The sequence below is a fragment of the Enterobacter cloacae complex sp. 2015409 genome, assembly GCF_041365315.1.
Lineage (GTDB): Bacteria > Pseudomonadota > Gammaproteobacteria > Enterobacterales > Enterobacteriaceae > Enterobacter > Enterobacter pseudoroggenkampii.
The window spans coordinates 1-57,671 of sequence record NZ_JBFTVM010000007.1; the positions used below are offsets into that span (position 1 = coordinate 1).

General features: G+C 56.6%; 50 protein-coding genes and 1 rRNA gene (1 of these 51 running past the window's edge). 37 read left to right on the forward strand and 14 right to left on the reverse strand.

Annotated elements, in window-relative coordinates:
* The 5 genes from rrf to aceK form a co-directional block, all read left to right on the forward strand.
* Positions 1–103, forward strand: a 5S ribosomal RNA gene (rrf, locus tag ACDO57_RS20955); the annotation flags it as partial.
* A 174-nt stretch (positions 104–277) separates the two neighbouring features.
* Positions 278–1,207, forward strand: coding sequence for a homoserine O-succinyltransferase (gene metA, locus ACDO57_RS20960; protein ID WP_024906663.1), 930 nt, complete (start codon positions 278–280; stop codon positions 1,205–1,207).
* 270 nt (positions 1,208–1,477) lie between these two features.
* Complete coding sequence (aceB, locus tag ACDO57_RS20965) at positions 1,478–3,079, forward strand: malate synthase A (protein WP_370884548.1); 1,602 nt, start codon at positions 1,478–1,480, stop codon at positions 3,077–3,079.
* A 31-nt stretch (positions 3,080–3,110) separates the two neighbouring features.
* Entirely contained in the window at positions 3,111–4,415 is a 1,305-nt protein-coding gene (gene aceA, locus ACDO57_RS20970; protein WP_024906665.1) for an isocitrate lyase, read from the forward strand.
* A 48-nt stretch (positions 4,416–4,463) separates the two neighbouring features.
* Positions 4,464–6,215 (forward strand): bifunctional isocitrate dehydrogenase kinase/phosphatase, encoded by a 1,752-nt coding sequence (aceK, locus tag ACDO57_RS20975; RefSeq protein ID WP_248166283.1) that lies wholly within the window; start codon positions 4,464–4,466, stop codon positions 6,213–6,215.
* A gap of 22 nt (positions 6,216–6,237) precedes the next feature.
* Here aceK and iclR read toward each other — a convergent pair whose 3' ends face one another.
* A complete protein-coding gene (gene iclR, locus ACDO57_RS20980) occupies positions 6,238–7,065 on the reverse strand; it encodes a glyoxylate bypass operon transcriptional repressor IclR (protein ID WP_075201537.1) in 828 nt (275 codons plus the stop codon).
* A 193-nt stretch (positions 7,066–7,258) separates the two neighbouring features.
* Here iclR and metH point away from each other — a divergent pair, with 193 nt between their 5' ends.
* From metH to rluF, 5 genes are all read left to right on the forward strand, one after another.
* On the forward strand, positions 7,259–10,942 hold the full coding sequence (gene metH, locus ACDO57_RS20985) for a methionine synthase (RefSeq protein ID WP_370884549.1): 3,684 nt from the start codon (positions 7,259–7,261) through the stop codon (positions 10,940–10,942).
* 116 nt (positions 10,943–11,058) lie between these two features.
* A complete protein-coding gene (locus ACDO57_RS20990; protein WP_370884550.1) occupies positions 11,059–12,690 on the forward strand; it encodes a Na/Pi cotransporter family protein in 1,632 nt (543 codons plus the stop codon).
* A 95-nt stretch (positions 12,691–12,785) separates the two neighbouring features.
* Positions 12,786–13,079, forward strand: coding sequence for a type II toxin-antitoxin system CcdA family antitoxin (locus ACDO57_RS20995; RefSeq protein WP_267217723.1), 294 nt, complete (start codon positions 12,786–12,788; stop codon positions 13,077–13,079).
* Positions 13,079–13,396, forward strand: coding sequence for a CcdB family protein (locus tag ACDO57_RS21000; RefSeq protein ID WP_029740630.1), 318 nt, complete (start codon positions 13,079–13,081; stop codon positions 13,394–13,396). The genes ACDO57_RS20995 and ACDO57_RS21000 overlap by 1 nt, the downstream gene beginning before the upstream one ends.
* 54 nt (positions 13,397–13,450) lie before the next feature.
* Positions 13,451–14,323 (forward strand): 23S rRNA pseudouridine(2604) synthase RluF, encoded by an 873-nt coding sequence (gene rluF / locus ACDO57_RS21005; protein ID WP_048990571.1) that lies wholly within the window; start codon positions 13,451–13,453, stop codon positions 14,321–14,323.
* On the opposite strand, the gene ACDO57_RS21010 is transcribed toward rluF, so the two are convergent.
* The 3 genes from ACDO57_RS21010 to rtcR form a co-directional block, all read right to left on the reverse strand.
* A complete protein-coding gene (locus ACDO57_RS21010) occupies positions 14,324–14,596 on the reverse strand; it encodes a DUF3811 domain-containing protein (RefSeq protein WP_023309994.1) in 273 nt (90 codons plus the stop codon). It abuts the gene before it with no gap.
* Between the two features lie 50 nt (positions 14,597–14,646).
* A complete protein-coding gene (gene panS / locus ACDO57_RS21015) occupies positions 14,647–15,591 on the reverse strand; it encodes a ketopantoate/pantoate/pantothenate transporter PanS (protein ID WP_370884551.1) in 945 nt (314 codons plus the stop codon).
* A 105-nt stretch (positions 15,592–15,696) separates the two neighbouring features.
* Positions 15,697–17,271, reverse strand: coding sequence for an RNA repair transcriptional activator RtcR (gene rtcR / locus ACDO57_RS21020; RefSeq protein ID WP_148770067.1), 1,575 nt, complete (start codon positions 17,269–17,271; stop codon positions 15,697–15,699).
* 443 nt (positions 17,272–17,714) lie between these two features.
* Here rtcR and ACDO57_RS21025 point away from each other — a divergent pair, with 443 nt between their 5' ends.
* Genes ACDO57_RS21025 through ACDO57_RS21035 form a run of 3 tightly spaced genes read left to right on the forward strand, consistent with a single transcriptional unit; the run spans position 17,715 to position 20,869 of the window.
* Positions 17,715–18,842, forward strand: a complete 1,128-nt coding sequence (locus ACDO57_RS21025) for a slipin family protein (RefSeq protein ID WP_148770066.1) — start codon at positions 17,715–17,717, stop codon at positions 18,840–18,842.
* Positions 18,843–18,846: 4 nt separating this feature from the next.
* On the forward strand, positions 18,847–20,073 hold the full coding sequence (locus tag ACDO57_RS21030) for an RtcB family protein (RefSeq protein WP_370884552.1): 1,227 nt from the start codon (positions 18,847–18,849) through the stop codon (positions 20,071–20,073).
* Positions 20,074–20,077: 4 nt separating this feature from the next.
* Complete coding sequence (locus ACDO57_RS21035; protein WP_370884553.1) at positions 20,078–20,869, forward strand: DNA polymerase beta superfamily protein; 792 nt, start codon at positions 20,078–20,080, stop codon at positions 20,867–20,869.
* Positions 20,870–20,910: 41 nt separating this feature from the next.
* On the opposite strand, the gene lysC is transcribed toward ACDO57_RS21035, so the two are convergent.
* A complete protein-coding gene (lysC, locus tag ACDO57_RS21040; protein WP_045909145.1) occupies positions 20,911–22,260 on the reverse strand; it encodes a lysine-sensitive aspartokinase 3 in 1,350 nt (449 codons plus the stop codon).
* Positions 22,261–22,634: 374 nt separating this feature from the next.
* On the opposite strand from lysC, the gene pgi reads away from it, so the two are divergent.
* From pgi to ACDO57_RS21065, 5 genes are all read left to right on the forward strand, one after another.
* The gene (gene pgi / locus ACDO57_RS21045) at positions 22,635–24,284 is read left to right on the forward strand and encodes a glucose-6-phosphate isomerase (RefSeq protein WP_370884554.1); all 1,650 of its coding nucleotides are present in this window, start codon (positions 22,635–22,637) and stop codon (positions 24,282–24,284) included.
* Between the two features lie 367 nt (positions 24,285–24,651).
* Positions 24,652–24,894, forward strand: a complete 243-nt coding sequence (yjbE, locus tag ACDO57_RS21050) for an exopolysaccharide production protein YjbE (protein WP_008503423.1) — start codon at positions 24,652–24,654, stop codon at positions 24,892–24,894.
* A gap of 63 nt (positions 24,895–24,957) precedes the next feature.
* Positions 24,958–25,596, forward strand: a complete 639-nt coding sequence (locus ACDO57_RS21055) for a YjbF family lipoprotein (RefSeq protein ID WP_370884555.1) — start codon at positions 24,958–24,960, stop codon at positions 25,594–25,596.
* Positions 25,593–26,330 (forward strand): capsule biosynthesis GfcC D2 domain-containing protein, encoded by a 738-nt coding sequence (locus ACDO57_RS21060; RefSeq protein WP_370884556.1) that lies wholly within the window; start codon positions 25,593–25,595, stop codon positions 26,328–26,330. The genes ACDO57_RS21055 and ACDO57_RS21060 overlap by 4 nt, the downstream gene beginning before the upstream one ends.
* A complete protein-coding gene (locus ACDO57_RS21065) occupies positions 26,330–28,426 on the forward strand; it encodes a YjbH domain-containing protein (RefSeq protein WP_370884557.1) in 2,097 nt (698 codons plus the stop codon). The genes ACDO57_RS21060 and ACDO57_RS21065 overlap by 1 nt, the downstream gene beginning before the upstream one ends.
* Positions 28,427–28,504: 78 nt before the next feature.
* Here the strand turns inward: ACDO57_RS21065 and ACDO57_RS21070 are convergent, their stop codons facing one another.
* A complete protein-coding gene (locus ACDO57_RS21070; RefSeq protein WP_090420797.1) occupies positions 28,505–28,957 on the reverse strand; it encodes an acyltransferase in 453 nt (150 codons plus the stop codon).
* 96 nt (positions 28,958–29,053) lie between these two features.
* Between ACDO57_RS21070 and psiE the strand changes: the two genes are divergently transcribed.
* The gene (gene psiE / locus ACDO57_RS21075; protein ID WP_000202963.1) at positions 29,054–29,464 is read left to right on the forward strand and encodes a phosphate-starvation-inducible protein PsiE; all 411 of its coding nucleotides are present in this window, start codon (positions 29,054–29,056) and stop codon (positions 29,462–29,464) included.
* A gap of 98 nt (positions 29,465–29,562) precedes the next feature.
* Here the strand turns inward: psiE and malG are convergent, their stop codons facing one another.
* The 3 genes from malG to malE form a co-directional block, all read right to left on the reverse strand.
* Positions 29,563–30,453, reverse strand: a complete 891-nt coding sequence (malG, locus tag ACDO57_RS21080; protein WP_008500077.1) for a maltose ABC transporter permease MalG — start codon at positions 30,451–30,453, stop codon at positions 29,563–29,565.
* 14 nt (positions 30,454–30,467) lie between these two features.
* A complete protein-coding gene (gene malF / locus ACDO57_RS21085; protein WP_061716156.1) occupies positions 30,468–32,012 on the reverse strand; it encodes a maltose ABC transporter permease MalF in 1,545 nt (514 codons plus the stop codon).
* 120 nt (positions 32,013–32,132) lie between these two features.
* The gene (malE, locus tag ACDO57_RS21090) at positions 32,133–33,323 is read right to left on the reverse strand and encodes a maltose/maltodextrin ABC transporter substrate-binding protein MalE (RefSeq protein ID WP_370884558.1); all 1,191 of its coding nucleotides are present in this window, start codon (positions 33,321–33,323) and stop codon (positions 32,133–32,135) included.
* Positions 33,324–33,693: 370 nt separating this feature from the next.
* On the opposite strand from malE, the gene malK reads away from it, so the two are divergent.
* From malK to ubiA, 5 genes are all read left to right on the forward strand, one after another.
* Positions 33,694–34,803: a maltose/maltodextrin ABC transporter ATP-binding protein MalK gene (gene malK / locus ACDO57_RS21095; RefSeq protein WP_032650555.1), complete on the forward strand. Its 1,110-nt coding sequence runs from the start codon at positions 33,694–33,696 to the stop codon at positions 34,801–34,803.
* A gap of 71 nt (positions 34,804–34,874) precedes the next feature.
* Positions 34,875–36,230 carry a maltoporin gene (locus ACDO57_RS21100; protein ID WP_024906682.1) on the forward strand — a complete coding sequence of 452 codons (1,356 nt, stop codon included), beginning with the start codon at positions 34,875–34,877 and terminating at the stop codon, positions 36,228–36,230.
* A gap of 112 nt (positions 36,231–36,342) precedes the next feature.
* Positions 36,343–37,296, forward strand: coding sequence for a maltose operon protein MalM (gene malM / locus ACDO57_RS21105; protein WP_024906683.1), 954 nt, complete (start codon positions 36,343–36,345; stop codon positions 37,294–37,296).
* A 180-nt stretch (positions 37,297–37,476) separates the two neighbouring features.
* Entirely contained in the window at positions 37,477–37,974 is a 498-nt protein-coding gene (gene ubiC / locus ACDO57_RS21110) for a chorismate lyase (protein WP_370884559.1), read from the forward strand.
* 12 nt (positions 37,975–37,986) lie between these two features.
* Positions 37,987–38,856, forward strand: a complete 870-nt coding sequence (gene ubiA / locus ACDO57_RS21115; RefSeq protein ID WP_370884560.1) for a 4-hydroxybenzoate octaprenyltransferase — start codon at positions 37,987–37,989, stop codon at positions 38,854–38,856.
* A gap of 89 nt (positions 38,857–38,945) precedes the next feature.
* On the opposite strand, the gene zntA is transcribed toward ubiA, so the two are convergent.
* On the reverse strand, positions 38,946–41,117 hold the full coding sequence (gene zntA / locus ACDO57_RS21120) for a Zn(II)/Cd(II)/Pb(II) translocating P-type ATPase ZntA (RefSeq protein ID WP_370884561.1): 2,172 nt from the start codon (positions 41,115–41,117) through the stop codon (positions 38,946–38,948).
* A 76-nt stretch (positions 41,118–41,193) separates the two neighbouring features.
* Complete coding sequence (locus ACDO57_RS21125; RefSeq protein ID WP_024906687.1) at positions 41,194–41,820, reverse strand: lysoplasmalogenase; 627 nt, start codon at positions 41,818–41,820, stop codon at positions 41,194–41,196.
* Positions 41,821–41,949: 129 nt separating this feature from the next.
* Here ACDO57_RS21125 and ACDO57_RS21130 point away from each other — a divergent pair, with 129 nt between their 5' ends.
* Positions 41,950–42,306 (forward strand): DUF2500 domain-containing protein, encoded by a 357-nt coding sequence (locus ACDO57_RS21130; RefSeq protein ID WP_370884562.1) that lies wholly within the window; start codon positions 41,950–41,952, stop codon positions 42,304–42,306.
* Between the two features lie 60 nt (positions 42,307–42,366).
* Here the strand turns inward: ACDO57_RS21130 and ACDO57_RS21135 are convergent, their stop codons facing one another.
* Complete coding sequence (locus ACDO57_RS21135) at positions 42,367–42,648, reverse strand: DUF1145 family protein (protein ID WP_010436509.1); 282 nt, start codon at positions 42,646–42,648, stop codon at positions 42,367–42,369.
* The gene (rsmD, locus tag ACDO57_RS21140; RefSeq protein ID WP_024906689.1) at positions 42,632–43,234 is read right to left on the reverse strand and encodes a 16S rRNA (guanine(966)-N(2))-methyltransferase; all 603 of its coding nucleotides are present in this window, start codon (positions 43,232–43,234) and stop codon (positions 42,632–42,634) included. Before rsmD ends, ACDO57_RS21135 begins: the two co-directional genes overlap by 17 nt.
* 127 nt (positions 43,235–43,361) lie before the next feature.
* Here rsmD and ftsY point away from each other — a divergent pair, with 127 nt between their 5' ends.
* The 6 genes from ftsY to livJ all read left to right on the forward strand — a co-directional run bounded on the left by ftsY (position 43,362) and on the right by livJ (position 50,347).
* Positions 43,362–44,822: a signal recognition particle-docking protein FtsY gene (gene ftsY, locus ACDO57_RS21145; RefSeq protein WP_148770054.1), complete on the forward strand. Its 1,461-nt coding sequence runs from the start codon at positions 43,362–43,364 to the stop codon at positions 44,820–44,822.
* A 2-nt stretch (positions 44,823–44,824) separates the two neighbouring features.
* Complete coding sequence (gene ftsE, locus ACDO57_RS21150; RefSeq protein ID WP_023310016.1) at positions 44,825–45,496, forward strand: cell division ATP-binding protein FtsE; 672 nt, start codon at positions 44,825–44,827, stop codon at positions 45,494–45,496.
* Entirely contained in the window at positions 45,483–46,538 is a 1,056-nt protein-coding gene (ftsX, locus tag ACDO57_RS21155) for a permease-like cell division protein FtsX (protein ID WP_024906691.1), read from the forward strand. The genes ftsE and ftsX overlap by 14 nt, the downstream gene beginning before the upstream one ends.
* 251 nt (positions 46,539–46,789) lie before the next feature.
* Positions 46,790–47,647: an RNA polymerase sigma factor RpoH gene (rpoH, locus tag ACDO57_RS21160; protein ID WP_024906692.1), complete on the forward strand. Its 858-nt coding sequence runs from the start codon at positions 46,790–46,792 to the stop codon at positions 47,645–47,647.
* 136 nt (positions 47,648–47,783) lie between these two features.
* Positions 47,784–49,049 carry a 4-aminobutyrate--2-oxoglutarate transaminase gene (locus ACDO57_RS21165; protein WP_370884563.1) on the forward strand — a complete coding sequence of 422 codons (1,266 nt, stop codon included), beginning with the start codon at positions 47,784–47,786 and terminating at the stop codon, positions 49,047–49,049.
* A 197-nt stretch (positions 49,050–49,246) separates the two neighbouring features.
* Complete coding sequence (gene livJ, locus ACDO57_RS21170) at positions 49,247–50,347, forward strand: branched chain amino acid ABC transporter substrate-binding protein LivJ (RefSeq protein ID WP_024906694.1); 1,101 nt, start codon at positions 49,247–49,249, stop codon at positions 50,345–50,347.
* 109 nt (positions 50,348–50,456) lie between these two features.
* On the opposite strand, the gene panM is transcribed toward livJ, so the two are convergent.
* Entirely contained in the window at positions 50,457–50,846 is a 390-nt protein-coding gene (gene panM / locus ACDO57_RS21175; protein WP_024906695.1) for an aspartate 1-decarboxylase autocleavage activator PanM, read from the reverse strand.
* A gap of 424 nt (positions 50,847–51,270) precedes the next feature.
* Here panM and livK point away from each other — a divergent pair, with 424 nt between their 5' ends.
* From livK to ugpB, 6 genes are all read left to right on the forward strand, one after another.
* Positions 51,271–52,380: a high-affinity branched-chain amino acid ABC transporter substrate-binding protein LivK gene (livK, locus tag ACDO57_RS21180; protein ID WP_024906696.1), complete on the forward strand. Its 1,110-nt coding sequence runs from the start codon at positions 51,271–51,273 to the stop codon at positions 52,378–52,380.
* Between the two features lie 46 nt (positions 52,381–52,426).
* Entirely contained in the window at positions 52,427–53,353 is a 927-nt protein-coding gene (gene livH / locus ACDO57_RS21185; protein ID WP_008500099.1) for a high-affinity branched-chain amino acid ABC transporter permease LivH, read from the forward strand.
* Complete coding sequence (locus ACDO57_RS21190) at positions 53,350–54,627, forward strand: high-affinity branched-chain amino acid ABC transporter permease LivM (protein ID WP_024906697.1); 1,278 nt, start codon at positions 53,350–53,352, stop codon at positions 54,625–54,627. Before livH ends, ACDO57_RS21190 begins: the two co-directional genes overlap by 4 nt.
* Positions 54,624–55,391: a high-affinity branched-chain amino acid ABC transporter ATP-binding protein LivG gene (livG, locus tag ACDO57_RS21195; RefSeq protein WP_024906698.1), complete on the forward strand. Its 768-nt coding sequence runs from the start codon at positions 54,624–54,626 to the stop codon at positions 55,389–55,391. The genes ACDO57_RS21190 and livG overlap by 4 nt, the downstream gene beginning before the upstream one ends.
* A gap of 1 nt (position 55,392) precedes the next feature.
* Positions 55,393–56,106, forward strand: a complete 714-nt coding sequence (gene livF, locus ACDO57_RS21200) for a high-affinity branched-chain amino acid ABC transporter ATP-binding protein LivF (RefSeq protein WP_008500102.1) — start codon at positions 55,393–55,395, stop codon at positions 56,104–56,106.
* 346 nt (positions 56,107–56,452) lie between these two features.
* A protein-coding gene (gene ugpB / locus ACDO57_RS21205) for a sn-glycerol-3-phosphate ABC transporter substrate-binding protein UgpB (protein WP_023310025.1) crosses the window boundary here: on the forward strand, positions 56,453–57,671 show its 5' portion. The gene runs 98 nt beyond the window's last position; the window shows 1,219 of its 1,317 coding nt (coding positions 1–1,219); the start codon lies at positions 56,453–56,455; the stop codon falls past the right edge of the window.

The window sequence follows — 57,671 nt, forward strand, 5'->3', positions numbered from 1 at the left end:
GCGCGGTGGTCCCACCTGACCCCATGCCGAACTCAGAAGTGAAACGCCGTAGCGCCGATGGTAGTGTGGGGTCTCCCCATGTGAGAGTAGGGAACTGCCAGGCATCAATTAAGAAGAACCCCGTACCGTAAGGTGCGGGGTTTTTTGCTTTTGTTTTTCCCCCTCCTTGAAACTTTCTCACCTTCTGCTTGCAGACTCGACATTCAAACCATTTCTGGGTATCGTTAGCTATCTGGATGTCTAAACGTTTATACGTATGCTGTGAGGATATAAAGCTATGCCGATTCGGGTGCAGGACGAGCTACCAGCCGTCAATTTCTTGCGTGAAGAAAACGTCTTCGTCATGACGGCTTCGCGTGCGACAGGTCAGGAAATTCGCCCGCTGAAGGTGCTTATTCTCAATCTGATGCCAAAAAAGATCGAAACAGAAAACCAGTTCCTGCGTCTTCTGTCGAACTCCCCGCTGCAGGTCGATATCCAGCTGCTGCGAATCGACGCCCGTGAGTCACGTAACACGCCTTCTGAGCATCTGAACAACTTCTACTGCAACTTCGATGACATCCAGGGTGAAAACTTCGACGGACTGATTGTGACCGGCGCCCCGCTGGGTCTGGTTGAATTTAACGATGTCGCCTACTGGCCGCAGATCAAACAGGTCCTGGAGTGGGCAAAAGATCACGTCACGTCCACATTGTTTGTCTGTTGGGCGGTACAAGCCGCACTGAATATTCTCTATGGCATCCCCAAGCAAACCCGCACTGAAAAGCTCTCCGGCGTATACGAACACCATATTCTCCATCCACATGCGTTGCTGACGCGCGGGTTTGATGATTCTTTCCTGGCCCCGCATTCTCGCTACGCTGACTTCCCGGCCCAGCTGATTCGTGATTACACCGATCTGGAGATCCTGGCCGAAACGGAAGATGGAGATGCTTATCTGTTTGCCAGCAAGGATAAACGCATTGCATTCGTAACCGGGCATCCTGAGTACGATCCGCATACCCTTGCGTCAGAGTATTTCCGTGATGTCGAAGCGGGTCTCAATCCGGATGTCCCGTACAACTATTTCCCGAAAGACGATCCGCAAAACAAACCGAGAGCAACCTGGCGCAGCCACGGGAATTTGCTTTTTACTAACTGGCTCAACTATTACGTCTATCAGATAACGCCATACGATCTGCGTCACATGAATCCAACGCTGGAGTAATCGTCTGCACTAAACGATCCTAAAGCGTTTCAGCTATTCAAATCAGGCACCTTCGGGTGTCTTTTTTATTTCCGAAATACCGCTCATCATTCAGTCAAACTTTAATCTCAATAAAATCAAATAATTAATTGCAATTTACAATTAAAATGGAAATTGTTTTTGATTTTGGAAAAAATAGAGATAGTCTTAATTCTGCTGAGCGAAAACTACCCAACGATCTTTCGTTCGCATCGGGAGCGTGATTTTGGATCTTTGATGAGGAGCAGAGTAATGACTCAACAGGCAACGACGGTCGATGAACTGGCCTTTACCCAGCCGTATGGCGAGCAAGAACAGCAAGTTTTGACGGCGGAAGCGGTAGAATTTCTGACTGAACTGGTGACTCGCTTTACGCCGCAGCGTAATAAGCTGCTGGCGGCACGTATTCATCAGCAGCAGGAAATTGACGATGGCAAGTTGCCTGGATTCATTTCGGAAACCGCTTCCATTCGTCGTGGCGAGTGGAAAATCCGCGGCATCCCTGAAGATTTACAGGATCGTCGCGTTGAGATCACCGGTCCGGTAGAGCGCAAAATGGTGATCAACGCCATGAACGCCAACGTTAAAGTCTTTATGGCCGATTTTGAAGACTCACTGGCGCCTGACTGGAACAAAGTTATCGACGGGCAGATCAACCTGCGCGATGCCGTGAACGGCACCATCAGCTATACCAACGAAGCCGGCAAAATTTACCAGCTCAAGCCGAACCCGGCGGTGCTGATCTGTCGCGTTCGCGGCCTGCACCTGCCTGAAAAACATGTCACCTGGCGTGGGGAAGCTATTCCGGGCAGCCTGTTTGATTTCGCACTCTATTTCTTCCACAACTACAAGAACCTGCTGGCAAAAGGCAGCGGCCCCTATTTCTATCTGCCAAAAACGCAGGCCTGGCAGGAAGCGGCCTGGTGGAGCGAGGTGTTCAGCTATGCGGAAGATCGTTTCAACCTGCCGCGTGGCACCATCAAGGCCACGCTGCTGATTGAAACGCTGCCCGCCGTGTTCCAGATGAATGAAATTCTGCACGCCCTGAGAGACCACATTGTTGGCCTGAACTGCGGACGCTGGGACTATATTTTCAGCTACATCAAAACCCTGAAAAACTATCCCGATCGCGTGCTGCCGGATCGCCAGGTCGTGACCATGGATAAACCGTTCCTGAGCGCCTACTCGCGTCTGCTGATCAAAACCTGCCACAAGCGCGGTGCCTTTGCGATGGGCGGCATGGCGGCATTTATCCCGAGCAAAGACGCAGAGCGCAACAATCAGGTGCTCAACAAGGTGAAGGCCGACAAAGAGCTTGAAGCCCGTAACGGTCACGACGGCACGTGGATTGCCCATCCCGGCCTGGCCGATACGGCGATGGAGGTCTTCAACAGCGTACTCGGTGACAATAAAAACCAGCTGTTTGTTACGCGCGAAGAGGATGCCCCAACGGCTGAAGAACAGCTGCTGGCTCCGTGTGCGGGCGAGCGGACGGAAGAGGGCATGCGTGCCAATATTCGCGTCGCCGTGCAATACATCGAAGCGTGGATCTCCGGCAACGGCTGCGTGCCGATCTACGGCCTGATGGAAGATGCCGCGACGGCGGAGATCTCACGTACCTCCATCTGGCAGTGGATCCACCATCAAAAAACGCTCAGCAACGGCAAGCCGGTGACCAAATCTCTGTTCCGCCAGATGCTGGCCGAAGAGATGCGGGTGATCCAGGACGAGCTGGGCGAACACCGCTTCAGCAGCGGGCGTTTTGACGACGCTGCCCGCCTGATGGAGCAAATCACCACATCAGATGACTTAATCGACTTCCTGACCCTGCCGGGCTACCGCTTCCTGGCGTAACTCACCACATAACAATATGGAGCATCTGCACATGAAAACCCGTACCCAACAAATCGAAGAGTTAAAGAAAGAGTGGACACAACCTCGCTGGGAAGGCATCCGCCGTCCTTACAGCGCGGAGGAAGTGGTGAAATTACGCGGCTCGGTCAATCCGGAATGCACGCTGGCGCAAAATGGCGCGGCGAAAATGTGGAAGCTGCTGCACGGTGGCTCTAAAAAAGGCTACATCAACAGCCTCGGCGCGCTGACCGGCGGTCAGGCGCTGCAGCAGGCGAAGGCCGGTATTGAGGCGATTTACCTCTCCGGCTGGCAGGTCGCGGCGGACGCCAACCTGGCCTCCAGCATGTATCCGGATCAGTCGCTCTATCCGGCTAACTCCGTGCCGTCGGTTGTGGATCGGATCAACAATACCTTCCGTCGAGCGGATCAGATCCAGTGGGCTGCCGGTATCGAACCTGGCGATCCGCGCTTTATTGACTACTTCCTGCCGATCGTCGCGGATGCGGAAGCGGGCTTCGGCGGCGTGCTGAATGCCTTCGAGCTGATGAAATCGATGATTGAGGCCGGTGCAGCGGCCGTTCACTTCGAAGACCAGCTGGCGTCAGTGAAGAAATGCGGACACATGGGCGGTAAGGTGCTCGTTCCTACCCAGGAAGCCGTGCAGAAGCTGGTTGCCGCGCGTCTGGCTGCTGACGTGCTCGGCGTGCCGACGCTGGTGATTGCCCGTACCGATGCCGACGCGGCTGACCTGATCACCTCTGACTGCGACCCGTACGATAGCGAATTCATCACCGGCGAGCGTACCAGCGAAGGCTTTTACCGCACACATGCCGGCATTGAGCAGGCGATCAGCCGCGGCCTGGCGTACGCGCCGTACGCGGACCTGGTCTGGTGTGAAACCTCCACGCCGGATCTGGCGCTGGCAAAACGCTTTGCCGACGCCATCCATGCGAAATACCCGGGCAAACTGCTGGCCTACAACTGCTCGCCGTCCTTCAACTGGCAGAAAAAGCTGGATGACAAAACGATCGCCAGCTTCCAGCAGCAGCTGTCCGACATGGGCTACAAATACCAGTTCATTACTCTGGCAGGCATCCACAGCATGTGGTTTAACATGTTCGACCTGGCGCACGCCTACGCGCAGGGTGAGGGCATGAAGCACTACGTTGAGAAGGTGCAGCAGCCGGAGTTTGCCGCGGGTAAAGACGGCTACACCTTCGTGTCTCACCAGCAGGAGGTGGGAACCGGCTACTTTGATAATGTGACCACGATTATTCAGGGCGGCACCTCCTCCGTCACCGCCTTAACGGGTTCAACGGAAGAAGCACAGTTCTAATCTTTTCCCCCTCTCCCCTCTGGGGAGAGGGTTGGGTAAGGGGAATATATGTCGCGTGGCCTGGAATTACTGATTGCCCAAACTATTTTGCAGGGCTTTGATGCCCAGTATGGTCGTTTTCTTGAAGTGACATCCGGCGCGCAGCAGCGCTTTGAACATGCAGACTGGCATGCGGTTCAGCAGGCCATGAAGCAGCGTATCCATCTCTATGATCACCACGTGGGTCTGGTGGTGGAGCAGCTGCGCTGTATTACCGACGGTAAAAGTCCCGACGCGGAATTTTTACTGCGCGTGAAGGAGCACTACACCCATTTGTTACCCGACTACCCTCGCTTCGAGATTGCGGAGAGCTTTTTCAACTCCGTCTATTGCCGGTTATTTGACCACCGCTCATTATCTCCTGAGCGGTTATTTATCTTCAGCTCCCAGCCCGAGCGGCGCTTTCGAACCATCCCACGTCCGCTGGCGAAAGATTTCTTTCCCGATCGCGGATGGGAAAAGCTCCTGCACCGCGTGCTAACGGATTTGCCGCTGCGCCTGCCCTGGGAGAATAAAACCCGGGATATCGGCTATATTCATACCCATCTCAATGAAGCCTTCGGCGCGGAGGTGCTCAGCCACAGCCATTTGCAGGTGGCCAACGAGCTTTTCTACCGCAATAAAGCCGCCTGGCTGGTGGGCAAACTGGTTACGCCAACCGCCATTGTGCCGTTTCTGCTGCCGATTCACCGTACCGACGACGGGGAACTGTTTGTCGATACCTGCCTGACCACCGGCGCCGAGGCCAGCATCGTGTTTGGTTTCGCCCGCTCTTATTTCATGGTGTACGCCCCGCTGCCTGCCGCGCTGGTGGAGTGGCTGCGCGAGATCCTGCCGGGTAAAACCACCGCCGAGCTGTATATGGCGATTGGCTGCCAGAAGCACGCCAAGACGGAAAGCTATCGGGAGTACCTGCGCTATGTCACCACGGCCGATGAGCAGTTTATCGAAGCGCCAGGCATTCGCGGTATGGTGATGCTGGTCTTTACGCTGCCGGGCTTCGACCGGGTCTTTAAGGTGATTAAAGACAGATTCGCCCCGCAGAAAGAGATGACCGCCGCGCACGTTCGCGCCTGCTACCAGCTGGTCAAAGAGCACGATCGCGTCGGGCGCATGGCGGATACCCAGGAATTCGAAAACTTTGTGCTGGATAAACAGCAGATCGACCCGGCGCTCATGACGCTTTTGATGCAGGAAGCGCCTGCGAAAATCACCGATCTGGGTGACAAAATCGTGATTAGCCATCTCTATATTGAGCGCCGTATGGTGCCGCTGAATATCTGGCTTGAGCAGTCCGAAGGTCAGGCGCTGCGGGATGCCATTGAAGAGTACGGCAACGCGATTCGCCAGCTCGCCGCCGCCAATATTTTCCCGGGCGACATGCTGTTTAAAAACTTCGGCGTCACCCGTCACGGGCGGGTGGTGTTCTACGATTACGACGAAATTTGCTACATGACCGAAGTGAATTTCCGCGATATCCCACCGCCCCGCTACCCGGAAGATGAGCTTTCCGGTGAGCCGTGGTACAGCGTCTCGCCGGGCGATGTGTTTCCGGAGGAGTTTCGCCACTGGCTGTGTGCCGACCCGCGCATCGGGCCGTTATTTGAAGAAATGCATGCCGATCTGTTCCGCGCCAGCTACTGGCGCGGACTGCAAACGCGGATCAGAAATGGGCACGTGGAAGATGTGTATGCATACCGCCGCAAGCAGCGGTTTTGCATCCGCTTTTCTCCCTCTCCCTGTGGGAGAGGGCCGGGGTGAGGGCATCAGGCCGCACTCAATTTTAACGAATCCCACCGTACGCGAGCGTCACCTCTTTCGCCGCCTTAATCACCAGCGCACCAAGCTCGGTCACGCGGTCATCGGTCATGCGCGAAATCGGCCCGGAGATGGAGATGGCGGCAAACGGCTCGCGGTGTTCGTCGAAAATGCAGGCCGCGAGGCAGCGCAGGCCCAGGGCATGTTCTTCATCATCAAACGAATAGCCGCGCTTGCGGGTCAGGGCCAGATCTTCTTTCAGATGCACGGGCGACACCAGGGTGGCGTGGGTATAGGCGTGCAGCCCTTTACGGTGCAGCAGCCCCGTCACCTGCTCCTCGCTCAGCTGCGAGAGAAATGCTTTCCCCGCCCCGGACGCGTGCATCGGCAGCTTGCCGCCAATCGGTGCGGACATGCGCATCAGCTGCGTGCACTGCACCTGGTCGATGATAATCGCCTGATGGTCGCTCTGGTCCAGTACCGCCAGGTTTACCGTCTCGCCGGACTCCTCCATCAGCTTGCGCAGAATCGGGTGCACAATCGCCAGCAGGTTGCGGCTCTGCAGGAAGCTGCTGCCGACGATAAACGCGTGCGCGCCCACCGCCCAGTGCCCCAGCTCGCCCACCTGACGCACAAAGCCCAGCTGCTGCATGGTGGTCAGCAGGCGGTGCGTTGTGGAGTTAGGAAGGCCAGCCTGCTGGGCCAGCTCCGTCAGGGCCACGCTGCTGTGCGACTCGGCTATCCACTCCAGCAGCTTCAGACCGCGCGTGAGCGATTGAACCTGTCCGCCCTGTTGTGCGGCTGTGGTGGCAGCAGGCTTTCTGCCGCGTTTGGCGGGAACGGTCGCGACCATGGCGATCTCCTTTTTCTGTATCGTGGAAATCATTTTCGTTTTATTTGGTGAATTTGCAACCGTTATCCTGACTGATCGGAGGAGTGATGGTGAACATGTCTCATGTTACCCCTGAGTGGCTTTTCCACCCTGCGAGATTGTGCCAGTATGGAAAGCAGCCTTTTGGCCTTGTTGAGCGTTGTCGGGAGCAAGTGTGAGCAGCAAAGTAGAGCAACTGCGTGCGCAGTTAAATGAACGAATTCTGGTGCTGGACGGCGGCATGGGCACCATGATCCAGAGCTATCGTCTGAGTGAAGACGATTTCCGCGGCGAGCGCTTTGCCGACTGGCCATGCGACCTGAAAGGGAACAACGACCTGCTGGTGCTCAGCAAGCCGTCCGTGATTAAGGATATCCATAACGCCTACTTCGAAGCGGGTGCGGATATCGTTGAAACCAACACCTTCAACTCGACAACCATCGCCATGGCGGATTACCAGATGGAATCCCTGTCGGCGGAAATCAACCTGGAAGCCGCGAAGCTGGCGCGCGCCTGCGCCGACGAGTGGACGGCCCGCACGCCGGACAAGCCTCGCTACGTTGCCGGGGTGCTAGGCCCGACGAACCGCACCGCGTCGATTTCACCGGACGTCAACGACCCGGCGTTTCGTAATATCACCTTTGACCAGCTGGTTGCCGCCTACCGCGAATCGACCAGAGCGCTGGTGGAAGGCGGCTCCGACCTGATCCTGATTGAAACCGTCTTCGACACCCTCAACGCCAAAGCCGCAATTTACGCGGTGAAAGAGGAGTTTGAGGCGCTGGGCGTTGACCTGCCGATCATGATTTCCGGCACCATCACCGACGCCTCCGGCCGCACCCTGTCCGGTCAGACAACCGAAGCGTTTTATAACTCCCTGCGCCACGCCGAAGCGCTCTCCTTTGGCCTTAACTGCGCGCTGGGGCCGGATGAACTGCGTCAGTACGTGCAGGAGCTGTCCCGTATCGCGGAATGCTACGTCACCGCCCACCCGAACGCCGGTCTGCCGAACGCGTTCGGTGAATACGATCTCGATGCCGACACCATGGCGGCGCAAATCCGCGAGTGGGCCGAGTCTGGCTTCCTGAACATTGTCGGCGGCTGTTGCGGCACCACGCCGGAGCACATCGCGGCCATGAGCAACGCCGTCGCCGGACTGCCGCCGCGCAGGCTGCCCGAGCTGCCGGTTGCCTGTCGCCTTTCCGGCCTTGAGCCGTTGACCATCGGCGACGACAGCCTGTTTGTGAACGTGGGTGAGCGTACTAACGTCACCGGTTCTGCAAAGTTCAAGCGCCTGATTAAAGAAGAGAAGTACAGCGAAGCGCTGGACGTTGCCCGCCAGCAGGTGGAAAGCGGCGCGCAGATTATCGATATCAATATGGATGAGGGGATGCTCGACGCCGAAGCGGCGATGGTGCGTTTCCTCAACCTGATCGCCGGTGAGCCGGACATCGCCCGCGTGCCGATCATGATTGACTCCTCCAAATGGGAAGTCATCGAAAAAGGGCTGAAGTGCATTCAGGGTAAAGGCATCGTCAACTCTATCTCTATGAAAGAGGGCGTTGATATCTTTATCCACCACGCGAAAATGGTCCGCCGCTACGGTGCCGCCGTGGTGGTCATGGCCTTTGACGAAGTGGGCCAGGCGGATACCCGCGAGCGCAAAATCGAGATTTGCCGCCGCGCGTACAAGATTTTGACCGAAGAGGTGGGCTTCCCGCCGGAAGACATCATCTTTGACCCGAACATCTTCGCCGTGGCGACCGGCATCGAAGAGCATAATAACTATGCCCAGGACTTTATCGGCGCGTGCGAGGACATCAAGCGCGAGCTGCCGCATGCGCTGATTTCCGGCGGCGTATCGAACGTGTCGTTCTCGTTCCGCGGTAACGACCCGGTGCGTGAAGCGATCCACGCCGTGTTCCTCTACTACGCCATCCGCAACGGCATGGACATGGGGATCGTTAACGCCGGACAGCTGGCGATTTACGACGACCTTCCTGCCGAGCTGCGCGATGCCGTCGAGGACGTGATCCTTAACCGCCGCGACGACGCCACCGAGCGCATGCTGGACCTGGCGGAGAAATACCGCGGCAGCAAATCGGATGAGGCGGCAAACGTTCAGCAGGCCGAGTGGCGTTCCTGGGACGTGAAAAAGCGTCTGGAATACTCGCTGGTTAAAGGCATTACCGAATTTATCGAGCTCGATACCGAAGAGGCGCGCCAGCAGGCAGCCCGCCCGATTGAGGTCATTGAAGGCCCGCTGATGGACGGCATGAACGTGGTCGGCGATCTGTTTGGCGAAGGCAAAATGTTCCTGCCGCAGGTGGTGAAATCCGCCCGCGTGATGAAGCAGGCAGTGGCGTATCTTGAGCCCTACATCGAAGCCAGCAAAGAGAAAGGTTCCAGCAACGGCAAGATGGTCATTGCCACCGTGAAGGGCGACGTGCACGACATCGGCAAGAATATTGTCGGCGTGGTGCTGCAGTGCAATAACTACGAAATTATCGACCTCGGCGTGATGGTCCCGGCGGATAAAATCCTCAAGACCGCGCGCGAAGTGAACGCTGACCTGATTGGCCTCTCCGGGCTGATTACGCCGTCGCTGGACGAGATGGTTAACGTGGCGAAGGAGATGGAGCGTCAGGGCTTCACCATTCCGCTGCTGATTGGCGGGGCGACCACCTCCAAAGCGCACACGGCGGTGAAAATCGAGCAGAACTACAGCGGGCCGACGGTGTACGTGCAGAACGCCTCGCGCACCGTGGGCGTGGTCTCCGCGCTGCTCTCTGACACCCAGCGCGACGATTTTGTGGCGCGCACCCGCAAAGAGTACGAAACCGTCCGCATCCAGCACGGCCGTAAGAAGCCGCGCACCCCGCCTGTTTCACTCCAGGCGGCGCGCGACAACGATCTGGCCTTTGACTGGTCGAGCTATACGCCGCCGGTCGCGCATCGCCTGGGCGTTCAGGAGGTCAGTGCCAGCATCGAGACGCTGCGCAACTACATCGACTGGACGCCGTTCTTTATGACCTGGTCGCTGGCGGGTAAATATCCGCGCATCCTGGAGGATGAGGTGGTAGGCGAGGAGGCGAAGCGCCTGTTTAAAGATGCCAACGACATGCTCGACACGCTGAGCGCAGAGAAGACCCTCAACCCACGGGGCGTGGTGGGGCTGTTCCCGGCTAACCGTGTGGGTGACGACATCGAAATTTACCGCGATGAAACCCGCACTCACGTACTGGCGGTCAGCCGCCATCTGCGTCAGCAAACCGAGAAAGTGGGCTTTGCCAACTACTGCCTGGCCGATTTCGTCGCGCCGAAGTTAAGTGGTAAAGCCGACTATATCGGCGCCTTTGCGGTAACCGGCGGTCTGGAAGAAGATGCGCTGGCGGACGCGTTCGAAGCGCAGCACGATGATTACAATAAAATCATGGTGAAAGCGATTGCCGACCGCCTGGCGGAAGCCTTCGCCGAGTACCTCCACGAGCGCGTGCGTAAGGTGCACTGGGGCTACGCGGCGAACGAAAACCTCAGCAATGAGGATCTGATCCGCGAAAATTACCAGGGGATTCGTCCGGCACCGGGCTATCCGGCCTGCCCGGAACACACCGAAAAAGGCACCATCTGGAAACTGCTGGACGTAGAAGCGCATACAGGTATGAAGCTCACCGAGTCGTTCGCCATGTGGCCGGGCGCGTCAGTCTCAGGCTGGTACTTCAGCCATCCGGACAGCAAGTACTTCGCCGTGGCGCAGCTGCAGCGGGATCAGATCGAAGATTACGCCTTGCGCAAAGGGATGAGCGTATCAGAAGTGGAGCGCTGGCTGGCCCCTAATCTCGGCTACGACGCCGACTAAAATCACTTTTCCTTACAACAAACAGGGCACCTCAATGGTGCCTTGTCTCTTTCTTACGCTTAAACCCTTATACTGAACCTATGGAAAACGAATAACGATAAGGAGGAAAACCTTCCGTGCTGACCCTGTTACATCTGCTCTCTGCAGTCGCACTGCTCGTATGGGGCACCCATATCGTCCGTACCGGCGTGATGCGCGTTTTTGGCGCCCGTTTACGTACCGTCCTCAGCAGCAGCGTTGAGAAGAAGCCGCTCGCCTTCTGCGCGGGCATTGGCGTAACGGCACTGGTTCAGAGCAGCAACGCCACAACCCTGCTTGTCACCTCCTTTGTGGCGCAGGATCTGGTGGCGCTGGCCCCGGCGCTGGTCATTGTGCTGGGGGCTGATGTGGGTACCGCGCTGATGGCGCGTATCCTGACGTTCGATCTCTCCTGGCTGTCACCGCTGCTGATTTTTATAGGCGTGATCTTCTTCCTCGGCCGCAAACAGACGCGGGCCGGCCAGCTTGGACGCGTGGGGATTGGCCTGGGGCTGATCCTGCTGGCGCTGGAGCTGATTGTGCAGGCGGTCACCCCTATTACCGAGGCCAACGGCGTTCAGGTCATCTTCGCTTCCCTGACCGGGGACATCATGCTCGACGCGCTGATTGGCGCGGTGTTTGCCATCGTCAGCTACTCCAGCCTGGCCGCCGTGCTGCTGACGGCCACGCTCACCGCCGCTGGGGCGATCTCCTTCCCGGTCGCGCTGTGCCTGGTGATCGGTGCCAACCTCGGCTCGGGCCTGCTGGCGATGCTCAATAACAGCGCGGCCAACGCCGCCGCCCGCCGCGTGGCGCTCGGCAGCCTGCTGTTTAAGCTGGTGGGCAGCCTGATTATCCTGCCCTTTATACACCCGCTGGCGAACCTGATGGACAACCTCCCGCTGCCGAAGGCGGAGCTGGTGATCTATTTCCACGTGTTCTACAACCTGGTGCGCTGCCTGGCGATGGTACCTTTTGCCGGGTCGATGGCCCGCTTCTGCGAACGCCTCATTCAGGACGAACCGGAGCTGGATGCGCGCCTGAAACCGAAGCACCTGGATACGTCCGCGCTGGATACCCCGGCGCTGGCGCTGGCGAATGCCGCGCGCGAGACGCTGCGCATGGGCGACGCAATGGAAACCATGCTCGAAGGCCTGCAAAAGGTGATGCACGGCGAGCCGCGTGAAGAGAAAGAGCTGCGCAGGTTAGCTGACGATATCAACGTGCTCTATACCGCCATCAAGCTTTACCTGGCGCGCATGCCGCAGGACGAGCTGGCGGAAGAGGAGTCTCGCCGCTGGGCGGAAATTATCGAGATGTCGCTCAATCTTGAGCAGGCCTCCGATATCGTTGAGCGCATGGGCAGCGAGATCGCCGATAAATCGCTGGCCGCACGCCGGGCGTTCTCCGTTGAAGGCCTGAAGGAGCTGGAAGCGCTGCACGAGCAGCTGGTCAGTAATCTGAAGCTGGCGATGCTGGTCTTCTTTTCCAGCGACGTCCCGAGCGCGCGCCGCCTGCGCCGCAACAAGCATCGATTCCGCATTCTTAACCGCCGCTACTCGCACGCCCACGTTGAGCGTCTGCACCAGCAAAACGTGCAGAGTATCGAAACCAGCTCACTCCACCTGGGACTGCTGGGGGATATGAAGCGCCTCAACTCATTGTTCTGCGCGGTGGCGTACAGCGTGATGGAACAGCCGGATGAAGACGACGAGCGGGATGAGTATTAATCTCTGAAAGCGCCTCGCAAAACGGTTTTGTGAGGCGTGATTCCCCATAAAGAGCAATTTATTCTTCAACCCTTACATTTTTAAGGGAATAGAAAATGCTCAATTATTACGCTACACTTCGCCAATTCATGCGCATTCCAATGGGGGTTCTCATGCGCGGTGCTAATAGCATTAAAAAATCAGTGAATGTTTCCCTGTCGCCCGAAATCCTTGAAGAGGCGCGACGGCTTAAACTTAATCTCTCTGCCGTGCTCACGGCTGCACTGCAGGAGCAGTTTCGTGCGCATCAGCGTGCAGAGTGGTTAGCAGAAAATAAAGCTTCTATCGAGGCCATTAACCAATGGGTTGATGAAAACGGCTCCTTTAGTGACTTTCAGAGGTCGTTCTGATGGAGCAATATTTTGCTTATGAGAATGAAGGTAAGGGGAAAACTGCCTATCCCTGGCTAATCAATATGCAGCATCCCGTGGCTAATGTGATGAAGCATGTTCTGGTCGCCCCCGCAGTTGAACTTAGCCATCTGGGAGGCATTCAGCCACCTGCGAAAGTGTGCCCTGTCGTTGAGATAGCGGGTAAACCCTGTGTGGTAATGATGCACATGATGGCAGGCATATCGCCAAAAGAGTTAGGCGAGCGTGTCGCCGATCTTACGCAAAACCGTGCTTCATTGCGGGATGCACTCGATTTTTTGATCAACGGTTACTAACACTTTTTTGTCAGCCGCAAGGTAAGGTATATTTCGCCCTTCACAGGAGAAACTATGCTGCCAACTCAATCAACCCGATTAAACAAATACATTAGCGAGAGCGGGATCTGCTCACGTCGCGAGGCTGACCGTTACATTGAACAAGGTAACGTGTTTCTTAACGGCAAACGCGCCACCATCGGCGATCAGGTGGTGCCTGGCGATGTGGTTAAAGTGAATGGTCAGGTCATCGAACCGCGTGATGCTGAAGACCTGGTGTTTATCGCGTTGAACAAACCGGTTGGGATTGTCAGCACCACTGAAGACGGTGAGCGGGACAACATCGTTGATTTCGTGAACCACAGCAGCCGTATCTTCCCGATTGGCCGTCTGGATAAAGACTCTCAGGGGCTGATTTTCCTCACCAACCACGGCGATCTGGTCAACAAGATCCTGCGTGCCGGTAACGATCACGAGAAAGAGTACATTGTGACGGTGAATAAGCCGGTCACGGACGACTTCATTCGCGGTATGGGCGCCGGTGTGCCGATCCTTGGTACCGTTACGAAAAAGTGTAAGGTGAAGAAAGAAGCGCCGTTCGCGTTCCGCATTACCCTGGTGCAGGGCTTAAACCGCCAGATCCGCCGCATGTGCGAACATTTCGGTTATGAAGTGACGAAGCTTGAGCGCACGCGCATCATGAACGTCAGCCTGTCCGGCATTCCGCTGGGCGAATGGCGCGACTTAACGGACGACGAACTGATCGAGCTGTTCAAGCTTATCGAGAATTCCTCGTCCGAAGCGAAGCCGAAGGCCAAAGCCAAACCGAAAACCCAGGCGATTAAGCGCCCGGTGGTGAAGGCGCCGCAGGCGGAAGAGAAAGGGCGCGGCAAGCCGGGCAACGGAAAACGCTTTACCCAGCCGGGGCGCAAAAAGAAAGGGCGCTGATTAGCGCCTTCCACGGGTAGACGTTGTGGCCGACCAGGAAAAGGTCGCCTCTGCATCCGGTTTATAAGCCTGCTCTTTTTTCAGCTTGCGGGCTTTTTTCGCCGCGGCGTCACGCTGCGCCATCAGCTTATCGATGTACTCTTTTTTCACCTGATTGGTTTCGGCGTTCGTCAGCGTGCGGCCATGTGCGATACGGGCGCGGTCGAGAAGCGTTTTCAGTTCGCGCTGCTCGGCTTCGGTCATGTCTTTCTGGGTCAAACGTGGTGTAGCCATTGCTGAAGCCTCCTGAGAGAGAGGCTTCAGTGTAAAGCAAGCAGCGTAAATTAACCCTGCTTCACCGCATCTTTTTTTGTTTGTTCATCAATCGGTTTGCCGGACCAGTAGCCCGCCAGCAGCGAGCCGGAGAGGTTGTGCCAGACGGAGAACAGCGCGCCAGGCAGGGCCGCCAGCGGGGAGAAGTAAATTTTACCAAGCGCCGCCGCCAGGCCGGAGTTCTGCATCCCTACCTCGATTGCCAGCGTGCGGCAGGTCGATTCGTCGAAGCCAAACAGTCTCCCGCCCCAGTAGCCGCCCAGCAGACCAATGGTGTTATGCAGCACCACCGCGACGATCACTACAAAGCCTACGGAAGCAATGTGCGAGGCGGAGCCCGCTACCACGGCGCTGATGATCGCCAGAATACAGACCATCGAAAATGCGGGCAGGTATGGCTCAACGGCCTTCACCACGCGCGGTAAAAGATGGTGAATGACCAGCCCCAGCGCAATCGGGATCACCACGATTTGCAGAATGCTCAGCAGCATGCCCATCACGTCCACCTGAATATGCGCATCCACGTACAGGCGGGTTAACAGCGGCGTGGCAATCACGCCCACCAGCGTAGAGACGGATGAGATAGTGACGGAGAGCGCCACGTCACCTTTCGCCAGATAGATCATGACGTTGGACGCCGTGCCGCTGGCCACGCTGCCCACCAGCACCATCCCGGCGGAAAGGTCGGGCGGCATCTTAAAGGCCATCGCCAGCAGCCACGCCGCGAGCGGCATCACCAGGTAGTGCAGAAATATTCCTGCCGCGACGGGCGCAGGGCGAGACAGCACGCGTTTAAAGTCGTCGACTTTCAGATGCACGCCCATACCGAACATGATCAGCATCAGCAGCGTGGTGACCCACGGACCAATACCGGTGAACGTGGTGGGCGTGTAATACGCGAGTACGGAGAGCAGCAGCGCCCATAGCGGGAACAGCCGCGTAATAGCGGATAACATAATGATTTCCTTGCGATGAATGTTGTGTGTGTTTGTTATAAAAAGCCGGGATCGAGCCCGGCTATAGTTATTGTTTATCGCGTAAGGAAGTAATATTCAAATGAATTATGACCGGATGCTTTCCCAGCTCAGACTAAAGCGAGCCAGATATTTGCGCAGTCGGTCGGCGTCGTTAGGATTGGCTTTTTTGAGCCGTGAAACGGCAAACAGCTCACGTCCGGCTTCAGACAACGATGCGCTGCGGCGACATACCTCCAGCACCGTTTCAAGTTGCCGCTGGTCAAAGAGGTCAATCTCCATGTCAGTTGCAGGCTGCGTCACGTCAGTTTGCCAGTCGGTCTGAAGACGTGAGATCTCCTCCAGCACCAGATCCTGAGTAATACGCCCTCGTTCCGCCAGCGTCGCCATGCGTGCGACGCTGGCGCTCAGTTCGCGAAAGTTGCCCCGCCACAGCGCCCTGCTGGAACAGGCAAAGGCCAGATAGCCTTCGCGCGCCTCTTTATCGAAGCGGATTTGCGTCTGGGTTTCGCGAGAGAAACGTTGAAGTTCGTAGTCGACATTCGGCGTTATGTCCTCTTTCCGTTGGGCAAGGCCTGGCAAGGCAAAGCTCCACATATTAATACGGGCATAGAGATCTTCACGAAAACGTCCCTCGGCCACCCACTGGCGCATATCACGGTGGGTTCCGGCGATAAGTTGAAAATCGCTGTGAACTTCTTTATCGGAGCCAAACGGGAAAAAAGTTTTCTCTTCAATGGCTTTGAGCAGCATCGCCTGTTCATCCAGGCCTAGTTCGGCAATCTCGTCGAGGAAAAGGACGCCGCCATCGGCTTCACGCAGCAGGCCGCTGCGCGCCGACAGTGCGCCGGTAAAGGCTCCTTTCACATGGCCGAACAGCGTGGACATGGCGTTATCACCGCGCAGGGTCGCGCAGTTGACGGAAACCAGCTTGCCGGAAACTTGATGGCGTGACTGCTTAAGCTGATAAATACGGTTCGCGAGGAACGACTTGCCCGCGCCGGTGGGGCCGGTCAGCAGGATCGGGGCTGTTGAACGTAGCGCCACGCGTTCAATCTTGTCGATAAGAGTGTTAAAGGTGGCATTTCGCGTATCAATGCCCGCTTTCAGAAATGAGATTGACTGCTGCTGCTCGCGCTGAAAACGGTTGGTAAGGGTCGTGTAGCGGCTTAAATCCAGGTCGATAATTGAGTAAGTTCCGGCTGCAGTCTCCTCAGCAGAGGCTTCTTTTCTGGCTGGGCCAGTCTGCAAAAGGCTGGCGGGAAGATAGCGGGCTTCCGTCAGCAGGAACCAGCAGATCTGCGCCACATGCGTGCCGGTGGTGATGTGGACGAAATACTCTTCGTGATCGGTATCAAAAGTGTACTGGGTGGCGAAATCGAGAAACGCGGCATAAACCTCTTCGAAATCCCACGGGTCTTCAATGATTACCGTGCTGGGACGCACCTCGGTGTGGGGGGAAACCAGCACAATATCTTCCGCCAGTTGCTGAGCCATGCCGAGATCTCGCGGTTGATGTAGCAGCTCCAGTCTGTCGACCGGGAAATCCGGCTGTTGGCACAGCCCGACGGTCGGTCGCCATTTGCGAAAGCGATTAGCCCGCTTTCCCCGTTTATCCATCACGGTGCCAAGCACCCCGATCACCACCTTCCGCTTCTTCATATTTATCCAGAAAGATAATTGTCGATATAACAGGATAAAAAATGTTGAGCCGAACGACAATGCATGAAAAGCCTGATAAATAAAAAAACATTAATTATCAATAAAATAAAAAAATAAAACGGCGTTTTTTGTTTTTGGCACGCTTCTGGCAATACAGATAATGTCACGACGTTGAGCACACTGGGGGTTAAGGCCTCGTCGGCGCACCAGGAACGGCAAGGCTGTTTTCCGGGGGCGTTCCGTCAACCAATGACAGACAGAAGGGTTCGATTCCCGATTCATTCTCCCAATGAAAACTGGTTGTAAACATCAAAGTAAAAACGGGGGATTGCGCAGTCAGCAATCCCAATGAAGGTCGCCGGTAATGGCGCCGGATCGCAGGCGAAAAGGCATTCCCCTGTGATTTCGTGCCTGCACCCGCGCCTGACTTTAAGGAATATAAAATGGCTAAAAAAATCACGATAAAAAAAGGTCAGTTAGGACTGGTAGCAAAAGCTGGCGATTATTACCGGGTACTGGAGGCGGGTGAACACCGTCTGGGTTGGTTCAATACTGACGACGTGCTGGTGGTGAGCCAGGATGGCAGCGAGGTGCCGGGTGCGCTGGCGGATTATCTGCGCCGCTTTCAGCCTGACTGGGTGGTACGTTACTGCCTGGCGGTTGATCTTACTGCGGATGAAATCGGGGTGTTATCGAACAACGGCGTATTGCAGGAGATTGTGCCGCCTTGTACACGTCGTCTGTACTGGCAGCAGGATGCGGCGTTGAGCCTGCGAAGAATTGATACCCGCGATGTGCGGGTGCCGGAGGACGTGATGAATGCTGCTCTGCAGCCGCGTCGCAATGGCGCGGTAAAAGGGCGCGACGCGATGCTGGTCGTACAGGTGCCTGCCTGGCACGTCGGGGTGGTGAAAATCGACGGAGAAATTCAGGCACTGTTACCGCCGGGACTGACGGCATACTGGAAAATTAACCATCTCGTCGAGGCAGAGGTAGTGGATACGCGCCTTCAGGTAGTAGAAGTGAGCGGGCAGGAGATCCTGACGAAGGACAAAGTTAACCTGCGCCTGAACCTGGCGGCTAACTGGCGCTACAGCGACGTGCTGCAGGCCTGCGGACAGCTTACGAAACCGCTGGAACATTTGTACCGCGAACTCCAGTTCGCATTGCGTGAGGCGGTCGGCACCCGCACGCTCGATGAGTTACTGGAAGATAAGCAGATCATTGATGAGGTGGTCAGCAAACAGGTGCAAGGCCGCCTGTCATCCTTTGGAATGGAAATTGCGTCGCTTGGGGTAAAAGATATTGTTTTACCTGGTGATATGAAAACGATTTTATCCCGTCTGGTAGAGGCCGAAAAATCGGCCCAGGCGAATGTTATTCGCCGACGTGAAGAAACGGCGGCGACACGATCGCTGTTAAACACCGCAAAGGTGATGGAGAACAACCCGGTGGCGCTGCGTTTAAAAGAGCTGGAAACCCTGGAAAGGGTCGCGGAGCGTATCGACAAAATTTCAGTATTTGGTGGCCTGGACCAGGTATTACACGGCCTTGTTAACCTGAAAGGATAACGCAATGCAACAGAATGATTTTGAATTACTGACAGCGCCAAACGGCGCCCCGATCAAAATGTGGACTCACGGTGTGCCCGTGGAGCCAGAGGCACAAGCGCAGTTACTGAATACCGCAAAGATGCCGTTTATTTTCAAACACCTTGCGGTGATGCCCGACGTTCATCTCGGTAAAGGCTCAACCATCGGCAGCGTGATTCCGACCAAAGGGGCAATTATTCCTGCGGCGGTTGGCGTGGATATTGGTTGCGGGATGATTGCCGTTCGCACGTCGCTGGTGGCCGGTGATTTGCCGGATAATCTCAGCGGTTTACGTAGCGCCATTGAACAGGCAGTACCGCATGGGAGAACCAATACGCGTTCTCGACGTGATAAAGGCGCGTGGGAAACGCCACCGAAAGAAGTGGACGATCGCTGGTGGGTGCTGGCCCCACGTTTTAAACAACTCACGGATAAATACCCGCAGTTGCTGAAAACCAACAACTACCAGCATCTGGGCACGCTGGGTACCGGAAACCACTTTATTGAAATTTGCCTCGATGAGCAGCAGCGCGTCTGGGTGATGTTGCACAGTGGCTCGCGCGGCGTAGGAAACGCCATCGGTAATGTGTTTATCGCCCTGGCACAGCAGGATATGCAGCATCACCTGGGACATCTGCCGGATAAAAATCTGGCCTATTTTCAGGAGGGGAGTCGTCACTATGAGGACTACATCGAGGCGGTGGAGTGGGCGCAGGATTTTGCCCGCCACAATCGGGAAGTGATGATGTCGCGCGTGCTGGCGGCGCTCTCTCGCGAAGTGACTAAGCCCTTTATTACGCAGCAGGAGGCGGTTAACTGCCATCATAACTATGTGCAGAAAGAGCATCACTTTGGGGCAGAGGTACTGATCACGCGCAAAGGTGCGGTGTCGGCGCAGAAAGGGCAGATGGGGATTATTCCGGGCTCAATGGGCGCAAAGAGCTTCATCGTGCGTGGCCTCGGCAACGAGCAAAGCTTCTGTTCCTGCAGCCACGGTGCTGGGAGAGTGATGAGCCGAACGGCGGCAAAAAAACGCTATACCCTTAGCGACCATATTCAGGCGACCTCTCACGTAGAGTGTCGCAAAGACAATGAGGTGATCGATGAAACGCCGATGGCCTATAAAGACATTGATGCCGTGATGGCCGCGCAATCGTCGCTGGTGGAGATCGTTCATACCCTGCGTCAGGTAGTGTGTGTAAAAGGATAAAAAAATGAGCAACAACGATGTTGATAGCGCGATGCGCGCACGTGTCTGCGCGCAACTTCGCGATATAGAGCAGCGCTATAACGTGCGCGTGCTCTACGCCTGTGAATCGGGCAGCCGGGGATGGGGATTTGCCTCACCGGATAGCGATTATGATGTGCGGTTTTTGTACGTTCACCGCCCAGAATGGTATCTGCGCGTCGAATCCCAGCGGGATGTGATCGAGCTGCCGATAGATGATGAACTGGACGTTTGTGGCTGGGAATGGCGCAAGGCACTGGGCCTGCTGAAGGGGGCAAACCCGACGCTTATCGAGTGGCTGGATTCCCCTGTTGTTTATCAGGAGGATGAGACGGTAGTGGCCGAGTTGCGCGCGCTGATACCCGCGTGGTTTTCGCCATTGCGCGCCCGCTGGCATTACTACTCAATGGCCCGAAAAAACTTCCGTGGATATTTACAGGAGGAAACGGTTCGGCTGAAAAAGTATTTTTACGTTCTGCGCCCTTTGCTGGCGGCGCGGTGGGTAGAAGCGGGGAAAGGCGTTCCACCGATGCGTTTTGCCGAACTGCTTGCCGGGAGCGAACTGTGTGCGCCGTTACGTGCGGAAATCGATGCATTGCTGGAAATAAAACAGCGCGCAGGTGAAGCGGAATATGGTCCTAAACGGCCCTTACTCCATGCTTTTTTGCAAAATGAGCTGGTGAGAGGAGAAGTACTACAGCCGGTACTACCCGACAGCAGAGAAGGAAATTTAAAAGATCTGGATTCGTTGCTGATGAGAACAGTAATGAAAAGCTAAAGAATGGCCCGGTAGTGAAAACGCCCGGGCCATTCTTGCGCTTATTCAAACAAATTCTGATGAAGTTTCTGCACGACCTGCTCGGCCTGATCGGCTGGCACCAGGAAGCAGAGGTTATAGCTGGACGCACCGTAGCAAATCATGCGGATGTTGAACGGGTCGAGCACGCCAAACACCTCTTTGCCCACGCCGCAGGCGCGCGACAGCTTGTTACCGATGATGGCAACCAGCGCCAGATCTTCTTCCACTTCCACGCGGCACAGTTCAGACAGCTCAATCAGCAGCGACTGCGTCAGCAGGGTGTCGCCGGTGGAGGTAGAACCGGTGGTGTCCAGCGTTAGCGCAATGCTCACTTCAGAGGTGGTGATCAGATCCACGGAGATGTTGTGGCGTGCCAGAATGCCAAACACTTCCGCCAGGAAACCGCGGGAGTGCAGCATATTGTGGCTGTGCAGGGTGACCAGCGTCTGGCGACGGCGCAGGGCCAGGGCGCGGAACAGCGGTGGGTTTTCCGTTTTCTTGCAGACCAGCGTCCCGCCCGCTTTCGGATCTTTACTGGAGCCGACGAAGACCGGAATATCGCTACGTACGGCTGGCAAAAGGGTTGCCGGATGCAGAACTTTCGCACCGAAGGTGGCCATTTCCGCCGCTTCTTCAAAGGCGATCACGTCAATACGTTTCGCCGCAGAAACGACGCGCGGATCGGTGGTGTAAATGCCCGGAACGTCAGTCCAGATATCCACGCGCGTGGCATGCAGGGCTTCGCCCAGCAGCGCGGCGGTGTAGTCGCTGCCGCCACGGCCAAGCGTGGTGGTGCGGCCTTTCGCTTCGCTGCCGATAAAGCCCTGGGTGATCACGATACCGTCTGCCAGACGCGGGGCCAGCTGCTGATTGGTCAGTTCGGCCAGTGCTTCAACGTCCGGCTCGGCACGACCAAAGCGGTCGCTGGTACGCATCACTTTTCGCACGTCAAACCACTGCGCCTGAATGTTACGCTCGCGCATGATTTCAACAAACAGCAGGGTGGACATCAGCTCGCCGTGGCTAACCAGCTCGTCGGTCAGGGCGGTGGAGGTGGCCAGCGAGGCGGCTTCTGCCAGGGTAGTGATATTTTCCAGCAGACGTTCCACTTCCTCGCGGATCACGTTCGGGTTCTGCAGACGCTCAAGAATGTCGAACTGAATTTTGCGCAGTGCATCCAGCTTCACGAAACGTTCTGTCGCTTCCAGTCCTTCAGACAGAGAAACCAGCAGGTTCGTCACGCCGGCAGATGCAGACAGCACCACCAGGCGGGTATTCGGATCGGCCAGCACCACATCGGCGCTGCGGTTCATGGCATCGTAATCGGCCACACTGGTGCCGCCAAACTTGGCGACCACAAAACTCGTCATAACAACCTCGTGTCAGGGAATGAATAAGCGACCTTGGCACAAGAGTGAAACGAAAACAGGTGCAGGCGCAAAATACGGCCCTATAAATAAAATGCGGGGGAGGTCCTGTCAATGCTGGGATTATGCGGATTTTTTATGGGGGGGTACCCCTGAGAAACAGGACTTATAACAGAGCCAGATTTTATGCTCCGTTTTAGGGCATTTTGACCGACATTTCGCCGCTCCTGGAAGGCGTTTCAGCAGCTATACTTTTCGGGTCTTTTCACCTGCGTTTGATGCAGGCCAGGGCAATGGCATAAAAACCATCACAATTTTTATTTGCAGGCGCTACAATCGACCGCAGTCACAATTCTCAAATCAGAAGAGTATTGCTAATGAAAAACATCAACCCAACGCAGACCGCTGCCTGGCAGGCACTCCAGAAACATTATGATGAAATGAAAGACGTCACCATCGCGGATCTGTTCGCGAAAGATGCCGATCGTTTCAACAAGTTCTCCGCGACCTTCGACGACCTGATGCTGGTGGATTTCTCCAAAAACCGCATTACCGAAGAGACGCTGGCTAAACTGCAGGATCTGGCGAAAGAGACTGAGCTTGCCGACGCCATCAAATCCATGTTCTCCGGTGAGAAGATCAACCGCACCGAAGACCGTGCCGTGCTGCACGTCGCTCTGCGTAACCGTAGCAATACGCCAATCATCGTTGACGGCAAAGACGTCATGCCGGAAGTGAACGCGGTACTGGAAAAGATGAAAACCTTCTCCGAAGCGATCATCTCCGGTAGCTGGAAAGGCTACACCGGCAAAGCGATCACCGACGTGGTAAACATCGGTATCGGCGGTTCTGACCTCGGCCCGTTCATGGTGACCGAAGCGCTGCGTCCGTACAAAAACCACCTCAATATGCACTTTGTGTCTAACGTCGATGGTACCCACATCGCCGAAGTGCTGAAGAACGTGAACCCGGAAACCACCCTGTTCCTGGTTGCGTCTAAAACCTTTACCACCCAGGAAACCATGACCAACGCCCACAGCGCGCGCGACTGGTTCCTGAAAACCGCGGGCGACAACAAGCACGTGGCGAAACACTTCGCGGCGCTGTCTACCAACAGTAAAGCCGTCAGCGAGTTCGGTATCGACACCGCGAACATGTTCGAGTTCTGGGACTGGGTTGGCGGCCGCTACTCCCTGTGGTCTGCGATCGGTCTGTCCATCATCCTGTCCGTGGGCTTCGACAACTTCGTTGAGCTGCTCTCCGGCGCGCACGCGATGGATAAACACTTCTCCACTACCGCACCAGAGAAAAACCTGCCGGTGCTGCTGGCGCTGATCGGTATCTGGTACAACAACTTCTTCGGGGCTGAAACCGAAGCGATCCTGCCGTACGACCAGTATATGCACCGCTTTGCGGCCTACTTCCAGCAGGGCAACATGGAATCCAACGGTAAATATGTTGACCGTAACGGCAACGCGGTGGACTACCAGACTGGCCCAATCATCTGGGGCGAGCCGGGCACCAACGGTCAGCATGCCTTCTACCAGCTGATTCACCAGGGCACCAAAATGGTACCGTGCGATTTCATCGCCCCGGCTATTACCCATAACCCGCTGTCCGACCACCATCCGAAGCTGCTGTCCAACTTCTTCGCACAGACCGAAGCGCTGGCGTTTGGTAAATCCCGCGAGGTGGTTGAGCAGGAATACCGTGACCAGGGTAAAGACCCGGCCACGCTGGACCACGTGGTGCCGTTCAAAGTGTTCGAAGGCAACCGTCCAACCAACTCCATCCTGCTGCGCGAAATCACGCCGTTCAGCCTGGGTGCGCTGATCGCCCTTTATGAACATAAAATCTTCACGCAGGGCGCGATCCTGAACATCTTCACCTTTGACCAGTGGGGCGTTGAGCTGGGCAAACAGCTGGCAAACCGTATTCTGCCTGAGCTGGGTGATGATAAAGCGATTACCAGCCATGACAGCTCAACAAATGGTTTGATCAACCGTTATAAAGCATGGCGTGCGTAATTAAAACGTCATGAAAACGTGCCGGCGAAATGCCGGCATTTTTTTATCGGATAATTCCTGATGTCTGTTAGTTAACTCAAATTCTGGTTCTGAGTTTAATCCGAAAAAGACGGTTAACCCGTTAATTGCTGCGGTTTATTTTAAGAAAATACGCAGTAGTCCATTAATGTATTTATATTATAACATATTGATTTTTATAAATTATATATTTATGAGATTTGTCTTTCATTTCCATTTTAACCATTAGTCCGAAAACCCTCTCCCTATTTCCCCTTACGGCAAACCCACGGCAGTAGTTGTGTATACTCGATTCCGCCTGAAATTCTTTTCGGGCAAATCTCCATTCATTCATTGAAGGGAAATTGTTATGAAGAAAGTACTGTATGGCATTTTTGCCATATCTGCGCTTGCGGCGACATCTGTCTATGCAGCTCCGGTTCAGGTCGGGGAAGCGGCAGGTTCGGCTGCGACGTCTGCGTCTGCGGGAAGTTCTACCGCAGCCAGCGCCAGCACCGTAAGTTCAGCCGTGGGTGTCGCGCTGGCGGCAACCGGTGGCGGTGATGGCTCCAACACCGGAACCACGACCACCACGACAACCAGCACCCAGTAATAGCGGGTGTTTTAATCATAACCACACTTCGGTGTGGTTATTTCGCCCCTTCGGAGAAGAGTCGTGAAGCGACCTGCAATCATTCTGATTTGCCTGCTGCTGCAGGCGTGCTCGGCCACCACTAAAGGGCTGGGAAACTCACTGTGGGAAAGCCTGTTCGGCACACCGGGCGTGCATCTTACCGATGACGAACTTCAGAACATGCCCTATGCCAGTCAGTACATGCAGCTTAACGATGGTCCGCAACTGTTTGTGGTGCTCGCTTTCGATGAAAACGGGCAGCAGAAATGGGTGACGCAGGATCAGGCCACCATCGTGACGCAGCATGGCCGTATCGTGAAAACCCTGCTGGGCGGCGATAACCTGCTGGAGGTGAATAATATCGCCGACGACCCGCTGATCAAGCCGAACCAGATCGCCGACGGCGCAGGCTGGACGCGCACGATGGGCTGGACCGAACACAAGCAGGTGCGTTACGCCACGGCACGCTCGACCTTCCTCTGGGACGGCACGGACAGCGTGAAAGTCGGCAGCGACGAAACGCAGGTTCGCGTGCTGGATGAAGAGGTCACCACCGACCAGGCCACCTGGCACAACCGCTTCTGGATCGACGAGGAAGGGCAGATCCGTCAGTCCTTACAGTATCTCGGTGCCGGATTCTTCCCGGTCAAAACCACCCTGATCAAGGCGGCGAAATCATGAAAACGCTCATTCACGTTGCGCTTATCGCCAGTTTTGCCGCGCCGCTGGCATGGTCCGCCGGGACAGTAAAGGTCTACACGCCGGACAGTGAAAAACCCAAAACCTTAACCCACGCCGAGCATCTGCTCGATCTCGTCGGACAGCCAAGGCTCGCCAACAGCTGGTGGCCGGGCGCGGTCATCGCTGAACGGCAGAAGACCGCTGAAGCGGAACAACAGCACAAGGCGCTCCTTGCGAGGCTGACGGGACTCGCGGAGCAGGAAGATGGCGACGACGCTGCGGCCATTAACAGCGTCCGTCAGCAGCTGCAGGCGCTGAAGGTGACGGGCCGTCAGAACGTCAATCTTGACCCGGATGACGTGCGCGTCACGGAAAACGGCAACCCCGCGCTGGAAGGAGACTATACGCTCTGGCTGCCGGCGAAGCCGACGACGGTGACCGTGATGGGGCTTATCAGCAGCCCGGGTAATAAGCCCTTTACGCCCGGTCGTGACGTGGCGAGCTACCTCGACGAGCAGAGCATGCTGAGCGGCGCGGATAACAGCTACGCCTGGGTGGTTTACCCTGACGGCCACACGCAAAAAGCTCCCGTCGCTTACTGGAATAAACGGCATATCGAACCCATGCCGGGCAGCATTATTTTTGTCGGTTTTGCCGACCATTTCTGGACGAAGGCGTATGACGGGCTTAACGCCGATATCCTTCACTCCCTGATTCAGCGGATACCGGAATAATGAAAAGAACTTATCTCTACAGCATGCTGGCGCTCTGCGTGAGTGCCGCCTGCCATGCAGAAACGTATCCGGCACCCATTGGCCCGTCTCAGTCAGACTTCGGCGGCGTCGGTTTACTGCAAACGCCCACCGCGCGTATGGCGCGCGAGGGGGAAATTAGCCTTAACTACCGTGATAACGACCAGTATCGCTACTACTCGGCGTCGGTGCAGCTGTTCCCGTGGCTTGAAACCACGCTGCGCTATACCGACGTGCGGACGAAACAATACAGCAGCGTCGAGGCGTTCTCAGGCGATCAGACCTACAAAGATAAAGCCTTCGACGTTAAGCTGCGCCTGTGGGAAGAGAGCTACTGGATGCCGCAGGTCTCTGTGGGTGCCAAAGATATCGGCGGTACCGGTCTGTTTGATGCGGAATACATCGTGGCCAGCAAGGCCTGGGGGCCGTTCGACTTCTCACTCGGGATGGGATGGGGCTATCTCGGCACCAGCGGTAACGTGAAAAACCCGTTTTGCTCCTACAGCGATAAATACTGCTACCGCGATAACAGCTATCAGAAAGCGGGCTCCATCAACGGGGACCAGATGTTCCACGGCCCGGCGTCGCTGTTTGGCGGTGTAGAGTATCAAACACCCTGGCAGCCATTACGCCTGAAGCTGGAGTACGAGGGGAATGACTACTCGCAGGACTTCGCCGGGAAGATTGAGCAGAAGAGCAAGTTTAACGTCGGCGCCATTTATCGCGTCACCGACTGGGCCGACGTTAACCTCAGCTACGAGCGCGGCAATACGGTGATGTTTGGCTTCACGCTGCGCACCAACTTTAACGACATGCGGCCGCACTACAATGATAACGCGCGGCCTGCATACCAGCCGGAGCCGCAGGATGCGATTCTGCAGCACTCCGTGGTGGCAAACCAGCTGACGCTGCTGAAATACAATGCCGGTCTGGCGGATCCGAAAATTCAGGTGAAAGGCGATACGCTGTACGTCACCGGCGAGCAGGTGAAATACCGCGACTCGCGCGAAGGGATCGAACGCGCCAACCGGATCATCATGAACGATCTCCCGGACGGGATCCGCACGATCCGCGTGACGGAGAATCGTCTCAACCTGCCGCAGGTGACGACGGAAACGGACGTTGCCAGCCTTAAGCGCCACCTGGAAGGCGAACCGCTCGGACATGAAACCGAGCTGGTGCAAAAACGCGTAGAGCCGATCGTGCCGGAGACCACCGAGCAGGGCTGGTATATCGACAAGTCGCGCTTCGATTTCCATATCGATCCGGTGCTGAACCAGTCCGTCGGCGGGCCGGAAAACTTCTACATGTATCAGCTGGGCGTCATGGCGACGGCGGATCTGTGGCTTACTGACCACCTGCTGACCACCGGCAGCCTGTTCGGCAACATCGCTAACAACTACGACAAGTTCAACTATACCAACCCGCCAAAAGACTCACAGCTGCCGCGCGTGCGTACCCGCGTACGTGAGTACGTGCAGAACGATGCCTACGTGAATAACCTGCAGGCCAACTATTTCCAGTACTTCGGCAACGGCTTCTACGGCCAGGTGTACGGCGGGTATCTGGAAACCATGTACGGCGGCGCGGGGGCGGAGGTGCTTTATCGTCCTGTCGACAGCAACTGGGCGTTTGGGGTTGATGCCAACTACGTCAAGCAGCGTGACTGGCGCAGCGCCCAGGACATGATGAAGTTCACCGACTACAGCGTCAAAACCGGTCACCTGACCGCCTACTGGACGCCGTCGTTCGCACCTGACGTGCTGGTGAAAACCAGCGTCGGCCAGTACCTGGCGGGCGATAAGGGCGGCACGCTGGACATCTCCAAACACTTCGACAGCGGCGTCGTGGTGGGCGGCTACGCCACCATCACCAACGTCTCGCCGGACGAATATGGGGAAGGGGACTTCACCAAAGGGGTTTACGTGTCGATTCCGCTGGATCTGTTCTCATCCGGTCCAACCCGCAGTCGCGCGGCCATCGGCTGGACGCCGCTGACGCGCGACGGCGGTCAGCAGCTTGGACGTAAGTTCCAGCTGTACGACATGACGAGCGATAAGAACATTAACTTCCGCTGATGCTTCACGCCGGGCGGCACCGCGTTTGCCCGGCCTACGGTTTTTGTAGGCCCGGTAAGCGCAGCGCCACCGGGCGAACTACAAGCGGCGCAGCAGCCTTGCCGGGTTCCCGGCATAGACACCTTTCTCGACGATCGATTTCGTCACCACGCTTCCCGCCCCAATCACCGCTCCGTCGCAAATGGAGACAGCCAGAATGGTGGCACCGCTGCCAATCGACACATCATTTCCGATGGTAATATGGCCCCAGCTGGCCCGGTCGGCGTTCGGTTTCCCCTCACGAAACATATCGTTGGCAAACATCACGCCATGGCCAACAAAGCAACGCTTACCAATGGTCACATACTCACAGATGAAGGTGTGCGACTGAATTTTGCTGTCGTCACCGACGCGCGTATTGCCCTGGATTTCAACAAACGGGCCGACGAATACGCCGTTGCCCAGTACACAGTCGTAAAGATTAGTGGGTTCATATACGGTCACATTGTCGCCGCACGTCACGTTGCGAACCCCGGTTGGTTTACGATCCATCGGTTACCTCCCTACATAAAACATAATTAAAAAATATAGATCTCCGTCACATTTTTGCGTTATACAGAAACCTCGCCCTGGAGAATGAGGTGCTGTATGACATCCCTGACTCGCCCGCGCGTTGAGTTTATCTCAACTATCCTCCAGACCGTGCTGAACCTCGGTCTGTTGAGCCTTGGCCTGATACTGGTCGTCTTTTTGGGTAAAGAGACGGTGCATCTGGCGGATGTACTGTTTGCCCCTGAACAAACCAGCAAATATGCGCTGGTGGAAGGCCTGGTGGTCTACTTTCTCTACTTTGAATTTATCGCCCTGATTGTGAAGTACTTTCAGTCCGGCTTTCACTTCCCGCTGCGTTATTTTGTCTACATTGGGATCACCGCGATTGTGCGGCTGATCATCGTCGATCATAAATCCCCGCTCGACGTGCTGATCTACTCGGCGGCGATCCTGCTGCTGGTGATCACCCTCTGGCTGTGTAACTCGAAGCGGCTGAAGCGAGAATAAAAAAAATGGCGGCCCGGAGGCCGCCTAACAACAGTCACAAGTTGGGTCAATACAATACGTCTAAAGTTGAGGGTTGCAGTGGCATAACAAAATGAAACTTAACCTTTCACACCGCCCGCCGTCAGGCCGTTGACCAGCCAGCGCTGCGCCAGCAGGAACACCACGGTAATCGGGATGGCAGAGAGTACGGCCGCCGCGGCAAAGTCGCCCCACAGGTAGTTTTGCGGGTTGAGGTATTGCTGCATACCGACGGCCAGGGTGTAGCTGTTCACATCACGCAGTAACAGTGAGGCAACCGGTACTTCGGTGATGGCGGCGATAAACGACAGGATAAACACCACCGCCAGAATCGGCACTGACAGCGGCAGCAGCACCAGGCGGAACGCCTGCCACGGGGTAGCCCCATCCAGCGCGGCCGCTTCTTCCAGCGAGCCGTCGATGGTTTCGAAATAGCCTTTAATGGTCCACACATGCAGTGCGATACCGCCAAGGTAGGCGAAGATCACGCCGCCGTGGGTGTTCAGACCGATAAACGGTATGTACTGGCCCAGGCGGTCAAACAGGGCGTACAGCGCCACCAGCGACAGCACGGCCGGGAACATCTGGAAAATCAGCATCCCTTTCAGCAGCGTCGCTTTGCCCGGGAAACGCATACGGGCAAAGGCGTAAGCGCAGGTGGTGGAAAGTGCCACGATACCAATAGCGGTAATGCCTGCGATTTTCACCGAGTTCCACAGCCACAGCAGCACCGGGAACGGCGGCGGCGTGACGCGGCCATCCGCGTGCTCCACGCTGAAGCCCAGCGCGAGCTTCCAGTGCTCCCAGGATATTTCGTCCGGGATCAGGCTCCCGGTGGCGAAGTTACCCGAACGCAGGGAGATGGCGATAACCATCAGCAGCGGGAACATGATCGCCGCGATGAAAATCAGCAGGCCTAAGTGCGTCGCCAGGAGGCGCAGCTTCTGAGATTTGGGTTGTACCATTGCCATGATCGATGCCCTCCTTAGTCAAATTTCATACGCGTGGCTTTCAGGTTCACTATCGCCAGTGCGCCTACCAGCAGGAAGATCAGGGTGGCAATCGCCGCCGCCAGACCGAAGTCTTGACCGCCGCCGCCTTCGAAGGCGATACGGTAGGTGTAGCTCACGAGCAGGTCGGTATAACCTGCCGGCGTCGTGGTGCCAAGGCGATCCGGACCACCGTTGGTCAACAGCTGAATCAGCACGAAGTTGTTAAAGTTAAAGGCGAAGCTGGCAATCATCAGCGGGGTGAGCGGCTTGATGAGCAGCGGCAGCGTAATCTTAAAGAAGTTCTGGAACGGGCCCGCGCCGTCCATCGCCGAAGCTTCGTACAGATCGTCCGGGATAGCCTTCAGCAGGCCCATGCACAGGATCATCATGTACGGATAGCCCAGCCAGGTATTGACGATGATGATCATCGAGCGGGCGGTGGTTGGGTCGCTGAACCAGGCCGGTTTGATGCCAAACAGCGCGCTCAGCATCATGTTGATTTCACCGAAGCTCTGGTTAAACAGCCCTTTGAAAATCAGAATCGAGATAAACGACGGCACGGCATACGGCAGAATCAGCAGTACGCGGTAAATCGCTTTGCCCTTCAGGGATTCCCACTGGACGAGGCAGGCCAGCACCATACCCACGGCAACGGTGAGGATCACGGTCAGTACGGAGAAGACCACCGTCCAGACGAAGATGGCGAAGAACGGTTTCTGAATGCCTTCGTCGGTAAACACGCGGGTAAAGTTGTCCCAGCCGATGGTGACGGTGTAGCCCGGGCTGAGTTTGTCATCACCCCATTTGCCGTCGGCAGTAATGGACTGATAGAAACCAATGTCGTTATTCGGACGATATTTCACGCCGCTCTGATTATTGGTCAGCGTGCCGTCATCCGCCAGAGTATAGAGCGGCTGCGTGCCGGAGAACTGGCGCAGCGAACTCATCGTCACTTTGCTTTCGTCCGGCAGCACGGCGGTGAGCTGGGTCAGCGCCTGACGGTTCTGGGTAATGACGCGCAGGTTGGCACGTTCACCTTCAGGCAGGGCCTGTACCTCTTTTAAGGCCAGCTTCTGCTCGCCGCCAAATTTGAACGCGTCGGAGACATAGTATTTGCTGCTCGCTTCATCAGTAAGCGCTAACTTCCACTCGTTACCGGCAGGATACAGACCGAAGTTAAAGGTCTTGCCTGCCTGATATGAGCGGTCCAGCAGGACCTGCTGCGCGCGTTCCTGCGCGAGCTGGTTAGTGCTGCTGTAGTTGGTGAACGCAATGGCGATGGTACAAATCAGCGGGAACAGGACAAACAGCCCCATCCCGGCCACGCCCGGGTAGACATAGCGCCAGGCATAGGCTTTACGATTAGCGAAAATATACAGGCCAGCAGAGCTTAAAATCAGCGTCATGATGGCGAACAGATATTCCCCTTGTACGTACATTAAAACAACAAGGTAACCCACCAGCAGGCACAGCAGACCGATCGCTGACCACTTCAGCGCGTCGCTTTGCCACCAGCGTTTCTTTTTAATGACATCCATGGGGTTCTTCCTCTACAACGGTGGAATCTTATCGTCAGGTGGCGCTGCGCTTACCTGACCTACGGATCGTGCCGTAGTCGTAGGGCGGGTAAGCGCACGCGCCACCCGCCGTTTTTCTGCTTACTTAGTAATACGACCCTGAGCATCTTTCAGCGCGGCATCGACAGTCTGACGACCGCTTGCAGCGTTGATAACCGCGGTACGGGTGGCGTACCAGAATGCGGCCATCTGTGGGATGTTCGGCATGATTTCGCCTTTCTGGGCGTTATACATGGTGGCCGCGATACGTGGGTCTTTCGCCAGATGATCCTGGAAGGATTTCAGCGCGACGGCGCCCAGCGGTTTGTCCTTGTTCACTTCATCCAGACCCTGATCGGTCAGCAGGTAGTTTTCCAGGAACTCTTTCGCCAGCTCTTTGTTCGGGCTGGCAGCGTTGATGCCTGCGCTCAGCACGCCAACGAACGGTTTAGACGGCTTGCCTTTGAAGGTTGGCAGCAGCGTCACGCCGTAGTTGATTTTGCTCTTATCGATGTTGGTCCAGGCCCACGGACCGTTGATGGTCATCGCGGTTTCGCCTTTGTTGAACGCCGCTTCCGCGATGGAGTAATCGGTATCCGCGTTCATGTGTTTGTTCTTGATCAGGTCAACCAGGAAGGTCAGACCCGCTTTCGCGCCCGCGTTGTCCACGCCCACGTCTTTCACGTCATACTTGCCGTTTTCAAACTTGAACGCGTAACCGCCGTCGGCAGCAATCAGCGGCCAGGTGAAGTACGGCTCTTGCAGGTTGAACATCAGGGCGGATTTACCTTTCGCCTTCAGCTCTTTATCCAGTTTCGGGATCTCTTCCCAGGTCTTCGGCGGGTTAGGGACCAGGTCTTTGTTGTAAATCAGAGACAGGGCTTCAACCGCGATTGGGTAAGCGATCAGCTTGCCGTTATAGCGAACGGCGTCCCAGGTGAACGGGAACAGTTTGTCCTGGAAGGCTTTGTCTGGCGTCACTTCAGCCAGCAGGCCAGACTGCGCGTAACCCCCGAAACGGTCATGCGCCCAGAAGATGATGTCCGGGCCATCGCCGGTTGCCGCAACCTGCGGGAATTTCTCTTCCAGTTTGTCCGGGTGCTCTACGGTCACTTTGATGCCGGTATCTTTCTCGAATTTTTTGCCCACTTCGGCCAGGCCGTTATAGCCCTTGTCGCCGTTAATCCAGATAACCAGTTTGCCTTCTTCAATTTTGGCGAGCGCCGGTGCGGAAATCATCATTGCTGCGAGGGCGGACAATGCGAAAACGCGTGCGCCAGTCTTGATATTCATAGCTGCCATCCTTTTTGGTGATGTCTCGTGGTATGACTTCAGTGGTTCAACGTGTCTCAGTCTCCTTATTTGACATCCTCTTTCCATCCTCCCAACCCCTACGCCCCACCCCCGGTTTGTGTGATCTCCGTTGCATAAATTTAAGTTATGAGTGCTGGCGCACATAAAAACCCACCGAATTTTGCAGGCGGCTTCACGAATTTTGCCTCAGCCCTCCCGCAGCGGTCGCAGAGCCTGCTCCCTCATCCTCCCGCCTCCTCCCCCATAAAAAAGGCGGGGGGTGGAGGATTCGGGAAAGTAATGGATACCCCATAGTGAACTTATCTTGAATGTTTCTGTCGGTGACAGGTTGTAACGAAGGGAGAAGGGCATGGCGAGCGTACAGCTGCGTAATGTAACGAAAGCCTGGGGTGACGTTGTGGTGTCGAAAGACATCAATCTGGACATCAACGAAGGCGAATTCGTGGTGTTTGTTGGCCCATCAGGCTGTGGTAAATCTACTCTGCTGCGTATGATTGCCGGTCTTGAAACCATCACCAGCGGCGACCTGCTGATCGGTGATACCCGAATGAACGACATCCCACCTGCCGAACGTGGCGTCGGTATGGTGTTCCAGTCTTATGCTCTCTATCCCCATCTTTCCGTTGCCGAGAACATGTCCTTTGGCCTGAAGCTGGCCGGCGCGAAGAAAGAGGTTATTAACCAGCGCGTGACGCAGGTGGCGGAAGTGTTACAGCTGGCGCACCTGCTGGAGCGTAAGCCGAAAGCGCTCTCCGGTGGCCAGCGTCAGCGTGTGGCGATTGGCCGTACCCTGGTGGCCGAACCGCGCGTGTTCCTGCTTGATGAACCTCTCTCTAACCTGGATGCCGCCCTGCGCGTCCAGATGCGTATCGAAATCTCCCGTCTGCACAAGCGTCTTGGCCGCACGATGATTTACGTCACCCACGATCAGGTCGAAGCGATGACCCTCGCCGACAAAATCGTGGTGCTGGATGCCGGTCGCGTGGCGCAGGTGGGCAAACCGCTGGAGCTGTATCACTACCCGGCAGACCGCTTTGTTGCGGGCTTTATTGGCTCGCCAAAGATGAACTTCCTGCCCGTCAAAGTGACCGCGACCGCGATTGAACAGGTACAGGTGGAGCTGCCAAACCGCCAGCAGGTCTGGCTGCCGGTCGACAGCGCCAACGTACAGGTCGGGGCAAACATGTCCCTCGGTATTCGTCCTGAGCACCTGCTGCCGAGCCACATCGCCGATGTGACCCTGGAAGGTGACGTTCAGGTCGTCGAACAGCTTGGTCACGAAACACAGATTCATATCCAGATCCCCGCCATCCGTCAGAACCTGGTCTACCGCCAGAACGACGTGGTGTTGGTAGAAGAGGGTGCCAGATTCGCTATCGGCTTGCCGCCAGAGCGTTGCCATCTGTTCCGTGAGGATGGCACTGCATGTCGTCGGTTGCACAAAGAGCCAGGCGTTTAAGCAATCCCAAAAGAAGACACGAAACCGACAGGTGAAGTGTTCAAAGAAAAGCAATGATCTCAGGAGATAGAATGATGATTACTCTGCGCAAACTTCCTCTGGCAGTTGCCGTCGCAGCGGGCGTAATGTCTGCTCAGGCAATGGCCGTGGATTTCCATGGTTATGCTCGTTCCGGTATCGGCTGGACGGGGAGTGGCGGCGAACAACAGTGCTTCCAGGCAACCGGTGCTCAAAGTAAATACCGTCTGGGTAACGAATGTGAAACCTATGCGGAACTGAAGCTGGGCCAGGAAGTATGGAAAGAAGGTGATAAGAGCTTCTACTTCGACACCAACGTAGCATACTCCGTGGGGCAGCAGAACGACTGGGAAGCCACTAACCCGGCGTTCCGTGAAGCCAACGTGCAGGGAAAAAACCTGATTGAATGGCTGCCAGGTTCGACTATCTGGGCCGGTAAGCGCTTCTATCAGCGTCATGACGTCCACATGATCGACTTCTACTACTGGGATATTTCTGGTCCTGGTGCGGGTATCGAAAACGTCGATCTGGGCTTCGGTAAACTGTCTCTGGCAGCGACCCGTTCTCAGGAAGCGGGTGGTTCCTACACCTTTAGCAGCCAGAATATCTATGACAAATCGAAAGATACGGCGAACGACGTGTTTGACATGCGTCTGGCGGGGCTGGAGACCAACCCGAACGGTACTCTGGAACTGGGCGTCGACTATGGACGTTCCAATAAAACTGATGGTTACAGCTATGCAGACGGCGCGTCGAAAGACGGCTGGATGTTCACCGCTGAACACACCCAGAGCATGCTGAAGGGCTATAACAAGTTCGTTGTTCAGTATGCAACGGATGCGATGACCACTCAGGGTAAAGGCCTTTCACAAGGTTCCTACGGTTCGACCTTCGATATTAAAAATGACGATGGCTCGGTCACCCACTATGTTGATGACTACATCAACAACAACGGTAAGCTGTGGCGCGTGCTGGATCACGGTGCCATCTCCCTCGGCGATAAATGGGATCTGATGTACGTCGGTATGTACCAGAAACTGGATCTTGATAACGACCTGGGTACCGACTGGTGGACCGTGGGCGTTCGTCCAATGTACAAGTGGACGCCAATCATGAGTACCCTGCTTGAAGTCGGTTACGACAACGTCAAGTCTCAGCAGACTGGCGATCGTAACAATCAGTACAAAATTACCCTGGCACAACAGTGGCAGGCTGGTGACAGCATTTGGTCTCGTCCGGCGCTGCGTATCTTTGCAACTTATGCCAAGTGGGATGAGAACTGGGGTTACATCAAAAACGGCGATAAGGTCCTGAAATACGCAGCCGACAATAACTCCGGCTTCACCACCACTAGCCGTGGTGACAGCGATGAGTGGTCCTTCGGCGCCCAGATGGAAATCTGGTGGTAATCCCGTCTTAACCTGACGTAATGACCAAACTGAGGGGCGCAAGCCCCTCAATCCTTGGGACGGCGCGCTATTGCCTGGCTACCGCTGACCTGTGCATTTTGAGGTGATAACAATGAAAATGAACAAAACTCTCCTTGCTCTTTGTTTATCCGCAGGGCTGCTGGCAAGCGCGCCAGCAGTAACGCTCGCTAATGTGAATTTCGTTCCGCAAAACACAACATCCGCGCCGGCCATTCCGGCCGCTGCGTTGCAACAGCTGGTCTGGACGCCTGTCGATCAATCTAAAGCCCAAACGACCCAGCTCTCGACGGGGGGGCAACCACTTAATGTTCCGGGCATCAGTGGTCCGGTGGTTGCATACAGTGTGCCTGCAAACATTGGCGAACTGACGTTGACGCTCACAAGTGAAGTTAACAAGCAGACCAGCGTTTTTGCACCGAACGTGCTCATTCTTGACCAGAACATGACGCCTTCTGCGTTCTTCCCTAGCGAATACTTTACCTATCAGGAGCCTGGTGTCATGAGCGCAGACCGCCTCGAAGGGGTAATGCGCCTGACGCCTGCGCTGGGTCAGCAGAAAATTTATGTACTCGTCTTCACCACGGAAAAAGATTTGCAGCAAACCACTACGCTGCTTGATCCCGCTAAGGCCTATGCCAAAGGCGTAGGTAACGCCGTGCCGGATATCCCGGACCCAATCGCCCGCCACACCACTGACGGTCTTGTGAAGCTGAAAGTGTCTACCAATAGTGCGTCCAGCGTCCTGGTCGGCCCGCTGTTTGGCTCCTCCGGTACCGGACCTGTCACCGTAGGCAACACCGCTGCGCCTGCCTATACCGCGCCAGCTGCCACGGCAGCCGCACCGGTAGCGACCGCAGCACCGGCCCCGACGAAGAAAGCGGAGCCGGTACTGAACGACACCGAAGAATACTTCAACAACGCCATTAAGCAGGCGGTGAAGCGCGGCGATGTCGATAAAGCGCTGAAACTGCTTGATGAAGCCGAACGTTTAGGTTCAACCACTGCCCGTTCCACCTTTATCAGCAGTGTAAAAGGCAAGGGGTAACCGTTTCCCCGCAGTGCTGATTTGTTAGTTGTTTGGTGCGCCTGAGTGGGCGCACTTTTTTTCGTCTCCGCCGGGCTGTTGCACTCTTGTTGCGATCGTGATCGTTAAATAACGTTTGGCCCCCCTCAATCCGTGTTTCTGCGATACAATGCCATTACGTTATGTATCGGAGAGTCTGGCATGTCAAACCCTGCGCTAACGCAACTGCGTGCGCTGCGCTATTTCGACCAAATACCTGCGCTTGAACCGCAGCAACTGGACTGGTTGCTGCTGGAAGATTCCATGACGAAACGTTTTGAGCAGCAGGGTAAAACGGTTACGGTGACCCTGATTCAGGAAGGGTTTGTCTCTGGCGATGAGATTGCCAGCGAGCTGCCGCTGCTGCCGCAAGAGCCACGTTACTGGCTGCGTGAAATTTTACTTTGTGCCGATGGCGAGCCGTGGCTTGCCGGGCGGACGGTGGTGCCCGAGTCCACCCTTTCCGGTCCAGAACTGGCGCTGCAACGTCTGGGGAAAACGCCGCTGGGGCGTTACCTTTTCACCTCGTCTGAGCTTACCCGGGATTTTATTGAGATTGGTCGTGATGCCGAACTCTGGGGGCGTCGTTCCCGCCTTCGCCTGAGCGGTAAACCGTTAATTCTGACGGAGCTTTTTTTACCGGCATCACCGTTGTACTAAGAGGAAGAAAAAATGGAGTGGAGCCTGACGCAGAATAAGCTGCTGGCGTATCACCGCTTAATGCGTACCGATAAACCCATTGGCGCGTTGCTGTTGCTGTGGCCGACCCTCTGGGCGCTGTGGCTCGCCACGCCGGGCGTGCCGCCGCTGTGGATCCTTGGCGTGTTCGTAGCCGGCGTCTGGCTGATGCGCGCGGCGGGCTGCGTGGTGAATGACTATGCCGATCGTAAATTCGACGGTCATGTTAAGCGTACTGCCGGTCGTCCGTTACCCAGCGGACAGGTCACCGGGAAAGAAGCCCGCGTGCTGTTTATTGTTCTGGTGCTGCTCTCTTTCCTGCTGGTGCTAACCCTCAACACCATGACCATCCTGCTTTCCGTTGCGGCGCTGGCCCTGGCCTGGGTGTATCCGTTTATGAAGCGCTACACCCATCTGCCGCAGGTGGTGCTGGGGGCGGCGTTTGGCTGGTCGATTCCGATGGCGTTTGCGGCGGTTAGTGAGTCCTTACCGCTCAGCTGCTGGCTAATGTTCCTGGTGAACATTCTCTGGGCCGTGGCGTATGACACCCAGTACGCGATGGTTGACCGCGACGATGACCTGAAAATTGGCATCAAATCAACCGCCATCCTCTTTGGCCGTCAGGACAAGCTGATCATCGGTATCCTGCAGGTTGCGGTACTGGCGCTGATGGTGGCGATTGGTCGTCTGAACGGGCTGAACTGGGAGTTCTACTGGTCCGTGCTGGTGGCGGGACTGCTGTTTGCGTACCAGCAAAAGCTGATTGCGAAGCGCGAACGCGACGCCTGCTTCAAAGCGTTTATGAACAATAATTACGTCGGTCTGGTGCTGTTTTTAGGCCTGGCGATGAGCTACTTCATATAAAAAAAGCCGGGTGGCGGCTTCGCCTTACCCGGCCTACTATTTAGCAGGATATGTAGGCCCGGTAAGCGTCAGCGCCACCGGGCGTTTTTTTACCGGCGACGCAACAGCCTGAGCGCGTTCGCCGTCACCAGCACCGTTGCCCCGGTATCCGCCAGTACTGCCAGCCACAGCCCGGTCATGCCCAGCAGCGTGGTCACCAGGAAAATCCCCTTCAACCCCAGCGCGATGCCGATGTTCTGACGGATATTGGCCCGCGTCGCGCGCGCAAGATCGATCATCTGCGCCAGCCCGGTCAGGCGGTTGTGGGTCAATGCCGCGTCAGCCGTTTCCAGCGCCACGTCGGTCCCGCTGCCCATCGCAATACCAATGGTGGACGCTTTCATCGCCGGAGCATCGTTAATCCCGTCACCGACCATCGCCAGCGGTGCGCGAGCGTTCAGCTCCGTTACCGCGCTGACCTTATCCGCAGGCAACAATCCGGCTTTAAACGCCAGCCCCAGCTCACCCGCAATTGCTGCCGCCGCGCGAGGGTTATCGCCGGTGAGAATCACCCCCTGCACGCCCAGCTGATGTAGCGCCACCACAGCTTCTTTTGCGTCATCGCGGAGGGTGTCGCGCATCGCCAGCATCCCTTTTGCGACGCCGTCCTGCATCACGCTCACAACAGTTTGTCCGGCCTGTTCTAACGCCTCCACCTCTGGAGTAGAAGACTTGCCAGCCGCGACAATCAGTACCTTTTTACCGTCAACGGTGGCCTCAATCCCTGACCCGACCAGCGCCCGCTGGGCGGTTGCCGGAGGGATGTTCAGCCCGCGCGACTGCGCTTCACGCACGATCGCCTGCGCCAGCGGGTGAGTGGAACCCTGCTCAACGGCGGCGGCCAGCGTAAGCAGTTCATCTTTACCGATATCCTGCGGATATACGCCGGTCACCTGCGGTTTGCCCACGGTCAGCGTACCGGTTTTATCGAACGCGATTTGCTGAACCTGGCTCAGCTGCTCCAGCGCCGCGCCGCCCTTAATCAGCGCCCCGCGCCGCGCCGCAGCCGCCAGCCCGGAGGTAATCGCCGCCGGGGTGGAAATCACCAGCGCGCACGGACAGCCGATCAGCAATAGCGTCAGCCCTTTATAAATCCAGCCCTCCCAAGGCGCGCCAAAGAACAGCGGTGGGACGACGGTAACCAGCAGGGCCACCAGCATAATGGCGGGCGTGTAGATCCGGCTGAAGCGGTCAATAAAGCGTTCGACCGGCGCGCGGCGCTCTTCGGCCTCTTCAATCAGCTTCAGGATACGGTCGATGGCGCTGTCGCCCGGCTCGGAAAGCACGGTGAGCTGTACCAGACGGTCGACGCTGGTGGCACCCGCAGGCACTTTTTCACCCGCCTCACGTTCAACCGGAATGGACTCGCCGGTCAGGGCGCTTTCATCGAAGCTCGCGGTGGCGGTAAGCAGCGCGCCGTCTGCAGGCAAGCGTCCGCCTGCCGCGACTTCAATCACGTCGCCCGGGCGCAGCTTATTGATGGCGACCGTTTCACGCGTGCCGTTTACCACGCGCGTGGCGGTTTCCGGCTTCAGCGCCATCAGCGCGCTGACCCCTTTACGCGCCCGGCTGGCTGCCCAGCCCTCAAGGCGTTCACCGATTAAGAACAGCAGCAGCACCATCGCCGCTTCTGCCGTTGCGCCAATAAACAGCGCGCCGATAGCCGCCACGCTCATCAGCGTTTCGATGGCAAACCAGCTGCCGCTTTTCATCAGGCGCAGCGCCTGACGGGCAATCGGGAACAGCCCGACCAGCGTGGTGGCGATAAACGCCAGGTTGCCGAACGGGTGGTTGAACTGTTCCAGCCCCCAGCTCAGGGCCATCATGATGATGAGGGTAATGAGCGGCAGGTTTTCTTTCAGGGAAGAGGCTTTTTCAGCGGGCGCCGTTTCGCTACGCAGGGTATAGCCCGCCTTGCTGACGGCGGCTTCCACCTGTTTGCTGACGTCGTTATCGGCGCTGACCAGCAGCTTTTCAGTGGCGAACAGCACCTGAACGTGACTCACGCCCGGCACTTGTTTGACGGCGTTTTCCACTTTGCGCGCACAGGCGGCGCAGTCCATGCCGTTAACGACCCAGCTGTAGTGATTTCCGCTTTCCGGAAGGGGTTGAGTTTGCGTTTCACACGCGCCTTCGCAGCAGCAGTCGTCTTTCGGCGGAACCGGGCTGAGCTTAAGTGCCGAGAATTGTGGAACTTTTTTAGATGTTTCTGGAGTCGACATGGCAGTCTCCGGTAATGATAATTTTCTCATTAACCGCAGCATACACTCTGGAGTCGACTCCAGAGTCAAGACTTATTTAAATATACAGCGAACGCACGATCAGGAAGTGCCCGGCAAAGTAGCAGGCGGCGGCAATCGCGTTATCCGCACGGAAGCGGCGACGATAGTGGCTGCCCAGCCAGACGACATTCCCGATCAGCAGCAGCGCGGCACCGAAGAACGCGGACATCGCCGGAGCGGTCGGACGGAAGAACCACAGCTCGCCCGCCAGCCACACCATTACCAGGGTCATGGCGATAAACGTGCAGACCGGCAAACGCATCTCTTCCAGACGTGACCAGATCACCGCGATCAGCAGCGCGCCAATCACCAGCAGCACCAGCGGCAGCGGCCAGAAGAAGGAGAGCGTCATCTGGCTGGCAAAGTAGATGGTGTAAAGCAGATGCGACAGGAAGAACGCGCCGACGGCATAGAGCAGGCGCTGACGGGGGAGCAGAGTCAGCGCATCGCCTATCAGGGACGCACACAGCCCGGCGAGCACCAGATAGCTGACGGCGTTGAACATCGGCGCTTGCCAGGCCAGCAGCAGCAGGAGCAACAGCGTGACCGGTTTAAACAACCAGCGCTGCCAGGTGGGACCGCGGTACGACGCATCGACATAAAGCCATGCGGAAAAACAGACAGCGATAAATGACCAAAGCATATTAACTCCCTGTATCTGTTAAGTCTGAATAATCAGTTTCTGATCCAGTGTAGTGACGCGGGCGGGCGTTTGGCAATGGCGGGGAAGGCAGGGTATCCTGAATTCCGCATAATCTGATGGGATTGTAGAATGAGCAAGATGCCGCTGTTTTTCATTATCGTGGTGGCGATTATCGTCATTGCCGCCTCGTTCCGCTTCGTGCAGCAGCGCCGCGAGAAGGCGGATAACGATGCCGCACCCCTGATGCAAAAGCGCGTGGTGGTGACGAACAAACGCGAGAAACCGCTCAATGACCGCCGCTCACGCCAGCAGCAGGTGACGCCTGCGGGCACAACAATGCGCTATGAAGTGAGCTTTAAGCCGGAAACGGGCGGCCTGGAGATGACCTTCCGCCTGGAGGCGCAGCAGTACCATCAGCTGACGGTGGGAGAGAAAGGAACGCTGAGCTACAAAGGGTCGCGATTTGAAGGGTTCAGTACGGAATAATGCACGAACGGTTCCCTCTCCCTGTGGGAGAGGGGTAGGGTGAGGGCATCAGGCCGCGCCTTACTTCTTCACCTGCGCCTTAAACTTCTTCATCCACACCAGCAGCTCAAACACGCCGAAAATAAACACGCGCAGCTGCTGCCAGCCCGTCATCTGCGGGCCGTCTTTCGGCAGACCGTTTTTCAGCATCACCATCTGCAGGGCGTGCATGAACGAGGTGAAAATCAGCGCCACGTTAACGAAAATGTTCATCGGGCGCGGGAACGGGTGCACCAGATTCAGAATCAAAAACGCCCAGACGCCCAGCATCAGCAAACGTCCCAGGTTAATCAGTACCGGCATCGGATCCTCCTTGTGCCTGACGGTGATAAAGACGATAAGCAACCTGACCCGCGACTTTTTCACGGTGCAGATCCCAGTGAGCGGGAACCGGCGGTAAACCGTTTTCCACTTCGCTTTCAACGTAAATTAGCGCGTCATCCGCCAGCCAGCCGTTTTGCTCCAGCAGGGATAGCGTCTCCTCCAGCAACCCCTTACGGAACGGCGGGTCGACAAACACCACGTTATGCGGCGTGCCTTTCTGCGCAAGAAAACTCAGCGTGTTGGTGTTCACGACTTTGGCGTTGCCCGCCTTCAGCGTCGCCAGATTTTGCTGCAGCGTCTGCGCCACGCCGCGCTCCATCTCCAGCAGCGTGGCGCTGGCGGCATAGCGCGACAGCGCTTCCAGACCGAGCGCGCCGCTTCCTGCGAAGCAGTCCAGGCAGTGGGCGTCTACCATTGACGGGGCCAGCCAGTTAAACAGCGTCTCGCGCACGCGGTCGGTAGTAGGGCGTAAACCGGGGCTGTCCGGCACCGGTAATTTCCGGCCTCGCCACTGACCGCCGATAATACGAATTTGACCGGCCGGGGCGCGGTTGGGTTTCTTCATCTCAGGAAAGCTCTGTTAACAATTGGCCTGCGATTGCGGGCGGTGATGTCAATTAAGTAAAGTGTTAGACTATTTCATCATTTTTTTAGCTTCCATGTATATAGCGCCGCGAGGAGTGTAGTCGCAGATGGCAAAACAAAAAAAACGTGGCTTCTTTTCCTGGCTGGGCTTCGGTGAAAAAGAGCAAGAAACAGAACAGAAAACCGAAGAGCAACAAGCCGTTGAAGAGCAGTCACCGCCTGAAACGCCTGTAGAAACCGCCGCGGTAGTCGACGCGGAAGAAACGGCGCACAGCAAAGAAGAGGTTGAATCCTTTGCAGAAGAGGTGGTTGAGGTCACGGAACAGGTTCAGGAGAGCGAGAAGCCAGAACCGGTTGTCGTTGATGACATTACCGAAGCGCCGCAGGCCGTTATCGAGCATGAAGAGCTGCCGCTGCCGGAAGAGGTGAAAGCCGAAGAGGTGTCTGCCGAAGAGTGGCAGGCCGAAGCGGAAACCGTTGAAATTGTTGAGGCGGTGGAAGAAGAAGCGGCACTAGAGCCAGAACTGACCGACGAAGAGCTTGAAGCCCAGGCGCTGGCGGCGGAAGCCGCTGAAGAAGCGGTCATCGTGGTGCCGGTGGAAGAAGAACCGGAAGAAGAGATCGTTCAGGAGCAGGAAAAACCGACCAAAGAAGGTTTCTTCGCCCGCCTGAAGCGCAGTCTGCTCAAAACCAAAGAAAACTTAGGTTCCGGATTTATCAGTCTGTTCCGCGGCAAGAAGATCGACGACGATCTCTTTGAAGAGCTGGAAGAACAGCTGCTGATTGCGGACGTCGGCGTGGAAACCACCCGTAAGATCATCGCCAACCTGACCGAAGGGGCGAGCCGCAAACAGCTGCGCGACGCCGAAGCGCTGTACGGCCTGCTGAAAGACGAGATGGGTGAAATTCTCGCAAAAGTTGACGAACCGCTTAATATTGAAGGCAAAACGCCATTTGTTATTCTGATGGTCGGCGTGAACGGCGTAGGTAAAACCACCACCATCGGCAAGCTGGCGCGTCAGTTCGAGCAGCAGGGCAAATCGGTGATGCTGGCGGCGGGCGACACCTTCCGTGCGGCGGCGGTTGAGCAGCTGCAGGTTTGGGGTCAGCGCAACAACATTCCGGTGATTGCCCAGCATACCGGCGCGGATTCCGCGTCCGTGATCTTCGACGCCATTCAGGCGGCGAAGGCGCGCAACGTGGACGTGCTGATTGCCGATACCGCAGGGCGTTTGCAGAACAAATCGCACCTGATGGAAGAGTTGAAGAAAATCGTTCGCGTCATGAAGAAGCTGGACGAAGACGCACCGCATGAAATTATGCTGACCATTGACGCCAGCACCGGACAGAACGCCATCAGTCAGGCGAAGCTGTTCACTGAAGCGGTAGGACTGACGGGGATCGCGCTGACCAAGCTGGACGGCACCGCGAAAGGCGGGGTGATCTTCTCCGTGGCCGACCAGTTCGGCATTCCTATCCGTTACATCGGTGTGGGCGAGCGTATTGAGGATTTGCGTCCGTTTAAGGCGGACGACTTTATTGAGGCATTATTTGCCCGAGAGGACTAACAATGATTCGCTTTGAACACGTCAGCAAGGCCTATCTCGGTGGGAGACAAGCGCTGCAGGGGGTGACATTCCACCTGCAGCCGGGCGAGATGGCATTCCTGACCGGCCATTCCGGCGCGGGGAAAAGTACCCTGCTCAAGCTTATCTGTGGGATCGAGCGGCCAAGCGCCGGGAAAATCTTTTTCGGCGGGCATGAGATCAGCCGCCTGAAAAACCGCGAAGTGCCGTTCCTGCGTCGTCAGATCGGCATGATTTTCCAGGATCACCACCTGCTGATGGATCGCACCGTTTTCGATAACGTGGCCATTCCGCTGATTATTGCCGGCGCCAGCTATGACGATATCCGCCGTCGCGTCTCTGCGGCGCTGGATAAGGTCGGGCTGCTGGACAAAGCGAAGAACTTCCCGATCCAGCTCTCCGGCGGTGAACAGCAGCGCGTGGGCATCGCCCGCGCGGTGGTGAACAAGCCTGCCGTGCTGCTGGCGGATGAACCGACCGGTAACCTGGACGATGCCCTGTCAGAAGGGATTTTGCGTCTGTTTGAGGAATTCAACCGCGTAGGGGTCACCGTATTGATGGCGACGCACGATATCGGGCTCATTTCCCGTCGTTCGTACCGCATGCTGACCCTGAGCGACGGGCATTTGCACGGAGGGCACGGTGAACAAGCGTGATGCAATAAACCAGATTCGGCAGTTCGGGAACCGGTTTGACCGTTTCCGTAAGCCGCAGGGCGGTGGTGACGGCAATCGTAATGCGCCGAAGCGCCAGAAGGCCGCGACAAAACCGGCCTCCCGTAAAACCAACGTGTTTAACGAACAGGTACGCTACGCTTTCCACGGCGCGCTGCAGGACCTGAAAAGCAAACCGCTGGCGACGTTCCTGACGGTGATGGTGATTGCCATCTCCCTGACGCTGCCAAGCGTCTGCTATATGGTCTATAAAAACGTCAACCAGGCGGCATCACAGTATTATCCGTCCCCGCAGATCACGGTCTATCTGGATAAAGCGCTCGACGATAACGCCGCGGCGCAGGTGGTTGGGCAAATCCAGGCCGAGCAGGGCGTGGAGAAGGTCAACTATCTCTCACGTGAAGACGCGCTGGGCGAGTTCCGTAACTGGTCGGGCTTTGGCGGCGCGCTGGATATGCTCGAAGAGAACCCGCTGCCCGCCGTGGCGGTGGTGATCCCGAAGCTGGATTTCCAGGGGACCGATTCGCTTAACACGCTGCGCGATCGCATCACGCGCATTAAGGGCATTGATGAAGTGCGCATGGATGACAGCTGGTTTGCGCGTCTCTCAGCCCTGACCGGGCTGGTAGGACGCGTCGCGGCGATGATTGGCGTGCTGATGGTGGCGGCGGTCTTCCTCGTCATTGGTAACAGCGTTCGCCTGAGCATCTTTGCTCGTCGCGATACCATCAACGTGCAGAAACTGATTGGTGCGACGGATGGCTTCATCCTCCGACCGTTCCTTTACGGTGGTGCACTGCTCGGTTTTTCCGGCGCATTTCTTTCACTGATATTGTCAGAAATTTTGGTGATGCGGCTTTCGTCGGCCGTGACTGAAGTGGCGCAGGTTTTCGGAACGAAGTTTAATATCAGCGGCTTAGGTTTCGATGAGTGCCTGTTACTGCTGCTGGTGTGCTCGATGATTGGGTGGGTGGCAGCCTGGCTGGCAACCGTTCAACATTTACGTCACTTTACTCCCGACTAATAAAAGCGTGATATAATCTTTCCCTGCACCGAGATGTTCGCTCTGCAGGGAAAGCGTCCCTGTTGTCTCTTCCCCTGTTATCATCTCCATGTCACATTTTGTGCGTAATTTATTCACCGTTGCACCTGGAACTTGTGGATAAAATCACTGTCTGATAAAAGAGTGAATGCTAATCTCGTTGCTCAAACGCTTTGGCATGGTTGTTGCCTGACGGGGACGACCTGGACCAGAAGAAACATTGAGAGGAATGAATGACCAAAGAAATGCAAACTTTAGCTTTAGCCCCTGTTGGTAACCTGGAATCTTATATCCGGGCTGCGAACACCTGGCCGATGTTAACGGCCGAGGAAGAAAAGGAGCTTGCTGAAAAGCTGCATTACCAGGGCGATCTGGAAGCAGCTAAGACGCTGATCCTGTCTCACCTGCGCTTTGTTGTTCACGTTGCTCGTAATTATGCGGGCTACGGCCTGCCGCAGGCGGACTTGATTCAGGAAGGTAACATCGGTCTGATGAAGGCTGTACGTCGCTTTAACCCGGAAGTGGGTGTGCGACTGGTCTCCTTCGCCGTGCACTGGATCAAAGCAGAAATTCACGAATACGTGCTGCGCAACTGGCGTATCGTGAAAGTCGCCACGACAAAAGCGCAGCGCAAACTGTTCTTTAACCTGCGTAAAACCAAGCAGCGTCTGGGCTGGTTCAATCAGGATGAAGTGGAAATGGTGGCGCGCGAGCTGGGCGTAACCAGCAAAGACGTGCGTGAGATGGAATCCCGTATGGCCGCGCAGGACATGACCTTTGATATGTCCTCAGACGACGACGCATCTGACAGCCAGCCGATGGCACCGGTTCTGTATCTGCAGGATAAAACCTCTAACTTTGCTGATGGCATCGAAGAGGATAACTGGGAAGATCAGGCCGCGAACAAGCTGACCCATGCGATGGAAGGCCTCGACGAACGTAGCCAGGATATTATCCGCGCCCGCTGGCTGGACGAAGACAACAAGTCCACGCTGCAGGAGCTGGCCGACCGCTACGGCGTCTCTGCGGAACGTGTCCGTCAGCTTGAAAAGAACGCCATGAAAAAACTTCGCGCCGCTATCGAAGCGTAATTTCCGCGAAGTACACCGAGAACCCTCGAATGCAAATTCGGGGGTTTTGTTTTTTTAGCGCCCGCTCTGGCGAATTCCCTCCCCCTGGCAAACACTTACTGATGCGCTAAGCAGGCGACTTTCTCAGGGGGACAGGGTGAAAAACAACGAACTGAACGACCGGCGTTTACAGGCGACGCCGCGCGGCATCGGCGTGATGTGTAACTTCTATGCCGATAAAGCTGAAAACGCCACGGTGTGGGACGTCGAGGGCAACGAGTACATCGACTTCGCCGCCGGTATCGCGGTGCTGAATACCGGCCATCGCCATCCCAAAGTCATTTCCGCCATCGAAAAACAACTCCACGCCTTTACCCATACGGCGTACCAGATCGTGCCGTATGAAGGCTATGTGGCGCTTGCCGAACGTATCAACGAACGCGTGCCCGTTGAAGGCCCTGCCAAAACGGCGTTCTTTTCAACGGGAGCAGAGGCGGTTGAAAACGCGGTCAAAATTGCCCGGGCGTACACCAAACGTCCCGGCCTTATCACCTTCGGCGGCGCGTTCCACGGCCGCACCTTTATGACCATGGCGCTGACCGGCAAAGTTGCGCCGTACAAGCTCGGCTTTGGCCCGTTCCCCGGTTCGGTTTATCACGCGCAGTATCCGAATGAACTGCACGGCGTCAGCACCGCTGAGGCGTTGAAAAGCCTGGAACGCATCTTTAAAGCAGATATCGCACCCGACCAGGTCGCGGCCATTATTCTCGAACCGGTTCAGGGAGAGGGCGGTTTCAACATCGCGCCAGCCGATTTTATGCAGGCGCTGCGCGCCCTGTGCGATACCCACGGCATTTTGCTGATTGCCGACGAGGTGCAAAGCGGCTTCGCCCGTACCGGCAAGCTGTTCTCGATGGAACATCACTGCGTGAAGCCGGATCTGATCACCATGGCGAAAAGCCTGGCGGGTGGGATGCCGCTCTCAGCGGTGTCGGGCCGGGCTGAGGTGATGGATGCCCCCCCGCCGGGCGGGCTGGGCGGTACCTACGCCGGAAACCCGCTGGCGATTGCCGCGGCGCATGCCGTGCTCGACGTGATTGATGAGGAAGATCTCTGCACGCGCTCGGCGCATCTGGGCCATCACCTGGTGGAAGTGCTGAACAAAGCGAAGGAACACTGCCCGTATATCGCGGACATTCGCGCCCAGGGCTCAATGGTGGCGGTGGAGTTTAACGAACCGCAAACGGGCCAGCCTTCGCCGGAATTTACCCGCCAGGTGCAGGAGCGCGCGTTGCAGGAAGGGCTGCTTCTTCTGAGCTGCGGCGTCTACGGCAACGTCATTCGTTTCCTCTATCCGCTGACGATCCCTGAAGTGCAGTTCCGTAAAGCGCTGGACATTATCTCCGCCTCGCTGACACGTTAAAGCCATATGCCCGGCGAAAATCCCTGCCGGGCCTGGCATATATTCATTTCAAATTAGCTATTCCAAAATCATAAAAATCGGGTATGTTTTAGCAGAGTATGCTGAAAAAGCGCGAACAGCACACCTATAACTGACATAAAGCGCTGCACAACAACATCACAACAATCGTAATAACCATAATAATGGGGAATCTCAGGATGAACATGAAGGGTAAAGCGTTACTGGCAGGATGTATCGCGTTGGCATTCAGCACCATGGCACAGGCAGACATCAAAGTGGCTGTGGTTGGCGCGATGTCCGGTCCGGTAGCACAGTACGGCGACCAGGAATTTACCGGCGCTGAGCAGGCGGTTGCAGACATTAATGCTAAGGGCGGTATCAAGGGCGAAAAACTGCAGATCGTAAAATATGATGATGCCTGTGACCCGAAACAAGCGGTCGCGGTCGCGAACAAAGTGGTGAACGACGGGATCAAATACGTTATCGGTCACCTGTGCTCTTCCTCTACTCAGCCCGCGTCTGACATCTACGAAGACGAAGGTATTCTGATGATCACCCCGGCGGCGACTGCGCCAGAGCTGACCGCGCGCGGCTATAAGCTGACCCTGCGCACCACCGGCCTGGACTCTGACCAGGGCCCAACCGCGGCGAAATACATCGTTGAAAAAGTGAAGCCGAAGCGCATTGCCATCGTTCATGACAAGCAGCAGTACGGTGAAGGTCTGGCGCGTTCAGTGCAGGACAACCTCAAGAAAGCCAATGCTGACGTGGTGTTCTTCGACGGGATCACCGCCGGTGAGAAAGACTTCTCCACCCTGGTGGCGCGTCTGAAGAAAGAGAATATTGATTTCGTTTACTACGGTGGCTACCACCCGGAAATGGGGCAGATCCTGCGCCAGGCGCGCGCTGCGGGCCTGAAAACACAGTTTATGGGCCCGGAAGGCGTGGCGAACGTTTCCCTGTCTAACATTGCAGGTGAATCAGCCGAAGGTCTACTGGTGACTAAACCGAAGAACTACGACCAGGTGCCAGCGAACAAGCCTATCGTAGATGCCATCAAGGCGAAGAAACAGGATCCAAGCGGCGCGTTCGTCTGGACCACCTATGCGGCGCTGCAGTCTCTGCAGGCGGGCCTGAACCAGTCAGCCGAACCGGCTGAGATTGCCACCTGGCTGAAAGCGAACACGGTCCAGACCGTCATGGGGCCACTCTCCTGGGACGCGAAGGGCGACCTGAAGGGCTTCGAGTTCGGCGTGTTTGACTGGCATGCTAACGGGACTGCTACTGACGCCAAATAAACGCAAATGGCAACCGTAAGGTTGCCATTTTAGTGTTTGCACCCTCTCCCTGTGGGAGAGGGCCGGGGTGAGGGCATCAGGCCGCACCGCACGCATCACCCCGCACAATTCACCCCAAACGCTTCTCCCAGCCGCTCTCCTGCGCCGTAAACCCTAACGCCTGCATAAACGCCGCCATCACGCCGCGGTCTTCCACGCCGACGTCAGCCATCCACCATGAGGTCACGCTCGGGTTTTCGCGGATCACTTCTTCAATTAAATACTGTCCCACACCGCGACGACGGGTGACGTCACGTACGCGCAGCGAGTCCAGCGCCCCTTCTGTACCGCTCAGGGTGACGCGAACCGCAGCCAGCAGGCGCTCGTTAAAACGCGCGGCATATATGCGGTGGGTCTCATCCACGCGTAGCGACGAAGGGGAATATTCCGGCCAGATCTTGCCCAGGTCGATATGATCCTGGTCGCTAAAGGTCACCAGACGCACGATAGTCAGTTTCATTAGCTACTTGTCCAAATCAGATTGAGTAGGGGCAGTGTACTCAATTTATTCACTCAGCGGCTTCCTCTTTTTATTCTCATTAACCAGGTGATTAGTTTTTTGGCAACGCGATGGGCAGTTTGAAAACACATGGATCGAAAAATAAGCAGAATTTTAACCTGAAGGGTAGTGATTTATTCGGCGCTTTGTACCGTTATTTTATGCTGCAAACTGCACTTTTATTTGTTTATCTCTGCCTGATTTCAGAATATTATCTTTGCTTAATCGCCTGAAAAATAGAGATTTTAGTCTGGTTTTTGACAAAAACCTGCGCTAAACCATTAAAGGCACTGGTAAAAATAGCGTTGTTCATTAAAAGTACAGAATGCTTTTTAACCATAATAAAACAAAATATAAACACGACATCACGAATGGGGATTCAGAGATGAAAAGGAACGCGAAGACGTTAATCGCGGGGATGGTCGCACTGTCGATCTCGCATGCCGCTATGGCGGAGGACATTAAAGTTGCGGTAGTGGGTGCGATGTCCGGCCCTGTTGCCCAGTGGGGTGACATGGAGTTCAACGGTGCGCGCCAGGCCATCAAAGACATCAACGCTAAGGGCGGCATCAAAGGCGACAAGCTGGTGGGCGTGGAATATGACGACGCCTGCGATCCGAAACAGGCCGTCGCGGTCGCCAACAAAATCGTCAACGATGGCATCCAGTATGTGATCGGCCACCTGTGTTCATCCTCCACCCAGCCTGCGTCTGATATCTACGAAGACGAAGGCATCCTGATGATCACCCCTGGCGCAACTAACCCTGAGCTGACCCAGCGCGGTTATCAGCACATTATGCGTACCGCCGGTTTGGACTCCTCTCAGGGGCCCACCGCCGCCAAATACATCCTTGAAACCGTTAAGCCGCAGCGTATCGCCATTATTCATGACAAGCAGCAGTACGGCGAAGGCCTGGCGCGCTCCGTTCAGGACGGCCTGAAAAAAGGCGGCGCGAACATCGTCTTCTTCGACGGCATTACCGCCGGTGAGAAAGACTTCTCCGCGCTGATCGCCCGTCTGCAAAAAGAGAATATCGACTTCGTTTACTACGGCGGCTACTACCCGGAGATGGGACAGATGCTGCGTCAGGCGCGTGCCACCGGTCTGAAAACCCAGTTTATGGGGCCAGAGGGCGTGGGCAATGCCTCCCTGTCAAACATCGCGGGGGATTCAGCCGAAGGCATGCTGGTGACGATGCCAAAACGCTATGACCAGGATCCGGCCAACAAGGCTATCGTGGATGCGCTCAAGGCGCAGAAGAAAGATCCGAGTGGTCCGTACGTCTGGATCACCTACGCAGCCGTACAGTCTCTGGCCACCGCGCTGGATCGCTCCGGCAGCAAAGAACCGCTGGATCTGGTGAAAGATTTAAAAGCACACGGGGCGAACACCGTGATTGGGCCGCTGAACTGGGATGAGAAAGGCGATCTGAAGGGATTTGAGTTTGGTGTCTTTAAGTGGCACGCCGACGGTTCGTCCTCGGCCGCCAAATAATTATCCCACCGCCCGGACCGCCGGGCGGGTATAAAAAGGTTTGCATATGTCCGAGCAGTTTCTCTATTTCCTGCAGCAGATGTTTAACGGCGTTACGCTGGGAAGCACCTACGCGCTGATCGCCATCGGCTATACGATGGTTTACGGCATTATCGGCATGATCAACTTCGCCCACGGCGAGGTCTACATGATCGGTAGCTACGTCTCCTTTATGATTATTGCTGCCCTGATGATGATGGGCATCGACAGCAGCTGGCTGCTGGTCGCCGCCGGGTTTGTCGGCGCGATTGTGATTGCCAGCGCCTACGGCTGGAGCATTGAGCGCGTGGCCTATCGGCCGGTGCGCAGCTCCAAGCGTCTGATTGCGCTGATTTCCGCCATCGGGATGTCGATCTTCCTGCAAAACTACGTCAGCCTGACCGAAGGCTCGCGCGACGTGGCGCTGCCAAGCCTGTTTAACGGCCAGTGGATTGTGGGGGCCAGCGAAAACTTCGCGGCTTCTATCACCACCATGCAGCTGGTTATCTGGGTCGTGACCTTTATTGCGATGCTCGCCCTGACGCTGTTCATCCGCTACTCGCGGATGGGACGCGCCTGCCGCGCGTGTGCAGAAGATCTGAAGATGGCGAGCCTGCTCGGCATCAACACCGACCGCGTGATTGCCCTGACCTTCGTGATTGGCGCCGCGATGGCGGCGGTGGCGGGTGTCCTGCTCGGCCAGTTCTACGGCGTGATCAACCCGTACATCGGCTTTATGGCCGGGATGAAAGCCTTCACCGCGGCGGTATTGGGCGGTATCGGCAGTATTCCGGGTGCCATGATTGGCGGCCTGATCCTGGGCGTGGCGGAGGCGCTCTCCTCGGCGTATCTGAGCACGGAATATAAAGACGTGGTGTCGTTTGCCCTGCTGATTCTGGTTCTGCTGGTGATGCCTACCGGTATTCTGGGCCGTCCGGAGGTAGAGAAAGTATGAAACCGATGCATTTTGCAATGGCGCTGCTCTCTGCCGCCATGTTCTTCGTGCTGGCGGGCGTCTTTATGGGCGTCCAGTTAGGTCTGGACGGCACGAAGCTGGTGGTGGATACCGCCCCCGACATCCGCTGGCAGTGGGTATTTATCGGCACCGCCGTGGTGTTCCTGTTCCAGCTGCTGCGTCCGCTGTTCCAGAAATCGCTGAAAAACGTCTCCGGGCCGAAATTCGTTCTGCCGGCCATCGACGGGTCTACCGTGAAGCAGAAGCTGTTCCTCGTGGCGCTGCTGGTAGCCGCCGTGGCGTGGCCGTTTGTGGTGTCTCGCGGCACCGTGGATATCGCTACCCTGACCATGATCTACGTGATTCTCGGTCTCGGTCTGAACGTGGTGGTGGGGCTCTCTGGCCTGCTGGTGCTGGGCTACGGCGGCTTCTACGCCATCGGCGCCTACACCTTCGCGCTGCTGAACCACTATTACGGCCTCGGCTTCTGGACCTGCCTGCCGCTGGCGGGGCTGGTCTCTGCCGCTGCGGGCTTTCTGCTTGGCTTCCCGGTATTGCGCCTGCGCGGTGACTACCTGGCGATTGTGACCTTAGGCTTCGGCGAAATCGTCCGTATCCTGCTGCTTAACAACACCGAAGTGACCGGCGGCCCGAACGGCATCAGCCAGATCCCGAAACCAACCTTCTTCGGCCTGGAGTTCAGCCGTACCGCCCGCGAAGGCGGCTGGGACACCTTCAGTAACTTCTTCGGCGTGAAGTATGACCCGTCCGACCGTGTAATCTGGCTCTATCTGGTGGCGCTGCTGCTGGTGGTCATTACCCTGTTCGTGATTAACCGTCTGCTGCGCATGCCGCTGGGCCGCGCGTGGGAAGCGCTGCGTGAAGATGAGATCGCCTGCCGCTCCCTGGGCCTGAACCCGACCCGCATCAAGCTGACCGCGTTCACCATCAGCGCCGCGTTTGCCGGTTTCGCCGGAACGCTGTTTGCCGCCCGTCAGGGCTTTGTGAGCCCGGAATCGTTCACCTTTGCCGAGTCCGCCTTTGTGCTGGCGATTGTGGTGCTCGGCGGTATGGGCTCGCAGTTCGCCGTTATCCTCGCGGCCATCCTGCTGGTGGTCTCGCGCGAGCTGATGCGCGACTTTAACGAATACAGCATGCTGATGCTGGGTGGTTTGATGGTGCTGATGATGATCTGGCGTCCGCAGGGCTTGCTGCCGATGACTCGTCCACAGCTGAAGCTGAAACGCACTCAGGCGAAAGGAGAGCAGGCATGAGTCAGCCATTATTATCCGTTAACGGTCTGATGATGCGTTTTGGCGGCCTGCTGGCGGTCAACAATGTGTCACTGGATCTGCACAAGAAAGAGATTGTCTCCCTGATTGGCCCGAACGGCGCGGGGAAAACCACGGTCTTTAACTGCCTGACCGGCTTCTACAAGCCGACGGGCGGCACCATCATGCTGCGCGACAAGCATCTTGAAGGGCTGCCGGGCCAGCAGATTGCCCGCATGGGCGTGGTGCGTACCTTCCAGCACGTGCGTCTGTTCCGCGAGATGACGGTGATTGAGAACCTGCTGGTCGCTCAGCATCAGCAGCTGAAAACCGGGCTGTTCTCCGGCCTGCTGAAAACCCCGGCCTTCCGCCGCGCGCAGGATGAAGCGCTTGACCGCGCGGCGACCTGGCTCGACCGAATTGGCCTGCTGCAGCACGCCAACCGTCAGGCGAGCAACCTGGCCTACGGCGACCAGCGTCGTCTGGAGATTGTGCGCTGCATGGTGACCCAGCCGGAGATCCTGATGCTCGACGAACCGGCGGCAGGGCTCAACCCGAAAGAGACCAAAGAGCTGGACGAGCTGATTGCCGAACTGCGCGATCACCACGACACTACCATTCTGCTGATCGAGCACGACATGAAGCTGGTGATGGGCATTTCGGACCGTATCTACGTGGTTAACCAGGGTACGCCGCTGGCAAACGGCACGCCGGAAGAGATCCGCAACAACCCGGACGTGATCCGCGCATACCTGGGTGAGGCATAAGATGGAAAAAGCGATGTTAACGTTCGACAAGGTCAACGCGCACTACGGCAAGATCCAGGCGCTGCACGACGTCAGCCTGCATATCAATCAGGGTGAAATCGTGACCCTGATTGGCGCCAACGGCGCGGGTAAAACTACGCTGCTCGGCACCCTGTGCGGCGACCCGCGCGCCACCAGCGGGCGGATCGTGTTTGATGGTAAAGACATTACCGACTGGCAGACCGCCAGAATCATGCGTGAAGCGGTGGCGATTGTTCCGGAAGGGCGCCGGGTCTTCTCCCGCATGACGGTGGAAGAGAACCTGGCAATGGGCGGCTTCTTTGCTCACCGCGATGAATACCAGACCCGCATCAAGTGGGTGTACGAACTCTTCCCGCGCCTGTGGGAGCGCCGCATTCAGCGTGCGGGCACCATGTCCGGCGGTGAACAGCAGATGCTGGCGATAGGCCGCGCGCTGATGAGCCAGCCGCGTCTGCTGCTGCTGGACGAGCCGTCGCTCGGTCTGGCGCCGATCATCATCCAGCAGATTTTCGACACCATTGAGCAGCTGCGCAAAGAGGGGATGACCATCTTCCTCGTCGAGCAGAACGCCAACCAGGCGCTGAAGCTGGCTGACCGTGGCTACGTGCTGGAGAACGGCCGCGTAGTGCTGGAAGACACCGGCGACGCGCTGCTGGCGAACGAAGCGGTGCGGAGCGCGTATCTGGGCGGATAGGTAAAAGCAAAAAGGCAACGCAAGTTGCCTTTTTTAGTGTTTTCTCCCTCTCCCTGTGGGAGAGGGCCGGGGTGAGGGCACCAGACCGCACGAGGTAAAAGCAAAAAGGCAACGCAAGTTGCCTTTTTTAGTGTTTTCTCCCTCTCCCCGTGGGAGAGGGTCGGGGTGAGGGCACCAGACCGCACCTAACCCCCCAACCCCCTTCACACAACCATCATCCCCCTGACGCCTGGCTGTCACTTATCTGTAAACAAACAGTTATTTTTCTGTAATTCGAGCATGTCATGTTACCTCGCGAGCATAAAACGCGTGATATCGCGCATCCGGCACAATAAGAGAGATGACAATGACATCGTTACGACACACAGCTTTGGGTCTGGCACTGGGTCTGGCTTTTGCGACGAACGCAATGGCTGTCACCACCATTCCGTTCTGGCATTCAATGGAAGGGGAGTTGGGTAAAGAAGTTGACTCCCTGGCGCAACGTTTCAACGACACCCATCCGGATTACAAAATTGTGCCGGTGTACAAAGGCAACTATGAGCAGAGCCTGAGCGCGGGCATCGCCGCCTTCCGTACCGGCAACGCACCTGCACTGTTACAGGTTTATGAAGTGGGTACCGCCACTATGATGGCCTCCAAAGCCATCAAGCCGGTCTATGAAGTGTTCAAAGAAGCGGGTATCAACTTCGATGAATCCCAGTTCGTGCCGACCGTAGCGGGTTACTACACCGATTCCAAAACCGGCCATCTGCTGTCCCAGCCGTTTAACAGCTCTACTCCGGTGCTCTACTACAACAAAGATGCCTTCAAAAAAGCTGGTTTAGACCCGGAGCAGCCGCCAAAAACCTGGCAGGACCTGGCGGAGTACACCGCGAAGCTGAAAGCGGCGGGGATGAAGTGCGGCTACGCCAGCGGCTGGCAGGGTTGGATCCAGATTGAAAACTTCAGCGCCTGGCACGGCCTGCCGGTGGCGACCAAAAACAACGGCTTCGACGGCACCGATGCGGTACTGGAGTTCAACAAGCCGGAGCAGGTGAAGCACATCGCGCTGCTTGCCGACCTGAACAAGAAGGGCGACTTCAGCTACTTCGGGCGTAAAGACGAATCCACCGAGAAGTTCTACAACGGTGATTGCGCCATTACCACCGCCTCGTCCGGCTCGCTGGCGGATATCCGTCACTACGCCAAATTCAACTATGGCGTGGGCATGATGCCGTACGACGCTGACGTGAAGGGCGCGCCGCAGAACGCCATCATCGGCGGGGCGAGCCTGTGGGTGATGCAGGGTAAAGACAAGGGCACCTATAAAGGCGTGGCCGAATTCCTCGACTTCCTGGCGAAGCCTGAAAATGCCGCCGAGTGGCACCAGAAGACCGGCTACCTGCCGATCACCAAAGCCGCGTATGACCTGACCCGCGAGCAGGGCTTCTACAGCAAAAACCCGGGTGCGGACATCGCGACGCGCCAGATGCTGAACAAGCCGCCGTTGCCGTTCACCAAAGGCCTGCGCCTGGGCAACATGCCGCAGATCCGCACCATCGTGGATGAGGAGCTGGAAAGCG

Bases quoted from the DNA above. Each gene is read 5' to 3' on its own strand.
- metA (WP_024906663.1), top strand. From the start codon at position 278: ATGCCGATTCGGGTGCAGGACGAGCTACCAGCCGTCAATTTCTTGCGT.
- aceB (WP_370884548.1), top strand. From the start codon at position 1,478: ATGACTCAACAGGCAACGACGGTCGATGAACTGGCCTTTACCCAGCCG.
- aceA (WP_024906665.1), top strand. From the start codon at position 3,111: ATGAAAACCCGTACCCAACAAATCGAAGAGTTAAAGAAAGAGTGGACA.
- aceK (WP_248166283.1), top strand. From the start codon at position 4,464: ATGTCGCGTGGCCTGGAATTACTGATTGCCCAAACTATTTTGCAGGGC.
- iclR (WP_075201537.1), bottom strand. From the start codon at position 7,065: ATGGTCGCGACCGTTCCCGCCAAACGCGGCAGAAAGCCTGCTGCCACC.
- ACDO57_RS20995 (WP_267217723.1), top strand. From the start codon at position 12,786: ATGCTCAATTATTACGCTACACTTCGCCAATTCATGCGCATTCCAATG.
- ACDO57_RS21000 (WP_029740630.1), top strand. From the start codon at position 13,079: ATGGAGCAATATTTTGCTTATGAGAATGAAGGTAAGGGGAAAACTGCC.
- rluF (WP_048990571.1), top strand. From the start codon at position 13,451: ATGCTGCCAACTCAATCAACCCGATTAAACAAATACATTAGCGAGAGC.
- ACDO57_RS21010 (WP_023309994.1), bottom strand. From the start codon at position 14,596: ATGGCTACACCACGTTTGACCCAGAAAGACATGACCGAAGCCGAGCAG.
- panS (WP_370884551.1), bottom strand. From the start codon at position 15,591: ATGTTATCCGCTATTACGCGGCTGTTCCCGCTATGGGCGCTGCTGCTC.
- rtcR (WP_148770067.1), bottom strand. From the start codon at position 17,271: ATGAAGAAGCGGAAGGTGGTGATCGGGGTGCTTGGCACCGTGATGGAT.
- ACDO57_RS21025 (WP_148770066.1), top strand. From the start codon at position 17,715: ATGGCTAAAAAAATCACGATAAAAAAAGGTCAGTTAGGACTGGTAGCA.
- ACDO57_RS21030 (WP_370884552.1), top strand. From the start codon at position 18,847: ATGCAACAGAATGATTTTGAATTACTGACAGCGCCAAACGGCGCCCCG.
- ACDO57_RS21035 (WP_370884553.1), top strand. From the start codon at position 20,078: ATGAGCAACAACGATGTTGATAGCGCGATGCGCGCACGTGTCTGCGCG.
- lysC (WP_045909145.1), bottom strand. From the start codon at position 22,260: ATGACGAGTTTTGTGGTCGCCAAGTTTGGCGGCACCAGTGTGGCCGAT.
- pgi (WP_370884554.1), top strand. From the start codon at position 22,635: ATGAAAAACATCAACCCAACGCAGACCGCTGCCTGGCAGGCACTCCAG.
- yjbE (WP_008503423.1), top strand. From the start codon at position 24,652: ATGAAGAAAGTACTGTATGGCATTTTTGCCATATCTGCGCTTGCGGCG.
- ACDO57_RS21060 (WP_370884556.1), top strand. From the start codon at position 25,593: ATGAAAACGCTCATTCACGTTGCGCTTATCGCCAGTTTTGCCGCGCCG.
- ACDO57_RS21065 (WP_370884557.1), top strand. From the start codon at position 26,330: ATGAAAAGAACTTATCTCTACAGCATGCTGGCGCTCTGCGTGAGTGCC.
- ACDO57_RS21070 (WP_090420797.1), bottom strand. From the start codon at position 28,957: ATGGATCGTAAACCAACCGGGGTTCGCAACGTGACGTGCGGCGACAAT.
- psiE (WP_000202963.1), top strand. From the start codon at position 29,054: ATGACATCCCTGACTCGCCCGCGCGTTGAGTTTATCTCAACTATCCTC.
- malG (WP_008500077.1), bottom strand. From the start codon at position 30,453: ATGGCAATGGTACAACCCAAATCTCAGAAGCTGCGCCTCCTGGCGACG.
- malF (WP_061716156.1), bottom strand. From the start codon at position 32,012: ATGGATGTCATTAAAAAGAAACGCTGGTGGCAAAGCGACGCGCTGAAG.
- malE (WP_370884558.1), bottom strand. From the start codon at position 33,323: ATGAATATCAAGACTGGCGCACGCGTTTTCGCATTGTCCGCCCTCGCA.
- malK (WP_032650555.1), top strand. From the start codon at position 33,694: ATGGCGAGCGTACAGCTGCGTAATGTAACGAAAGCCTGGGGTGACGTT.
- ACDO57_RS21100 (WP_024906682.1), top strand. From the start codon at position 34,875: ATGATGATTACTCTGCGCAAACTTCCTCTGGCAGTTGCCGTCGCAGCG.
- malM (WP_024906683.1), top strand. From the start codon at position 36,343: ATGAAAATGAACAAAACTCTCCTTGCTCTTTGTTTATCCGCAGGGCTG.
- ubiC (WP_370884559.1), top strand. From the start codon at position 37,477: ATGTCAAACCCTGCGCTAACGCAACTGCGTGCGCTGCGCTATTTCGAC.
- ubiA (WP_370884560.1), top strand. From the start codon at position 37,987: ATGGAGTGGAGCCTGACGCAGAATAAGCTGCTGGCGTATCACCGCTTA.
- zntA (WP_370884561.1), bottom strand. From the start codon at position 41,117: ATGTCGACTCCAGAAACATCTAAAAAAGTTCCACAATTCTCGGCACTT.
- ACDO57_RS21125 (WP_024906687.1), bottom strand. From the start codon at position 41,820: ATGCTTTGGTCATTTATCGCTGTCTGTTTTTCCGCATGGCTTTATGTC.
- ACDO57_RS21130 (WP_370884562.1), top strand. From the start codon at position 41,950: ATGAGCAAGATGCCGCTGTTTTTCATTATCGTGGTGGCGATTATCGTC.
- ACDO57_RS21135 (WP_010436509.1), bottom strand. From the start codon at position 42,648: ATGCCGGTACTGATTAACCTGGGACGTTTGCTGATGCTGGGCGTCTGG.
- rsmD (WP_024906689.1), bottom strand. From the start codon at position 43,234: ATGAAGAAACCCAACCGCGCCCCGGCCGGTCAAATTCGTATTATCGGC.
- ftsY (WP_148770054.1), top strand. From the start codon at position 43,362: ATGGCAAAACAAAAAAAACGTGGCTTCTTTTCCTGGCTGGGCTTCGGT.
- ftsE (WP_023310016.1), top strand. From the start codon at position 44,825: ATGATTCGCTTTGAACACGTCAGCAAGGCCTATCTCGGTGGGAGACAA.
- rpoH (WP_024906692.1), top strand. From the start codon at position 46,790: ATGACCAAAGAAATGCAAACTTTAGCTTTAGCCCCTGTTGGTAACCTG.
- livJ (WP_024906694.1), top strand. From the start codon at position 49,247: ATGAACATGAAGGGTAAAGCGTTACTGGCAGGATGTATCGCGTTGGCA.
- panM (WP_024906695.1), bottom strand. From the start codon at position 50,846: ATGAAACTGACTATCGTGCGTCTGGTGACCTTTAGCGACCAGGATCAT.
- livK (WP_024906696.1), top strand. From the start codon at position 51,271: ATGAAAAGGAACGCGAAGACGTTAATCGCGGGGATGGTCGCACTGTCG.
- livH (WP_008500099.1), top strand. From the start codon at position 52,427: ATGTCCGAGCAGTTTCTCTATTTCCTGCAGCAGATGTTTAACGGCGTT.
- ACDO57_RS21190 (WP_024906697.1), top strand. From the start codon at position 53,350: ATGAAACCGATGCATTTTGCAATGGCGCTGCTCTCTGCCGCCATGTTC.
- livG (WP_024906698.1), top strand. From the start codon at position 54,624: ATGAGTCAGCCATTATTATCCGTTAACGGTCTGATGATGCGTTTTGGC.
- livF (WP_008500102.1), top strand. From the start codon at position 55,393: ATGGAAAAAGCGATGTTAACGTTCGACAAGGTCAACGCGCACTACGGC.